Source organism: Herbaspirillum sp. alder98 (assembly GCF_020179755.1).
Taxonomy (GTDB): Bacteria; Pseudomonadota; Gammaproteobacteria; order Burkholderiales; family Burkholderiaceae_D; genus Herbaspirillum.
This window is the reverse complement of sequence record NZ_JAIUCY010000004.1, coordinates 172,079-229,749: the sequence shown is the minus strand read 5'-3', so window position 1 is coordinate 229,749 and position 57,671 is coordinate 172,079. Positions and strand designations below refer to the sequence as shown.

The window sequence follows — 57,671 nt, the reverse complement described above, 5'->3', positions numbered from 1 at the left end:
GAGCAGGCGCGTGATTTCTTCGCGCACGGCGGCGTCGACACGGTCCAGGTTTTGTGGCGCGGCGATGGCGCGCACCACGAAACTGCCGGCGTCACTGATGGCGCCCACGTTCAGGCCCGAGGCGATGCCGTAGGACAGGCCATCCTGCTGGCGTACACGGTCGGCCAGGCGTGACTTCAGGCTGGCGCCGCCCAGCAGGTAATTGGCCACTGCCAGCGCCGGATAGTCGGGGTCGCTGTCGAGCAGCCTGACGTTCTGGCGGGCATAGTAGACGCCGTTTTCCTTGTCGGGCGTGTCGACCACCTGGCGCGTGGCAGCAATATCGGCCCAGGCCGGCAGCACGCGGGCATACGGCGCGGCGCTGGCCCAGCCGCCGAAGGCCTCATCGATGGCGGTGCGCGCGGCTGCCGCATCGAAGTCACCCACGATCGCCAGTTCGCCGTTCGACGCGCCATAGAACCGGCGGTGGAAGTCCTTGACCTGCTCCAGCGTCACCGCGCGGGTGGCGGCGATGCGTTCGTCGAGCGTTTGCGCAGCGCGCCAGTCACCGCTGGGGTAGCGGTTGAAGTGCAGCGCCACGGCTTCTGCCGCGCGCGACTCGGGTTCGTTGCGCGATGCTTCCAGTCCGACCAGCGTTTCACTCTTGAGCTGTTCGAATTCGGCGGCATCGAAGCGTGGATGGCGCAATACCTCCGAGGCCAGCCTGATGGCCGGGATCAGGTTGTCGCGGGTGGTCTGGAAGCCGTACACGCCGCCGCTGATCTTGAGGCGCGTGAATTCATCGGCCAGTTGGCGTCGATCGAATTGGGTGCTGCCGCGCATGAGCATGGCCGCCGTCATCTGGGCCACCGTCTTCTGGCCGAACAGCGTCTGCTGGTCACCGAACTCCAGATTGAGTCGTACCGCGACCGTGGCGCCGCGCGACTTCTTGGGCAGCAACGCCAGTTTCAGCGCCGTGCGCGGAGCCAGGCCGGGCGGTACCAGGGTGGTGCGCTGCTCGATATTGCCTGGCGCCGGCTCGAAGGCTTCACCGGCGGCCACGGCCGGGCGCGGCTTGTATCCGCTCAGCAGAGAGTCGACCGTGGGTGCGCCCGGCACTTCGGTGCGCTGCAGGTTTTCTTCGGGCAGGTAGAGGCCGACGGTGCGGTTGTCGCGGCGCAGGTATTTTGCGGCGGCGGCCGCTACCTGGGCGCTGGTGACCTGCTGCTCGGCGTCGCGGTCGAGAAACAGCAGGCGCCAGTCGCCCAGGGCGATGGCGCTCGACATGGTCACGGCCATCTGTTGCGGGTTGTTCTGCAGCTGTTCGAACATGTTGGCGCTTTCGCGTCGCAGGCGGCCGATCTCGTCATCGGTGGGCGGGGTGGCGGCAAACGATTCGATGGCGGCGACCAGCTCGTCCTTCACCGGGGTGATGTCGACACCGGGCTTGACCACGGCAGCGATGATCTGCAAACCGGGCGCTACGCCGTTGAGCTGCATGTGATAGACGCCGCTGGCGCGACCGCTCTCGACCAGCGACTTGTGCAGGCGGCCATTGGGCGTATCGGCCAGGATGGCGCCGGCAAAGGCCAGCGCATTGGTGTCCGGATGCAGGCTGGATGGCATCTTGTAGGCCACCGCCACCAGCTGGATATCGCCCTTGCGGCGGATCACGAACTGGCGCTCGCCGTCCTGGGTCGGCTCGGCGGTCCAGAAATGGGGCAAACTCCGTTTGGGCTTGGCGATGCGGCCGAAGCTCTGGTTCACCCATTGCAGCACCTGCGCCGGGTCGAACTTGCCGGCCACCAGCAGCACGGCATTGTCGGGCTGGTAATAGGTGCGATAGAAGGCGCGCAGGTTGTCGATGCCGACGTTTTCGATGTCGCTGCGGTTGCCGATGGTGGCGCGGCCATAGCTGTGCCAGTCGTAGGCAATGCTCTGCATGCGTTTGAGCATGACGCTGGTGGGCGAAGTTTCGCCGCTTTCGAATTCGTTGCGCACCACCGTCATCTCGGTGTCGAGGTCCTTGCGGGCGATGTTCGAATTCATCATCCGGTCGGCTTCCATCGTGATGGCCCAGCGCAGGTTGTCTTCCCCGGACTGGAAGGTCTCGTAATAGTTGGTGCGGTCGAGCCAGGTGGTGCCGTTGAAGTTCATGCCGCGCTTGCTGAACTCCTGCGGGATCGCGGGATAGCTCGGCGTGCCCTTGAACATCAGGTGTTCCAGCAGGTGGGCCATGCCGGTCTCGCCGTAGTTTTCATGGCGTGAGCCGACCAGGTAGGTGACGTTGACGGTGACGGTCGGCTTGGAGTCGTCCGGGAACATCAGCAGCTTGAAGCCGTTGGCGAAGCGATATTCGGTGATGCCTTCGGCCGATGGCCCTTGCGTCACGCCAGGCGGCAGCGCGCTGGCGGTGGCATTGCGTCCAGCCTTGGCGACGCTGGCCCGGTTGGCGCTGGCGTCGTCGGCATAAGCGAAAGAGGTGGTCAGGCTCGACAGGGCGAGGGCCGCGCACAGGGCGCCGGCCAGGATGGACAATCGCGGAACGGGGAAGGGCAACGGTTTCTCCTGCAGAGGACGACGGTGGAGCATGCATTGTAGTGCAGGGCCGAAAAAAAACGCTGCGGCAGGCAAGCTGCGGCAGCGTTGTTCCAACGGCGGCGGTAAAGCTTAGTCGGCCGGCGGCGGCACGTAGCCTTGGGCGGCATCGGCGCCGTCGCCGAAGAAATGCTTTTCCATCTGGACGGCCAGGTACTTGCGCGCACGGGCGTCGGCCAGCATCAGACGGTTTTCATTGACCAGCATGGTCTGGTGCTTGAGCCAGGCAGCCCAGGCTTCCTTGGAAACGCTTTCATAGATGCGCTTGCCCAGTTCGCCCGGGTACGGCGGGAAGTCCAGTCCTTCGGCTTCCTTGTTCAGTTTGATGCAGTGGACGGTGCGTGCCATGTCGATTCCTTGTTCAAATAGCGGTGAAAAGCGCCGGACGTGGCAGCTGTTGCAAACAGTGTCAGCGGTTGAGCCGGCTCACGTCCTGACAGATGGGGGTTAATCGGTGACTCTCAATCAGTAGAGGTTCTTGATCAGGATCTGCGACTTGCGTTGCCAGTTGTAGATCTTCTGGCGATCTTGCGGCAGGTCGTTGACGCTGGCCAGGGTAAAGCCGCGGCGCAGGAACCAGTGCGAAGTGCGGGTGGTGAGCACAAACAGCTTGGTCAGTCCGGCTTCGCGCGCACGCGTCTCGATATGCTTGAGGATACGGTCGCCGTCGCCCTGGCCCTGCACTTCGGGGTTGACGGTCAGGCAAGCCATTTCGCCCATCTTTTCCTGGGGGAAAGGATACAGCGCGGCGCAGCCGAAGATCACGTTGTCGTGCTCGATCACCGAGAAGTAGTGAATCTCGCGCTCGATCAGCTCGCGACCGCGCTTGACCAGCGTGCCATCGGCCTCGAGCGGTTCGATCAGCTTGAGGATGCCGCCGACGTCTTCGATGGTGGCCTGGCGCAGGCTTTCCAGGTTTTCGTAAGTGACCATGGTGCCCACGCCATCGTGGGTGAACAGCTCCAGCAGGGCCGAGCCATCGGTGGCAAACGGCACGATGTGGGCGCGCGACACGCCGGCGTTACAGGCCTTGACCACGCTGGCCAGGTAGAACGCGGCATCGGAGGGCAGGAAGCCGGCCGACAGCACCGCTTCGGCCTGGTGCGATGACAGTTCGCGGATATCGCTGCCGCCGGCGTCTTTCATCAGCGGCGTCTCGGACAGGAAGATCAGCTTTTCGGCGCGCAGCGCGATGGCGGCCGATACCGCCACGTCTTCCATGGTCAGGTTGAAGGCTTCGCCGGTGGGCGAGAAGCCCAGCGGCGACAACAGCACGATGCCGCCAGCGTTCATGATCGGCTGGATCACATCGGCGGCGATCTTGCGCACGACACCTGTCAGTTGCAGGTCGACGCCATCAAACACGCCCATCGGCCGGGCCGTGACGAAATTGCCCGAGATCACGCGGATGGCCGCGTGCGCCATGGGGGTATTGGGCAAGCCCTGGCTGAAGGCGGCTTCGATGTCCAGGCGTAGCTCGCCCGAGGCTTCCTTGGCGCATTCCAGTGCGGCGCTGTCGGTGACGCGCAGGCCATTGTGAAAGTGCGCCTCGACATTGCGCAGCGCCAACTGTTCGGCCACCTGCGGCCTCGAGCCGTGCACCACCACGATACGGATGCCCAGCGCATGCAGCAGCGACAGGTCTTGCGCCAGCACCTGCAGGTCGCCGGCAGTGACCAGTTCACCGGGGAAGGCGACCACGAAGGTCTTGCCGCGAAAGGCGTGGACGTACGGCGCGACCGAGCGCAGCCAGTGGACGAATTGAGTCTGATTTTCCATGACGCGCATTATAGAGCGAGTCCGCAGCGATTTCAGTGCCTGGCCCGCCAAGTAGGCCGGTCCAATGCGGCCGTTCTCTTTTCGAGGCCATTCGAAAGGCCGAGAAATCGCTTTTCTTCTGCATACCTGAGAACGGTTCTCATCAATACTCCTGCCTTTCCTGCCGCATCGCAACTATCTAAATCGCATATGCCATCAGCCTGTTTCCCATATCGGGAAGTGGTTATCGATCGATTTATTGCTTTCATACTCATTTTTTCGCCGTGCCCAGCCAGCGTCAAGTCAGCCTGCACTTCATTCACTTCTATGAAGAAGATCAAGCAATGCTGAAACTGAAACCTCTGGCCCTGGCTGCCATGCTGAGTTGCTCCCATGGCGTCGTCGCGGCACAGTCGGATGCGACGTCACTGGGCGATATCACCGTCCAGGACGACAAGGTCATGGATGACAATGCGGCCACCCTGACCGTGATTACCCGCGAAGACATCCAGGAACGCGGCGCGCGCAGCATCAAGGATGTGCTGGCCGAGGAGCCCGACGTGGCGGTGCGCACGCGACCGTCCAATTTCACCGCTACGCGGTCGAGTTACGGGCGCGGGCGCAGCGAGGGCATCAATGTGCGCGGCATCGAGGGCAATCGCCTGCTGATCGTGCAGGACGGCATCCGCCTGCCCAACAGTTTTTCGTTCGGGCCGGCGTTCCAGACCGGGCGGGGCGATTACTGGGATGTCGACAGCCTGCGCAAGATCGAGATCCTGCGCGGGCCGAACTCGGTCCAGTACGGCGCCGACAGCATTGCCGGCGTGGTCAGCGCCAGCGCGTTGCAAGTGCATGACCTGGTCAAGGCCGGGCGCACGAGGGGCGGCTTTGTGCAGGGCTCCTATGCCCAGCAGGACAACTCGTTCAACCATTCGGCCGGCATCGGATTCGATGATGGGCGCTGGCAGGCGATGTTCATGGGCAGCCGACGCCGCGGGCACGAGACCTGGTCGCAAGAGCACGACCAGCGGCCCGACAACCGGCGCACCGCACCCAATCCGATGAATGTGGAGAGTCGCTATAACCTGGGACGAGCCGGGCTGCAGCTCAATCCGGCGCATCTGGTGCGGGTGACGCTGGAAAGCGTACACAACCAGGTCGATATCGACGGATTCACTGCGGTGTCGCCGTGGCCGGTATTTCGGAAGACGCGCGAGCTCACTGCGCACGATGTCGTCAAACGCGAACGCATCTCGCTGGAACATTACTTCAAGGGGCAATCGCAGGGTTGGTTGACGCAGCTGCACAGCCATTTGTACTTGCAGCGGGCCTCGACCCGGCAGTTCACCTACGAGCAGGTATTCGGCCCGGCCACCGCTGCCGAGCAGAAGATGTTTGACGACGCCGGAGGTTTTTCGGTGCGGACCATGCCAGGCGCGCTGCAGCGCACGCGTGACAACAGTTATAACGAACGCACCACCGGTTTTGCGCTGCTGGCCGATGGCCGCTTGTCGACCGGCATGGTCGAGCATCGCCTCCGTTATGGCGTCGACCTGAGCCGTGCCGAGATCAGCGCGCTGCTCGACGGCACCGTGCCCATGGCGACCAAGGTATTTCCGGCGCGGCCATTGCCCGATAGCGGGTACTTTCTGGCGGGTGTGTTTGTCCAGGACGAGATCGCCGTTGGCAGCTTGCGGCTCATCCCGGGGCTGCGCTACGACAGATATCGCATGTCGCCCGATATGCGCTCGCTATCGGCTTCCGACCTGGCTGCCATGGAAGTCAGCGGGGCAACCGTGGCTGGCCAGTCGGGCAGTGCGCTGACGCCGCGCCTGGGGATAATCTGGGAGGTCATCCCCGAGATGGTCCCCTATTTCAGCTACGCCCAGGGATTTCGTGCGCCCGAACCTGGGCAGGTCAACGCCAATTTCTCCAGTCCCATCGGCTACTACGAGGCGGCCGGCAACCCCGGGTTGCGTCCTGAAAGGGTGATCAGCAGGGAGCTGGGCGTGCGCGGCCGCTTCTCCGATCTTGCCTACTCGGTCGCCGGTTTCGACAGTCGTTACACCGACTTCATCGACCTGCGGCCTACTGGCTTCAATCCCGTGACGGGCTACACCGTGTACCGCAGCGTCAATTATGCCAAGGCGCACGTGAGGGGCTTCGAGGCGCGGGCAGAGTGGACCCCCGCACCTGCCTGGCGTTTCAATGCGGCCTGGGCCTATACCCGTGGCGACGTATTCCGGCCCACCAAGGTCACCGAGCTCAATCCGGACTTCAGCTTTGTCTACGGCGAACATGCATGGCAGCCGCTCAATTCGGTGCAACCGATGCGCATGATCCTCGGCGCCCGCTACCGTCAGGAGCGTTGGGGCGCATATGCCAATCTGGAGCATTCCTGGGGCAAGACGCCCAGTCGGGTGGCGCCGGCGCCAGGCAGAGAAACACGCATGCGGACCCGCGCATTCACGGTCGTCGGCGTGGGCGCACATGTGAAGCCGGTTGCTGCCATGACCGTCAGTCTCAATATCGAAAACCTGTTCAACGCGACCTATGAACGCTGGTCCGATGTCGGCGAACTCGAAGTGGTGGATCGTCGCTATTCAGCGCCGCCGCGCAGCCTGCAACTGAGCTTGCGCACCACCTTCTGAGGCGTGCCGAGGGTGCTTGCGGCCCGACCGGCGGGGGCGGACACGGGTATAATGACGGCCTCATGTCCGTGTCCAAAAATCCATCTCCGTCCCCCGCCGGCAAGTCCAAGTCCGCTCCCGAAGCTGCTCCGGTCCTGCGCAATCCCTTGCCGCCGGTCACGTTTCCAGAAGAACTGCCGGTCTCCGGCCGTCGCCATGAAATCGCCGAGGCGCTGCAAAAGCACCAGGTCATCATCGTCAGCGGCGAGACCGGTTCCGGCAAGACCACCCAGCTGCCCAAGATCTGCCTGGAGCTGGGGCGCGGCGCCAAGGGCCTGATCGGCCATACCCAGCCACGCCGGATTGCGGCGTCGTCGACCGCCAAGCGCATCGCGCAGGAACTCGGCTCGCCGCCGGGCGAACTGGTGGGTTACAAGGTGCGCTTCAACGACACCCTGTCCAAGGGCGCATGGATCAAGCTGATGACGGACGGCATCCTGCTGGCCGAAACCCAGACCGATCCGCTGCTGCGCCAGTACGACACCATCATCATCGACGAGGCGCACGAACGCAGCCTCAATATCGACTTTCTGCTCGGCTACCTGAAGCAACTGCTGCCGCGTCGTCCCGACCTTAAACTGATCATCACCTCGGCCACCATCGACGCCGACCGTTTTTCGCGCCACTTCGGACGCGAGGTCAAGGGCGAGCTGGTGCCGGCGCCGGTGATCGAGGTCTCGGGGCGGATGTATCCGGTGGAGATTCGCTATCGTCCCATCGACAATGCCGACCGCAGCGGTGTCACGCCCGAGGTCGCCACTGCCCGCGCCCGCGCCGAAGGGCGCGCCAGCCAGGCCCAGAAAGACCGCGAACAACGCGACCTGATGGATGCCGTGGTCGACGCGGTCGACGAACTGGCGCGCATCGGCTCGGGCGACGTACTGGTGTTCCTGCCGGGCGAGCGCGAGATTCGCGATGCCGCCGAGGCGCTGCGCAAGCACCATCCGCCGCACGTCGAGATCCTGCCGCTGTTTGCCCGCTTGTCTGCGGCCGACCAGGAGCGGGTGTTCAAGACCAGCAATGCGCGCCGCATCGTGCTGTCGACCAACGTCGCCGAAACCTCGCTGACGGTGCCGGGCATCCGCTATGTGGTCGATGCCGGACTGGCGCGGGTCAAACGTTACAGCTATCGCAACAAGGTCGAGCAGTTGCAGATCGAAGCGGTGGCGCAGTCGGCTGCCAACCAGCGCGCCGGGCGTTGCGGCCGGGTTGCCGCCGGTGTGTGCATTCGCCTGTACGACGAGCAGGATTTTCTGCAGCGGCCCAAGTTCACCGATCCCGAGATCCTGCGCTCGTCGCTGGCGGCGGTGATCCTGCGCATGAAGTCGCTGCACCTGACCGATGTCGAGAGTTTCCCCTTCATCGAACCGCCGCCGGGCCGCGCCATTGCCGACGGCTACCAGTTGCTGCAAGAGCTGGGCGCGGTCGAAGAGGACGATGGCGTCAACCGCCTGACCCCGCTGGGCAAGCAACTGGCGCGCCTGCCGCTGGACCCGCGCGTGGCGCGCATGATCCTGGCCGGGCGCGACAACGCCTGCCTGACCGAACTGCTGATCATCGCTGCGGCGCTGTCGGTGCAAGACCCGCGCGACCGGCCGATGGATGTGCAGAATGCGGCCGACCAGGCGCACAAGAAATTTGCCGACGAAAAATCCGAATTCAGCAGTTACCTCAAGATCTGGAAGTGGTTCGAGGATGCCATCGCGCACAAGAAATCGAATCGCCAGTTGCAGGATCATTGCCGCGAGAATTTTCTCTCGCAGTTGCGGCTGCGCGAATGGCGCGATGTCCATTCGCAGCTGCTGACCATCGTCAAGGAGCAAGGCTGGCGTCTCAACGAGGCCGCCGCCACCTATGACCAGTTGCACCTGGCCCTGCTGACCGGGCTTTTGGGCAATGTCGGCTTCAAGTCCGAGGAGGATGCCCAGTACCTGGGGGCGCGCGGCATCCGCTTCAATATCTGGCCGGGCGCCCATCTGACCAAGAAACCGGGGCGCTGGGTGATGGCCGCCGAATTGGTCGATACGGCGCGCCTGTATGCGCGCTGTGTCGCCAATATCCAGCCCGAGTGGCTGGAAAAGGTGGGCGCCCACCTGCTCAAGAAATCATGGGGCGAGCCACGCTGGGAAAAGCGCGCCGGCCAGGTCACGGCGTCCGAACGGGCCACGCTCTACGGGCTGGTGGTGTACAGCCAGCGGCGTATCCAGTTCGGCAAGATCAACCCGGTGGAGGCGCGCGACATCTTCATTCGCGAGGCGCTGGCCGGTGGCGATTTCGAGACCCGGGCGCCATTCTTCGCCCACAACCAGAAGCTGGTGCGCGAGATCGAGAATCTCGAACACAAATCGCGCCGCCTCGACGTGCTGGTGGACGATGAACTGATCGTGGCCTTCTACGACAAGCTGGTGCCGGCCGACATCTGCAACGGCGTCGATTTCGAGAAGTGGTACAAGCAGGCTGCGGCGGCCGACCCCAAGCTGTTGTATCTCAATCGTGACGACCTGATGCGGCACGAGGCCGCCGGCGTGACCACCGAGCTGTTTCCCAAGACCATGAACGTGGCCGGCATCGCGATGGCCTTGTCCTATCATTTCGAGCCGGGCGCACCGCGTGACGGGGTCACCCTCAGCGTGCCGCTGTATGCGCTCAACCAGGTCTCGGCCGATCGCTGCGAATGGCTGGTGCCGGGCATGCTGAAGGAAAAAGTGCACTTGCTGCTGAAGTCGCTGCCGCAGAAGCTGCGCCGTCATTGCGTGCCCTTGCCGGACTATGCCGCCGGCTTTTGCGAGCGCATGGACGAGCGCAAGATATTCGGCCGCGGCAACCTGATCGACGCCATCATCGCCGACATCCGCGACCAGATCACCATCCTGGTCAAGGCCAGCGACTTCAAGCAAGAGACCTTGCCGGCGCACCACGCGATGAATTTCAAGATCATCGACGAGCACGGACGACAACTGGAGATGGGCCGCAACCTGGCGGCGCTGCAGGCCGAATTTGGCGGGCAGGCGCGCCAGCAGTTCCAGAAGCTGGCCGAGCAGGTCGCCATTGCGCCGCGTGACGATGCCGCGCCGGCGCCGCGCAGCGCGCCTGTGACCCAGGCCGCCACGGCGAAGGCGGCGCCGGCTCATCTGCCCGATCAGGCGCCCGCTGCCTCGGGCCAATACGCCAACCTGACCACCTGGAGTTTCGGCGAACTGCCGGAATTGCTTGAGATTACCCGCGGCACCGGCAAGCAGGCGCAGACCCTGATCGGTTTCCCGGCGCTGGTGGATCGCAAGACCCACTGCGACCTGGAAGTGTTCGACGATCCGGCCGAAGCCGCGCGCTTTCATTACGCCGGCCTGCGGCGGCTGTTTTCGTTGCAGATGAAAGAGCAACTGAAGTACCTCGAGAAGAACATCCCCGGGCTGCAGCAGATGGGCATGCAATTCATGGGGCTGGGCTCGCAGGAAGAACTGCGCGAGCAGATTCTCAATGCCGGCCTGGAACGCGCTTTCCTGCAAGAGCCGCTGCCGCGCAATTCGGGCGAATTCAACCAGCGCCGCGACGAAGGCAAGGCGCGCCTGGGTTTGCTGGTCAACGAGATCGCCAGGCTGTGCGCCCAGGTGCTGGCCGAATATCATTCGCTGCCCAAGAAGCTGCAGGGCGTCAAGGCGCATGCGGCAGCCGCCGCCGACATGCAGGCGCAACTGGCGCAACTGGTGGGAAAACGCTTCGTGGCCGAGACCGACTATGCCAATCTCAGTCACTACCCGCGCTACCTCAAGGCGATCAATGTGCGGCTCGACAAGTTGCGCGCCGACCCTGCGCGCGACACGCGCCTGCTGGCCGACTGGAATCTGGTGGCGCTGCCGTACCAGCGTGGTCTCAAGGAGCGGGCTGGACGCGCCGATCCGAAGATGACCGAATTCCGCTGGATGCTGGAAGAACTGCGGGTGTCGTTGTATGCCCAGGAGTTGCGCACCCCCATGCCGGTGTCGGTCAAGCGGCTGCAGAAGGTATGGGAGAGCATGCAGCGCTGAGGCCGGTGCCAGTGCTTGAAATTATTCGTGGCATTGCTTGTATCCGGGCGTTGGGGACAGAAATCGCCCGAAGACGCGCCAAACCGGGTGTTGCAGCCGCATTTCGCGTAAAATTGCCCATCTTTTGAAATTGTCGAAATATCATGTCCATCAAGTCAGATAAGTGGATCCGCCGCATGGCCCAGGAGCAGGGCATGATCGAGCCCTACGAGCCCGGCCAGGTCCGCGCCACCGCCGACGGCAGCAAGATCGTGTCTTACGGCACATCGTCGTACGGCTACGATATTCGTTGCGCCAACGAATTCAAGATTTTCACGAACATCAATTCGACCATCGTCGATCCCAAGAACTTCGATGAGAAGTCGTTCGTCGACTTCCAGGGCGATGTCTGCATCATCCCGCCCAACTCGTTTGCGCTGGCGCGCACCGTGGAATACTTCCGTATTCCGCGCAGTGTGCTGACCATCTGCCTGGGCAAGTCGACCTACGCGCGTTGCGGCATCATCGTCAACGTCACGCCGTTCGAACCCGAATGGGAAGGTTACGTGACGCTCGAGTTCTCCAACACCACGCCGCTGCCGGCCAAGATCTACGCCGGTGAGGGTTGCGCCCAGGTGCTGTTCTTCGAGAGCGACGAAATCTGCGAAGTGTCCTACAAGGATCGCGGCGGCAAGTACCAGGGCCAGCATGGCGTGACCCTGCCCAAGACCTGATCGTTGTAGCGTCGTACCCGCAAGTCATCAAGCCTCGTTTCGACGAGGCTTTTTTTCGCTCAGCTTGCGCGCTTCATCGATCATCAGGGCCAAGGCGCCACCGATCTCGCCATCGCGATAAGCCAGGTGCAATGGCGCTTTCAGCAAGGGCGCGTCACTGATCCTGAGGTAGGTCACGCCTTCGGCATTGACGTGCATCATCGACGCCGGCACCACCGCCACCCCCAGCCCGGCCGCCACCAGCGACAGCGTCGACAGATTCTTGCGCGCCTCTTGCGTGACCCGGGGGCTGAAGCCGGCGGTGCGGCAGGCGGCGATCAGCGTGTCGTACAAGCCCGGTCCGCTGGGGCGGCGCGTCATGATGAAGGATTCATCGGCCAGCGCCGACAGGGCGATGCTCTTTTTGCGCCCGCCGCCGGCCAGTGCATGTGCGCTGGGCAGGGCGGCGACCATGTTTTCTTCCAGTACCGTTTCCATCACGATGCCAGAGGCGTCGCCCACCGGCGAGCGCACGAAGGCCAGGTCGAGCTGGCGGCGGCGCACGGCCTCCACCAGCTCGTTGGTATTGGTCTCTTCCACGGTCAGCGCCACATCGGGGGCGGCGGCGCGGAAGGCGCGAATGACGGACGGCACGAAAGGGTGCAGCGACGCCGATTCGGTGAAGCCGACCGCGATGCGGCCCATCTTGCCCTGCGCGATGCGGCGCACGCTGGCCACCGTGCTGTCGACCTGCGCCAGGATGAGGCGGGCGTCGGCCAGCAACGCCGCGCCGCTTTCGGTCAACTCCATGCCGCGCGGCATGCGGTTGAAGAGCGTCACGCCCAGTTCTTTTTCCAACACCCGGATCTGTTGCGACAACGGCGGCTGCTGGATGCCGATGCGTAGCGCGGCGCGCGTCAGGTGGCCTTCTTCGGCCACGGCAAGAAAATAGCGTAGCAGGCGCAGGTCAATGGCTGGTGACATATCGTTAAAGTATGAATAAGCAATCTGACATATATTAGACAAAATAAAGGCGCGGGAGTAGCCTTCGCTTCATCCAATCGCACCAACGCAACGAGAAACCGATGAGCATTTCGCCACCCACCCCAGCCGATCGCCAGGCGCCTGCGGCCGCCTTCAACCCGCCCACTTCCAGGGAATTGTTTACCGGTTTCCTGGTGCTGGGCATGACTGCGTTCGGCGGTGCGCTGCCGCTGGCGCACCGGATGGTGGTCGAGCGTCGACGCTGGCTTTCAGAAGAAGAGTTCGTCCAGTTGCTGGGCTTGTGCCAGTTCCTGCCGGGCGGCAACATCATCAACCTGTCGGTGGCCCTGGGGATGAAGTTTCGCGGCTTGCGCGGAGCGCTGGCTGCCATCTTCGGCTTGATCGCCGTGCCTTCGGCGGTGGTGGTGGTGCTGGGCATCATCTACCAGCATTTCCAGCACGATCCCAATGTCAGGCACCTGTTTGCCGGGCTGGCAGCGGCCGCCGCCGGCCTGTTGATCCAGATGGCGGTCAAGATTGCCCTGCCGCTGCGGCGCAACCTGGTACTGGCGGTGCTGGCCATCGTGTGCTTCATCGCGATCGCCTTCGTGCGTATCCCGCTGGTGTGGGTGATGCTGGTGATGACGCCGATCAGCGTGGTGCTGACCGCGCGCTTCGGCGACCGTTTCTCGGCCAAGGACAAGGTGGCGAAATGACACAGACCCTGATTGCCCTGACCATCATCTTCACCCAGTTGTCGGTGCTGGCATTTGGCGGCGGCAACACCATCCTGCCCGAGATGCAGCGCCAGGTGGTGGAGGTGCACCACTGGATGAGCGCCGAGGATTTCAGCGCCCTGTTTGCCCTGGGCCAGGCCGCGCCCGGCCCCAACCTGATGGTGGTCACGCTGGTGGGCTGGCATGTCGCCGGATTCTGGGGAATGCTGGTCACCACTTTCGCCAAGTTCGGCCCGTCCTCGGTCATCACCATCATCATGCTGCACCTGTGGGAGCGCTTCAAGGACAAGCCGTGGCGGCGCCATGTGCAGGCCGGGCTGCTACCGGTGACGGCTGGCCTGGTGGCGGCCAGCGCGTTGCTGATCGCCCAGGCCTCGATCACGCATGGATTCCTGGCGCTGATCACGGTGGCCACTGCAGTGATCTCGCTCAAGACCAAAATCCATCCGCTATGGCTGCTCTTCGGCGGCGCGCTGGCAGGCTATCTTTACCTTGGCGCGTTCTGAGCAGGGGCATCCAGGTATTGTTTCAGGAAGCTCTCCATCGCCGTGAAGGCTGCGATGCGGTCTTCTTCGCGCGACAGGGAGTGGTCGCCCAGCGGCAGTTCGAGGTAGCTGGTGTTTTTGCCGGCGGCGTCCTTCATCGCGCTGGCCATATCGCGTGACTGGTCGACCGGCACGATCCGGTCTTCCTTGCCGTGGATCAGCAGCAGCGGCGTGCGGATCTCGCCGGCACGGTTGACCGGTGAGGTCTGGCGCAGGCGTTCACGGTCGTTCCACCATTCTCCGATCATCCTTTCGACGCCGATCTCGTAGCCGATATATTGGCGACGACTGGCCAGCAGGTCGCGCAGGTCGGCCACGCCATTGATGCTGATGGCGCAGCGATACAGTTCGGGGGTCTTGATCGTACCCATCAGGGCGGCATAGCCGCCGTAGCTGCCGCCGACGATGCAGACCCTGGACGGGTCGGCAATTCCATTCTGGATACTCCAATTCACGCCGTCGGTGATGTCGTCCTGCATCTCCATTCCCCATCGCTTGAAGCCGGCTTGTTCGAATTCGGCGCCATAACCGGCCGAGCCGCGGAAATTGACCTGCAATACGGCCCAGCCGCGGCTGGCGAAGAACTGGGTATAGATATCGAAGGTGGCGACGTCGCGCGCCACCGGGCCACCGTGTGGCAGGACGATCAGCGGCAGACGACCCTTGGAGGCAGTCCATGGCGGCGTGAGATAACCGTGCAGTTCGGTGCCATCGCGACCGCGGAACGTGATCGACCGGGGCATCGACATGGTCTTGCCGGCGAGGGCCGGACGGCGGTCCAGCAGTTTGCTCATGGCGCCGGTCTTGCGGTCCAGCCAGTAGATCACCGCCGGCTGGTTCACGGCCGATGACGATACCAGCAGCCGCATGCCGTCGTCACTGCTGCTGACGATGGCATTGGTCTTGCCAGGCAGGGCGCGATCAAGCTGCGCTTGCAGCTCGCGCGCCTGGTCGTTCCAGAATTCGCGCTTGCCGTACTCGCCTGCATAGTCCACGCCCACATACTGCTTGAGCCAGGTCGAATAGATCAGCCCGCCATGAATATCGAACCTGGGATCGGCATAGACCAGGGTGCGCGCCAGGGCCGGGTCGGCCGTATCGATCTTGAAGATGGCGCGGCGTCCTTCGTGATCGGCGTAGGCATACAGGTAACGCGGGTCATCGGCAAAACCGATGGGCTCTACCGCATGCTGCCTGACCTGCGCATAGTCGTCGGCGATATAGGTGCTCAATGTCTGCCACTTCTTGTCGTCCGGCGCTCGCACCACTACCCGCATTTCCTTGTCGCGCCAGCCGGTGCCGACCCGAACCTGGCCCTGGCGATCGGCGATCCAGTCATGGATATTGCCGGTATTGATGACGACGCGCTCCAGCTTGCCGGCACTGACATCAAGGCTGTAGACGTCGGGCAGGGTGCCACGCTCGATATCCAGCGCCACCAGCACGCTATCGGAATTGACGCTCGATTTGCCCAGCACCGTATTCTGGTATTGCGGCACGTGGCGGCGCTCATCGAAGCGGTAGGCCGATTGCAGCAAATCGGACTTCAGCTGGCTGCCGTCGCTGTTGACGGCCAGCATGCGGGTCTCCATCGTCTGGACGCCGTTCCGATACCAGGGATAGACCACGCCTGCCAGCAGGCGTTGGTCGTTGACCCAGCGGAATGTATGAAATCGGTATTTCTCGTTATCTGCCTTCAGGATGGCCTTAGGCGCGCTGTCGGGCGATTGCGTGACCAGGTAACTCTTTCCTTCGGCGTTGAAGATATAAGCGAGCGATTGACCATCAGGCGACAACGCAATCTGCCCGACCTGGGCCAGGCCGGCGAAGGCGGCAACTGGTGGCGGGGCATCCGCGGCAAACGCAGCAGGCAACTGGATCAGCAGGGCAAGGGTGCAGAAAATCGGCAGACGGACGTCGAAGGTCATGGCAGTTCGCTGGTTATTTGAGTTGTATTGGAGTTAACCGGGACGTGGCGACTGGCGTGTCCGTGATGTGGCAGTCAGGAGTTTGCTGCCTGTCGATGCCAGGGTCAATTAGTTAACGTTAGAAATTCCCCAGACGATTTAGTCGACGCCAATAACAAAAAAGCCGACACCGCAATGTGCGGTATCGGCTTTGGTGCTGGCCCTGCGGGACGGCTTATTGCTTGACGCAGTCGACGAAGTAATCGCGACGGCCATCGACCTCACGCTTGACCAGGCCATGCACGTCGGTTTCGAAGCCCGGGAATTTCTCGTTGAAATCGCGCGCGAACTTGAGATAGTCGACGATGGTCTTGTTGAAGCGCTCGCCCGGGATCAGCAGCGGAATGCCCGGTGGGTAAGGCGTCAGCAGGATCGATGTCACGCGTCCTTCGAGTTCATCCAGCGGCACGCGGTCGATCTCACGGTGCGCCATCTTCGAGAAAGCGTCCGACGGCTTCATGGCCGGCTGCATGTCCGACAGGTACATCTCGGTGGTCAGGCGCGCCACGTCGTAGGCACGATAGGTCTCGTGGATCTGCTGGCACAGGTCGCGCAGGCCGAGGCGCTCGTAGCGCGCGTTGCGGCCCTGGTTGGCGGCCGCGAACTCGGGCAGGATGCGCCAGATTGGCTGGTTCTTGTCGTAGTCGTCCTTGAACTGCTGCAGCGCCGTCACCAGCGTATTCCAGCGGCCCTTGGTGATGCCGATGGTGAACATGATGAAGAACGAATACAGGCCGCACTTCTCGACGATGACGCCGTGCTCGGCCAGGTACTTGGTCACGATCGAGGCCGGGATGCCGGCTTCGCCGAACTGGCCGTCCAGCGACAGGCCCGGATTGACGATGGTGGCCTTGATCGGGTCGAGCATGTTGAAGCCCGGCGCCAGGTCGCCGAAGCCGTGCCAGTCGTCCTCGGCCTTGATGATCCAGTCTTCGCGCTCGCCGATGCCTTCTTCGGCAAACTGGTTCGGGCCCCAGACCTGGAACCACCAGTCCTTGCCGTATTCCTGGTCGATCTTCTTCATGGCGCGGCGGAAATCGAGCGCCTCCAGGATGCTCTCTTCGACCAGGGCGGTGCCGCCCGGCGCTTCCATCATGGCCGCGGCGACGTCACAGGACGCGATGATCGAGTATTGCGGCGAGGTCGAGGTGTGCATCAGGAAGGCCTCGTTGAAGGCATCCTGGTCGAGTTGCACCGTTTCGGATTCGCGCACCAGGATCTGCGAGGCCTGCGACAGGCCAGCCAGCAGCTTGTGGGTCGACTGGGTCGAGAAGATCATCGACTTCTTGGCGCGCGGACGGTCGCGGCCGATGGCGTGCATGTCCTTGTAGAAATCATGGAAGGTGGCGTGCGGCAGCCAGGCTTCGTCGAAGTGCAGGGTGTCGATCTCGCCGTCGAGCATCTCGCGCAATGTCTCGACGTTGTACACCACGCCGTCGTAGGTCGACTGGGTGATGGTCAGGATGCGCGGCTTCTTGTTGACCGCCTCGCGTGCGAACGGATTGGCTTCGATCTTCTTCTGGATGCTTTCCAGCGTGAATTCTTCCAGCGGGATCGGTCCGATGATGCCCAGGTGATTGCGGGTCGGCATCAGGAACACGGGAATCGCACCGGTCATGATGATCGAATGCAGGATCGACTTGTGGCAGTTGCGGTCGACCACCACGATGTCGCCCGGGGCGACCGTCGAGTGCCAGACCATCTTGTTGGAGGTCGAGGTGCCGTTGGTGACGAAGTAGCAGTGGTCGGCGTTGAAGATACGTGCCGCGTTGCGCTCGGAATTGGCCACCGGACCGGTGTGGTCGAGCAACTGGCCGAGTTCTTCGACGGCGTTGCAGACGTCGGCGCGCAGCATGTTTTCACCGAAGAACTGGTGGAACATCTGGCCGATCGGCGACTTCAGGAAAGCCACGCCGCCGGAGTGCCCGGGGCAGTGCCACGAGTAGGAGCCGTCCTGGGCGTAGTCGACCAGCGCGCGGAAGAACGGCGGCGCCAGGCCGTCGAGATACGACTTCGATTCGCGGATGATGTGACGCGCCACGAATTCGGGGGTGTCCTCGAACATGTGGATGAAACCATGCAGCTCGCGCAGGATATCGTTGGGGATATGGCGCGAGGTGCGGGTTTCGCCGTACAGGTAGATCGGGATATCGGCGTTCTTGTGGCGAATCTCGCCCACGAAGGCACGCAGCGCCTTGAGCGCGAAGTCGGTTTCTTCCGACGAGCCGGCGCCGAACTCTTCATCGTCGATCGACAGGATGAAGGCCGAAGCGCGCGACTGTTGCTGCGCAAACTGCGCCAGGTCGCCGTAGCTGGTCACGCCCAGCACTTCCCGGCCCTCGGCCTGGATGGCGTCGGCCAGGGCGCGAATGCCCAGGCCGGATGTGTTCTCGGAACGGAAATCTTCGTCGATGATGACGATGGGGAAGCGGAATTTCATGGATTTCTCCAGGGCTCGAGCGCCCATGCGCCATGGGGCGGGCCGGGAGCGCTCAGGGGTCAAGAGGAACTGCGCCTGGGCAGGTAAAAAGAAAGCGGATTTTCGCAGATATGCGAAAAAGAGGTGCGCATATTAAAGAAAAACCGGAAAAAACAACAGGCAAAATGTGAGACCGCTTCAACGTCTTTCGTATGTCACAAAGGCGTAGTCGAATCCGCCGCTGTCGCTATGATGCCGCTGGCGGTCGGTTTCCTGCCATTCATGCGGGGCCAGCGCCGGGAAGAAGGCGTCGCAATCGAAGCTGGCATCGATGCGAGTGATGATCAGCCGGCGCACCAGCGGCAGCGCTTCGGCGTAGATCTGCGCGCCGCCGATGATGAAGGCCGGGGCGCCGGCGCTCATGTTGGCTGCCGCCGGCAGCGACGAGGCGACTTCAACCCCCTCTTGTTGCCATGCGGCATTGCGAGTGATGACGATGTTGCGGCGATTGGGCAGCGGGCGTCCGATCGAATCGAAGGTCTTGCGGCCCATCAGGATGGCGTGCCCCGAGGTGGTGCGCTTGAAGTGCGCCAGGTCTTCGGGCAGCCGCCAGGGCAGGGTATTGTTGATGCCGATACCGTTATTGCGGTCGGTGGCGACGATGATGGTGAGCCCATCCGTGGCGGAGCTAAGCGAGGACATGCGGTTTCTTTCGTTCGAACGGCGTCGGCCGGGGAGGGCGCGACGAAAGCCGTAATGTTACAGGAGATGCTGCGGCACGGAACTTTCCTTGCTCTCGCCGCCCTTATACGATGAACTGCGTCATAGAATTAGTTCGATTGCCCGGTGGGCATCTTGGTCTCCCTGAACTGGTCGTAATGCCGAATCCGCGCATTGCGGCGAACAATTCGCGCAACATTTGGTTAAACTAGCGCCTGCTTTTCCGGCTGCCCCGTCTTCGCCGTCATTTTTGCACCTGCGCCGAACGCGAGCAGCGTGCGCCAAAGACGGCGCTGTCGAAAGCTCAACAATCAGAAAATTGCATGCCAGACAACAAAATAATGTCGTCCCCAACTTCGCCGCGGCTCCTAATAGCAACTGCTCCATCGCATCCGGCACGCTCGTCGTGGTGGCGCCGCCTGGCCGTCCCGGTCACCCTGGTCGGCCTGCTGCTGGTGCAGCCTGCGGCCTTCGCCTTTGACTTCAATTCGGTCGCGGCACGCGCCAAGGCGCTGGCCGGCAAGTCGTACAAGAAACCTTCCGAGGATGTGCCCAAGGCCGTGCGCGAGCTCAGCTATGAGCAGTCGAACCAGTTGCGCTATCGCGTCGACAAGTCCTACTGGCGGGCCCAGAAACTGCCGTTCGAGTTGACCTTCATCCATCTGGGCGGTGGTTTCAACGACCCGGTCAAGATCAATGAAGTGATCGGCAACAGCGTGCGCGAGATCGGCTTCAATCCGGCCCTGTTCGACTACAGCAATGTGCGAGGCGTCGATCCGCGCAGCCTGCGCAATATCGGGTTTGCCGGTTTCCGGATTCGTTTTCCGGTCAACAATTCCAAGGTCAAGGATGACGTGCTGACCTTCCACGGCGCCAGTTATTTCCGCGCCATGGGCAAGGGACAAGGCTATGGCCTGTCCGCACGGGGCCTGGCGATTGACACCGCGCTGTATTCGGGCGAAGAGTTTCCGCGCTTCACCGAGTTCTGGCTGGAACGTCCCTCGGCCGAGAGCCGCGAGCTGGTCGTCTATGCGCTGCTTGATTCGCCACGCGCCACCGGCGCCTATCGTTTCGTGCTCAAGCCGGGCTCCGATACCGCCATCGACGTCAAGGCCCAGATCTACCTGCGCAGCAATGTGACCAAGCTGGGGATTGCGCCGCTGACGAGCATGTTCCTGTTTGGCGAGAACCAGCCCGGGCCGGCTGACGATTTCCGTCCCGAGGTGCATGACTCCGACGGCTTGTCGATGCAGTCTGGCACCGGCGAATGGCTGTGGCGTCCGCTGGTCAATCCGAAGCGCCTGCTGGTGACTTCCTTCTCGTTCGACAATCCGCTTGGCTTTGGCCTGATGCAACGGGATCGCGAATTCGGCAATTACCAGGATCTGGACTACAACTACCAGTCGCGCCCGAGCGCCTGGATCGAACCCAAGGGCAAGTGGGGTTCGGGGCGGGTCGAGCTGGTGCAGATCCCGACGCCCGACGAGACCAACGACAACATCGTGGCCTACTGGATTCCCAACACACTGCCCAAGCCGGGCCAGCCGTTGAATGTGGAATACCGCATGCTGTGGCAGAAAGAGGGCGAAAAACGGCCGCCGCTGGCCTGGGTGACGCAGACCTTGTACGGTCACGGCTACCGCCCGCGCCAGGAAGGCAAGCAGGATGACGGCCTGGCGCTGTCGGTCGATTTCGACGGCAGTTCGCTCAAGAAGCTGGCCGCCAACGCCCGCGTCGAGGGTGTGGTCGAGGCCGACGCCAATGGCAAGATTGCCAGCGTCACCACCCGCAAGAACGAAGTCACCGGCGGCTGGCGCATCGAGGTCAAGCTGCGTCGGGTAGAAGATAACAAGCCGGTCGAGCTGCGCGGGTTCCTGCGCAATGGCAACGGCGGCACAACCTTGTCAGAAACGTGGAGCTACATATTACCCCCCAACTAAGGCAGACATCGGCGGCTTCGCAGGCGCTCGAGGATTACCTCGGCCGTCTGCCGTTGTCGCCCGAGCAGCGGCGTGAGCTGAGCGAGCGCGTCGGCGCGCTGGGCTCGGGCGATCCGGTGGCCGACCTGCACCGTGTGCTGGCCGAGGCCGGCCAGGCTGACCCCGGTTCCGATTCCAATACCGATTCTCCCGACACCGCCACCACTGCCCAGGCCTCGGTGGCGGCGCGGCTGCAGCTGCTGTTCGCAGCCGGTGCGGCATCGTCGCATCACGTCCCGCCGGTTGGCGAGGAACGTGGCCAGCCGCGTATCGAAGTCGGCCCGCCGCTGGCGCGCCGCTCGATGGTGCCGCGTCCGTGGGGCGACCTCAATCCCTTCGCACGCTGGGTCGACGAGGAAAACCGACGTCTCGAACGCCGGCCCCGCCGCTGGCGTCGTCACAAGGCGCAGGCCGCCACGCCTGAGCCGACCGTGGCCGACGAACCGCACTATGTCGAAGACCTGGGCGACTCCGATGCGCCGGACCCAAAGGGTTACTGGCAGCGCAGCGGCAACGTGCGCCGCATTACCTTGCTGGTGCTGATGGTGCTGCAAACGGCGATGGCCACCTATTTCATGAGCGACGTGCTGCCGTATCACGGCACCAAGCCGCTCGAAATGCTGGTGCTGGGCTTGTTCGCCTTGCTGTTCCTGTGGGTGTCGGCCGGCTTCTGGACCGCCATGACAGGCTTCCTGGTGCTGAGGCGGGGTGACGACGAATACCTGATCTCGCATGAGAAATCCGGCAGGCTCGACATTGCACCGGAGGCGCGTACCGCCATCGTCATGCCAATCTGCAACGAGGATGTGGCGCGGGTGCTGGCCGGCCTGCGCGCCACCTACGAATCGCTGGAGCGTACCGGGCAGTTGCAGCATTTCGACTTCTTCATCCTGTCCGACAGCTACGAAGCCGATATCTGCGCCGCCGAGGTCCAGGCCTGGACCACGCTGTGCCAGGAAACCGGTGGTTTCGGCCGCATCTTCTATCGCCACCGCCGCCGTCGCGTCAAGCGCAAGAGCGGCAACCTGGACGACTTCTGCCGCCGCTGGGGCAGCAACTACCGCTACATGGTGGTGCTGGATGCCGACAGCGTGATGACCGGCGAATGCCTCACCAAGCTGACCCGCCTGATGGAAGAGCATCCCGGTGCGGGCATCATCCAGACCGCGCCGCGTGCTGCCGGTCGCGACACGCTGTATGCCCGCATCCAGCAGTTCTCGACCCGTGTATACGGCCCGTTGTTTACCGCCGGCCTGCATTACTGGCAACTGGGCGAGTCGCACTTCTGGGGGCACAACGCCATCATCCGGCTGGCGCCGTTCATGAAGCATTGCGCGCTGGCGCCGTTGCCCGGGAAGGGCAACCTGTCCGGGCCGATCATGTCGCACGACTTCGTCGAGGCATCGCTGATGCGCCGCGCCGGCTGGTCGGTCTGGATCGCCTACGATCTCGACGGCAGCTACGAGGAAATGCCGCCCAACCTGCTCGACGAGCTGAGCCGCGACCGCCGCTGGTGCCAGGGCAACCTGATGAACTTCCGGCTGTTCCTGGCGCGCGGCATGCATGTGGTGCATCGCGCGGTGTTCGTCACGGGGGTGATGGCCTATGTTTCGGCGCCGCTGTGGGCGCTGTTCCTGGTGCTGTCGACGCTGCTGCTGGCGGCGCACACGCTGATCGATCCGCAATACTTCGTCGAGCCGCGCCAGATGTTTCCGATCTGGCCCGAATGGCATCCGGAAAAGGCGTTGGCGCTGGTCTCGGCCACCGCCACCATCCTGTTCCTGCCCAAGGTGCTGGCGGTCCTGCTGTTTGCGGTGAAGGGCGCGCGCGGCTTTGGTGGCGCGCTGGCGCTGACCGCCAGCATGATCGTCGAATTGCTGTTCTCGATGGTGCTGGCGCCGGTGCGCATGCTGTTTCATACACGCTTCGTGCTGGGCGCTTTCCTGGGCTGGAACGCCGGCTGGAAATCGCCGCCACGGGCCGACAACGAAACCGGCTGGGGCGAGGCGGTACGTCGTCACGGCATGCATTCGGTGGTGGGCCTGGCCTGGGGCGCGCTGGTGTACTGGCTCAATCCTTCGTTCATCTGGTGGTTGCTGCCGATTGCCGGCTCGCTGGCCATTTCGGTGCCGGTCTCGGTGCTGTCGTCGCGGGTGGGCTTCGGACGTGCCTTCCGTGGCATGGGCTTTTTCAAGATCCCCGAAGAGACCGATCCACCGTTCGAGTTGCGCGAGACCATCCGCCACCATAACGCCACGCCGGCGTTACCGGGCTTCGTCGAAGCGGTGGTCGACCCGGCCGTCAACGCCCTGGTGTGCGCCACGGCCCACGCCCATCCGCAGGTGCCGCAGTTGACCCGGCATCTGCGTGACAAGCTGGTGCGCCGGGCGCTCAGGGAAGGTCCGGACGCGCTCGACGAGAAGCAGAAAATGAGTTTGCTGGATGAACCCGGACTGCTGTCGCAGCTGCACCAGGCAGTCTGGAGCGGCGCCCCCGAGGTCCACCCGCAATGGCGTGCTGCACTGGGCTCGGCCCCGGACGCCCCGGCGCTGGCCGCCTGAGCAGGCGCACGCAAGACGTAACAACCGCACGATGACGGCCGGCCGAACTCCGGCCGTCATCGTTTGATGCAACACTAGATGCAAGACAGGCAGGCGACCATGAGCGAGCAGCACGAACCACCATCGACACCGACCGTTGCGACCACTGCGCCTGCGCGCCGGGCGCTGGTGGCCGGCTGCATGGTCGTGGCGTTGCTGGTGGCCGGTGGCGCGTTGCTGTGGCGCCAGCGCACGCCGCCCCCGGCGCCGGCGCCAGTGGCGGTCAAGCTGGAGACGGTGGCCGTGGGCCGGGCCGACCTGGAGCAGGTCGTCAATGCGACCGGCAACGTGGTGGTGCAGACCTATGTCGATGTCGGCTCCAAGGTGGCCGGCCAGATTGCCGATGTCGATGTCGCCATCGGTGAAACGGTCAAGGCCGGCAAGGCCCTGGTCACGGTGTCGCCGGCGGTGCAGAACGGCCGCATCGAAAGCAATCGGGCGCAGCTGGCACGGCTCAAGGCCGAACTGGCAGGGCAAAATGCCCAGCTCGATTTTGCCCAGTTGCAGTTCCAGCGCCAGACCCAGTTGAAGGCCGAGAACGCCACCCGCGAAGAATCCTACGAGTCCTCGCGCATGAACATGTATGCGGCGGCGGCCAAGGTCGACGCCACCAATGCGCAGATCCAGCAGACCGAAGCCGGCATCCGCGAAGACGAGGCGATCCAGAAGCAGACCCGCATTGACGCTCCCATGGGCGGCACCGTCGTGACCCTCAACGCACGCGCAGGCCAGATGGTCGGCGGCAACCAGGAAGTGCTGATGCGCATTGCCGACCTGTCGCGCATGACCGTGCAGGTGCCGGTGGCCGAAGAAGACGTGACCCGCCTGCAAAAAGGCATGACCGCCTATTTCACCACGCCGGGCTTTCCCGGCAAGCGCTGGAGCGGCAAGCTGCGCCAGATCATGCTGTTGCCGACCGACGATTCGGGCCGGCAGGGCAAGAAAGCCTTCTATACGGTGCTGTTCGATGTGGCCAATCCCAGCCGTGAGCTGATGAGTGGCATGAGCGCCGATGTCTATTTCGTGCTGGCGCGGGTCGAGCAGGCTTTGACGATTCCCCAGTCGCTGGTGACCAAGCCGGGCATGGATGGCACCCAGCCGATCAAGGTGGTGCTGGCCAACGGCAAGCTGGAAACCCGGCGCATCAAGATCGGCATTCGCGACGGCGAACACGCCCAGGTATTGTCCGGCCTGAAAGAAGGCGAGCAGGTGTTGCTGCCCGCCAATGCCGGCGCCTCCACCGCGGCCGGCGCGCCGTCGACCGCGTCGCGCTAGCCCGCTCGACGTCCTATACAATGCCCGGGGCGCCCGGGGGATGGGCGCGACCTGTTATTGTTTTTGATCAGACCAGACCTATGACCCAGCGCCGCTTGGCTCACGCGCCATCACTTGCTTTGAAGACCATCGTCCTGGCGCTCGCTGTTGCGCTGGGAGGCTGTGCTGCGCGCCAGGTCGAGAAGGATGCAGCGCCGCAGATCGAGGTGCCCGACAACTGGAGCCGCAACACCATTGGCGCTGCCGGCGCTGGCCCGGCCCAGGCCGAGCAGTTATGGCCCGATTCGGACTGGTGGAAGCAGTTCGGCAGCAGCGAGCTGTCGGCTCTGGTCGACGAGAGCCAACAAAACAACTTCGAGATTGCCGCCGCGTTTTCGCGGGTACGCCAGGCCGAAGCCCAGGCCCGTCTGGCCGGCGCGCCACTGTTGCCCAGCGCCGGATTGAATATCAATGCCGCGCGCGACCTGCCGATCTCCGGCGGCACCGCCAGCAATACCGCCGGCGCCACCCTCGATGTCAGTTACGAGATCGACTTCTGGGGCAAGAACCGCGCCGGTCGCGATGCGGCCGAAGCCTCATTGCGCGCCAATCGCTACGATCGCGAAACGGTCGCGCTGACGGTCACCTCGGGCGTGGTGTCGACCTATCTGCAAGTGCTGTCGCTGCGCGACCGGCTGGAGATCGCGCGTCAGAACGTCAGCACCGCCGAGCGCGTGCTCAAGCTGATCGAGGCGCAAAGCCGCGCCGGTTCGGCGTCACCGCTGGACCTGGCACGCCAGCGCTCGGCCCTGGCCAACCTGCGTGCCCTGATTCCCGACCTGCAACAGCAAGAGCAGGATGCGCAGACTGCGCTGGCGATCCTCCTGGGCCGTCCGCCGCAGAATTTCGCGGTGCAAGAGAAGGGTTTGCAGCGCATCCAGATGCCGCGCATCTCGGCCGGCCTGCCGTCCGAGCTATTGACGCGTCGGCCCGACATCCGCCGTGCCGAGGCCAACCTGGAAGCGGCCAGCGCCAACGTTGCCATGGCGCGGGCGGCGCTGTTCCCCAGTATCACGCTGACCGGGTCGACCGGCGCCCAGAGCAGCGCGTTGCTGTCGCTGTTCGATGGTCCCAACCTGTTCGCCAGCATCGGCGCCGGCCTGATTGCGCCGATCTTCGATGGCGGACGGTTGCAGAACCAGCGCGACTACGCCATCGCCCAGAAGGAAGAACTGGTGCAGGTCTATCGCCAGCGGGTGATCAATTCATTGTCGGAAGTCGAAAAGGCGCTGGGTGCGATTCGCAGCCTGGAAGAGCGTTATCGCCTCAAGACCGGCGAAGTCGACCAGGCCCGCTTTGCGTTCGAGTTGTCCGAAATCCGGTATCGGGCCGGAGCGGAAGACCTGATGGTGGTGCTCGACACGCAGCGCGCGCTGTCGGAGGCGCAGAACCAGCTGGGCCAGATCAAGCTGCAACGGCTGCAGGCGACCGTGTCGCTCTACAAGGCACTGGGTGGCGGCTGGCAGGACAATTCTGTCAATCCTGCGACGCCGGCACCCTGATGGCGCGGCCAGCCCATCATTTCAACTGTAACCTGAGCACGCGCGACTGAAATATCCCTGAAGGGCGAGGTCGGCATCATGGCTTCTCATCAGAGGCGCATTGATCCCGATGCGTCCCCTTCAAGGAGAAAGACATGCGTTCACTGCTGCTGGCCGTCCCCATGACATTGCTGATCAACCTCTACGCCACGGCCGAACCGGTGGTCGAGCATGTCGTCCATACCGTCAACTGGCATGGCGCTTTTTTCGGGTTCTAGCGCGAAGTGGCGGGGGCTACCGAGGCGCCGTTGATGTGATGGCGCTTCAGCGCATCTGCGACAAAGCCATTGGCCTTCATCGTTTCGACAAAGCCTGTCAGATAGGCCGCGGCCTCATCACCCCGGCTCTTGGGCGTGCCCATGGCCTGCCTGATCACCATGAAGCGTTCGTCCAGCAACCGCAGGCCGCCCCTGAGCGCGGCGTCATGTTCGAGTTGCTGCTTCACGCCGGCCGCGACTTCAGCGCCTTCATCGAGAAAGTAGCTGACCACGGTGGGCGAGGTCGGCGCGCGCAGGATCGTCGCGTGCTGCAGCGTGCGCGTCAGGTAGAGGTCATAGGCGCTGCCTTTTCCGACGACCACGCGGTTCGCCGCGGCATCGACTTCAGCGTTGGTCTTCAGTGGAGATTGGTCCTTGACCAGGTAGTACCCTTCAATCAGGACGTACGCATCGGTGAAGGCGATCTGCTCGCCCCGGACCGGATCGATGGCGAAGAATCCGAAGTCGGCCTGTTCGGCCACGACCGCTTCCACCGATTTTCCTGCAGCGTCGAACACCACCAGTTCGAGCGCCGCGCCCAGCGTCTCGGCGAAGGCGCGCGCAAGATCTACCGATACGCCACAGGGGGCGCCATCGGCATCCTTGCTGGCAAGAATGGGATTGCCCAGATTGATGGAGGCACGGACTTTGCCGGTGGGCGTGAAGGCGGAACGGATCGTTGAGTTCAGGTTCATGGCGAATGATGATGCGGCTCAGGGTTGGAGAATGTCTCCGATCTTGGCGATGGAAGACATGGTGTATTGCAGATGTTCCTTCATCAGGGCCGACGCTTCATCATTACGTTCCTGTTCGAGCAGATCCAGGATGTGAAGGTGTTGCCGGCAATGTTCAGGGTAGCGGTCGCGGCGGCGCATCGATCGATATGACAACAGGCGCCGCACGCGGTTGACGCGCTTGATGGTGTCGATGAAGAATGCATTTCCCGAAGCCTCGACCAGGCTTTCATGAAAACGCACGCCGCGGTCATGCAGTTCATCGGCGGTAGCGGTTTCGATGCCGCCATTCAACAGGTGCAGTTCCGTCGCGCGGCAACGCACCAGTATCTCGTGATCGAACCTGAAACCCGGCTCCAGCAGGGCTGCAGGCTCCAGCGCCAGGCGCAGGCGGTACGACTGTATCAGGCTGTCGGGCGTGAGCAACATGCTCGAGAATATCCAGCCATACCCCGGTTTTCGTTCGGCCCAACCTTCCTTGGCGATGCGGCTCAGCACGGCATTGAGTTGGGCTGCGGTGAGACCGTATTTCAGCTTGATCAGTTGCTCCGAGAATTCCTGCGGCAGCTCACCCTTGAGCAAGTCGTCGGCGATGCGGAAATACACCGACGTGACGATGTCGCCTTCGCCCAGGCCAAGCGCCTGGACGATATCCGAGGCCTTTTCGGAAAATCCATCGGCAACAAAGTAACCCTTGTTGCGTTCCCGCGTCAGCAAGCCATTCTCGTGCAGCAGCGCGAGCGCTGTATTGACCGGCTGGCGGGATACCCGCAAGCGATCAGCCAGCATTTGAGCGGGCAAATGGGTGCCCACATCCCAGGACTGGTTCTTCACCAGTTCCACGATCTGCTTCGAAATAGAGGATTCTGCGTCCATAGTCATCATGGCTGTTAGGGCTCACACACGGCCCCGTCTTCCTATTATGACCGACGTTGCAATTCAATCGAATTTCTCAGGATGAAGGGAATCACGCCGCCACGCTGCAGGAGAGTCGTCTCGAGTTGCGTCTCTACGGCAGCGCGTGCGATGAAACTCTCGACTTTTCCATCGCACCTGACGAGGCGAACAGGGATGTCGCAGCGCGGCTGCAGCGTGGCTGCATCAGCATCGACTTCGATCCGGTCGCCGGGCCGGATATCAAGCGCTGCCGGGGACATGCCGTCCGGCAGGCGCAGCGGCAGGATTCCCATGCCGATCAGGTTGGAGCGGTGGATGCGTTCGAAGCTCATGGCAAGCACGGCACGGATGCCGAGCAGGCGCTGTCCCTTTGCGGCCCAGTCCCGTGAAGATCCGGTGCCATACCGTTCGCCGGCCACCAGGACGACCGATTCTCCGGCCTTTCGATAGCGTTCGGCCACCTCATGGATCGGCGCCACGTCGCCGCTGGGGATATGCAAGGTCTGCCCGACAGGGGCCGCGGGCGCCAGCAGGTTACGCAGGGTCTTGTTGTAGAACGCCGCGCGGACCATGACTTCCCAGTTGCCCCGGCGTGATGCGAAGACGTTCAGGTCGTTGCGGTCATCGCCACGCTCGACCAGAAAGTCAGCCACGAAGCTGTTTGCGGGAATCGCGCTGGCCGGCGAGATATGGTCGGTGGTGATGTCATCACCCAATACCAGCAGCGGGTAGGCGCTGAAGCTCCCCAGCTGGGACCCTTCGTCGAGCGATGCAAAGGGGGGGCGTCGCAGCGCGGTTGAGGTGGGCGACCAGGGAAACAAGGGCGTCTGCGGCACCTGCAATGCGTGCCACAACGGATTTTCGGTCGCAATGGCGAAGGCTTTTGGAAAGTCTTCCGCGCGCACGCCAGCCTTTACGGCAGCGGCGATTTCTTCCCGGTCCGGCCACAGGTCGGCCAGGAAGACAGGCTGCTTGCCGGACGTGTGCTGCACCGGCATCGTCGCCAGGTCGATCATGGCATCCCCGGCCAGTGCCATGGCGACCACCAGTGCGGGCGACATGAGAAAGCCGAGATCCAGGTCAGGATGTACCCGCCCCGGGAAATTGCGGTTGCCAGAGAGCGCTGCGACGGGATAGATATCGCCGTCACTCAGGCCTTGTTGAACCGGCGCCGTCAGGGGGCCGGAGTTGCCGATGCAGGTGGTGCAACCATACCCGACGATATCAAAGCCGACGGCGCAAAGATCGTCGATCAGCCCGGCACGTTCCAGGTAGGCGGCAGCTGCCGGCGAGCCAGGACCGAGCGAGGTCTTGACCCAGTGCGGCACTTTCAGGCCAAGTGCACGCGCCTTGCGCGCAACAAGCCCGGCCGCCACCAGCAATGCCGGGTCGGACGTATTGGTGCAACTGGTGATGGCGGCGATCGCGATAGGGTGCCTGGGCAAGGCAGCGCCTGCGTGCCTGGGGGTAAAGCCGAGCGCCGCCACCGTCGCACTCAGTTGACCGAACGGGAGCAGGTCTTGCGGCCGCCGGGGACCGGCGACGAACATCTCGATCTGGTCGAGATCGACATCGATCGTCCTGGTATAGCGAGGCGCGTTGTCCGGCTCGTACCAGAGCGCATTGCGCCGGGCGTACTGCTCCGTCAGCTCAAGCAGGCGCTGGGGACGACCGGTATCGCGCAGGTAGGCGAGGGTGGCTTCATCGATCGGGAAGTAGCCTGAACTCGCACCGTATTCTGGCGCCATGTTTGCCACCACCGAACGTTCGCCCGCCGACAGTGCCGCGATGCCTGGGCCATAGAACTCCACGTACTCGCCCGATACGCCGATGGCGCGCAAGCGCTGCGTGATGGTCAGGGCGAGGTCGGTGGCCTGCACGCCGGGCTTCAATCGTCCGCTGAGCCTGACCCCGATGACGTCGGGAATACGCATCATGGTCGGCATGCCAAACATCACCGTTTGCGCTTCGAGTCCGCCTACGCCCCAGCCCAGCACCCCGATGCCGTTGATCATCGGCGTATGACTGTCGGTGCCGATGAGCGTATCGGGCACCACCCAGGTCTTGCCCTCGCGCCTCTCGGTGGTGACAACGGTGGCCAGTTGCTCCAGGTTGATCGTATGCATGATGCCGGTACCGGGCGGGTGAATGCGCACCCCGCGCATGACCTTCGAGGCCCAGCGCAAAAAGCTGTAGCGCTCGCTATTGCGTCGGATTTCCAGTTTCAGGTTGCGTTCGAGTGCTTCCTTTTCGGCAAAGAATTCGACCGCCAGCGAGTGATCCACCGAAATATCGACCGGCAAGCCAGGGTTCAGCGTGGTCGGGTCCCATCCGGCTTCGGCCAAGGCATCGCGCATGGCCGCGATGTCCACCAGGGCTGGCGTGCTGGTGGTGTCGTGCATCAACACCCGGCCCGGCTGGAATGCAATCTCGGCCTCACTCGTGCCTTTGTCCAGCCATTCGAGAATCGCCGCCACCGACGCCTGACGCTCTTCGCCTGCTTCATGGCGAATGATGTTTTCGAGCAGGATCCGCAGCACCACCGGCAACTCGCGCAGGCGGCCTCCAGCCTGGGTCGGAAGGTCTACCAGAAGATAAGTGTCGCCGGCATGGGTGAGAACGCCTGGCTCGAACGTGGATGAATTTCGCATAAATCATTCTTGCATATTTTTATCAAAAAATGCAATATAAAGAAAAGAACAAGTGATCAACCGATGGAGACAGCGCGATGAGTTGCGAAAAATACACCCCTGGATATGCCTCGGAAAGCCCCGCCGCGCAGCGCCGGCGGCTACTGCAGGCGCTTGGCGTCGCAGGCGGGCTGGCCACGCTGGGACTGGCCGGCTGCGCCGCCGAAATAACAAGTCAGGGTGCTGCGGCGCCCACCATTACGAGAGGAAATGCAATGTTTGCTTACGTTGGCTGCCGCACGACGCGGGAACGCAACGCGCGTGGCGATGGGATCAGCGTCTTCAAGGTCGATGTCGCCAGCGGCAATCTCGAATTGGTGCAATTGGTCAGGGATCTGGTGAACCCCTCGTTTCTCGCCATGAGCAAGGATGGCAAGACCCTGTACACCGTGCACGGCGACCTGTCGGACATCAGCGCCTTCAGGGTCGACCCCGCCAGCGGAAAGCTGACGTTCATCAACCGCAAGAGCACCCATGGCAAGAATCCGGTGCACCTTGCCATCGATCCGACGGGCAGGTATGTGGTGGTGTCGAATCATCTGGGCTCCAGCCTGGCCGTGTTGCCGCTTGCCGCTGACGGCTCGCTGCAGGAGATGACCCAGCTGGTGACCCTGGAAGGGCCGATCGGTCCGCATCGCGTAGAGCAGAAGCTGTCGAAGCCGCACTTCAACCCGTTCGATCCGAGCGGCAATTTTGTCGTGGTGCCCGACAAGGGGCTGGATCGCACGTTCTCGTTCCACTTCGCCGATGGCAGGTTGACGCCGGCACAAGTGCCCTTTGCGGTAGCACGAGAGACCTCCGGGCCACGCCATATCGTCTTTCACCCGCGTCTGCCGATGGCCTACATCGTCAATGAGCTGGACTCCACCGTCACCACTTATGCCTACGCGGCCGACAACGGCAGCCTGGCGCCGCTACAGATCGTCAGCACCTTGCCCGAGACCTTTACCGGCAACAGTCGCGCGTCGGAAATCGACATTGATCGGACGGGGCATTTCCTGTTCGCGTCCAATCGCGGCTACGACAGCATTGCGTCCTATGTCATCGACCAGAAGACCGGCTTGCTGAAAGCCACGGCGGTGGTGCAAACGCAGGGCAAGACCCCGCGTTTCTTCACGATCACGCCGGATAACCGTTTCCTGTATGCGCTCAATGAGGACAGCGACAGCATCGTGGCCTTCATCGTCCACGCTGACGGCACGCTTCTGCCAACCGGTTTTTCCGTGACGACCGGCAGCCCGGTCTGCATGCTGTTTTCCTAAGCCGGATACCCGCCTCCGTTTCGATTCCTTTCAGGATGCCGGCCCGGTGCCGGCAGTAGCGCCATGCAAACAAATCAGACCATCAACGAACGCGCCCTGGTGCGCAAGATCACTTCCAGGATCATTCCCTTCGTGTTCATCCTGTACATCATCTCTTACCTGGACCGCGCCAATATCGGCTATGCGGCCCTGCAGATGAACAAGGAACTGGCACTGTCGGCCGAAGCGTTCGGCTTCATCTCCGGCATCTTCTTCATCGGCTATTTCCTGTTCGAGGTGCCGAGCAACGTCATGCTCAACAAGTTTGGCGCGCGGCGCTGGATTGCACGCATCCTGCTGACCTGGGGCATCGTCTCGGTCGGCTGCGGCTTCGTGCAGAGCGCAACCCAGCTCTACGTGTTGAGGTTCTTGCTGGGGGTGGCGGAAGCCGGTTTCTTCCCCGGCATCATCGTCTATCTGACCTACTGGTTCCGGCAAAAGGAACTGGCGACCACGGTGGCGCTGTTTACGGCGGCGATCCCGGTGTCGTACATTATCGGCGCGCCGCTGTCGACCTGGATCATGGACAACATCCACTGGTTCGGCTGGAGCGGATGGCGCTGGATGCTGGTGCTGGAGGGCGTGCCCGCAGTCATTGGCGGCCTGTTCTGCTACTTCTATCTGATTGATCGCCCGCAAGATGCAAAATGGCTCACGGACGACGAAAAGGCCTGGATCCTCAACGAGCTCGAAAACGACCGCAAGGCCAAGCCGGAGGCCCGGCACCTGAGTACGTTCAAGACCATGACCAACCCGAAGGTCCTGTATCTGTCGTTCATCTATTTCGTGTATCAGTGCGGCAGCCTCGGGGTGGGGTACTGGATGCCACAGATCATCAAGGGATTTTCGTCTTCGCTGACCCATACCCAGGTCGGCCTGATCGCGATGATTCCCTATCTGTTTGCCACCATCGTCATGGTGATGTGGTCGCGCAGCTCCGACAAGCGTGTTGAGCGGCGTCTGCACTCGGCGCTGCCGCTGGCCCTGGCCGCCGCTGCGATGGGTACCATTGCCGCCGTCTCGGATCCTTATCTCTCGACGCTGCTGATCAGCCTGAGCCTGGCGGGATTGTATGCATTCAAGTCGCCATTCTGGGCGCTGCCGACACTGTTCCTTTCACGCGAGACCGCAGCGGTGTCGATTGCGGTCATCAATTCGCTGGGCAATCTTGGTGGCTTCGTCGGTCCGTCGCTGATCGGTTACATCAAGGGCAGCGGGCATAGCGCGACATTGGGACTGCTGGTCTTGTCCGGCCTTCTGGTGGTTTCTTTCTTCATGACGGTTTTTATTCGCATCAAGGAGACCGGGCACACGCAGGACCGGCTTCAGGGCGCCGTGCGGTGAACCGGAGGCGCGACTGCGGTCGCTCCATTCATCAAATCGGCCTGCTGGAATACGTCGTCGATGATCTTCGGCCCGACGTCTTGCGTGATGAAGACGATGCGAGTGCGGTGATCATCGGAGGGCCATTGATCGAGCATGAACGGCGGATGGAAAATATGCTGCACGCCATGAATGACGTAGGGCGCGCTGGCCCCCTTCACATTGACGATGCCTTTTACCCGCAGCATTTTCTGTCCCATCAGCTCCATGATCGAACTGAGCCAGATGTCGAAGGTGTCGGGCGCCATCGGCGCTTCCACGACATAACAGAATGAACGAATCCGGTCGTCGTGCCTGGTCGGACCGGGGACAGGTCGACCCATGGCCGCCAGCGGGTTGCTGCCGCCAGGCCGGGTTGCCGCAACGACGGTGTAGGCCTCCTGGCTGAGCCAGCGGTTTGCATCGGGTGACTTGCTGGCGGCATCGAACAGGCCCAGTCCCAGGATCTCCGACGGATCGATAGCGCCGCTGGCCACCTGCACCTGGCGCGCAGACGGATTGAGGCGTTTCAGCCTGGCCGACAATGTGTCGAGTTCATCGGTCGAGGCCAGGTCTGCCTTCGTCACTAACAGCTTGTCGGCGAATGCGGCCTGTTTGATGGCTTCCTGATGGTTATCCAGCGTGATGTTGCCCGCGGCCGCATCGACCACCGTGACGATGCCATCCAGCTTGTAATGGTTCGCCAGCGTGCGGCTGGTGATCAGCGTATGCAGGATCGGCGTCGGATCGGCCAGGCCGGTAGTCTCGATCACGACCCGGTCGAATTGCCGCTCGCCGTCGCGCGAAAAACGCCACAGCACCTCCTTCATCGTGCTCGCCAGGTCCTGGCGAACCGTGCAGCAGACACAGCCACTATCCATCTCGATGACCAGCTCTTCCTCGCTGTGCGAGACCAGCAGGTGGTCCAGCGCGATGTCGCCGAATTCGTTGATGATGACCAGGCTGCGGCGCATGCAGTCATGCCCGACCAGCTGGTTGAGAATGGTCGTCTTGCCGCTGCCCAGGAAGCCGGTCAGCAAGGTGACGGGAATCAGTTCATTCACGATGATGCTCCCGCTCAGGCCGCGTTCAAGGTCGAGACAGACGCGATGGCGTCGTGCGGATGCAGGCTTTCCATGTGCACCACCCGCACCGACATCTGCGGGTAATCCCGGTTGAGACCGGCTGCAATTTTGCGCGCGGCGTCTTCGACGTACATTGGGTTCTTGCCGTTGAGCGCGGCAAAGGCTTGTTCATCGGCCCGCTTGACGGCAGCCTGCACCGCGGTCGACAACGCGGCTTCGACTGCTGTGATCAGCGCTTCGATCCCGAACGCATCGGCCTGGGCAGATATCCTGACCGACACCTGCGCCAGGCTGCGCTGGCTATGGGGCGTGGCGGTCGTCGCATGCTTGCTCAGCCAGTCGATGACCGCCGATGTCGGCACGCTGTGCTGATGGCCGAACTGACTAACGAATTCATTGGCCACGATCTGCCGCGCCAGGGCTGCCGAGCAGGGGCAGGTCGACGAATAGATGATGCCGACTCCGAGCGTCAGGCTGACTACGCCATCGGCCAGCGCGCCATCGATGCTGACCGGGTAACTCTTCCAGCCATGCAATCCGGGCGTGACCAGTGCCGGCGCCCGCAGCAACAGCGCAAACCTGAGCGATACCTGCGATCTGGTCGCGCCGCAGTCCGCATGGCTCGTCACCATGTCGCTCAACAGGCGTGACAGCGATGAGGGCGTGACTTGGTGCGACTGCGCAAAATCATTCAGTAAGCGATACAGCCGCGACATGTGGATACCCTTGGTCTCGACCTGCGGCAGGTCGACCTGCAAGTCGGCCTTGGCCGACACTGGCCGGGCCGCATTGGGGCTACCGATATCAATCGGAATATCGATGTCTTGCATCCCGACCCAATCAAGCGCGATGCGCGCCGATGCGTTGTCGTCGCGCGCCACGTCGGGCAGATTCGCGTTCATGGTTGGACTGGCCTTCAAACCGGTTAAGTTGCAGTAGCGGTGCAATATAAAGTATTTGCAACTTAGTTGCAAATAGATCGAAACCGGCTCATCATCCTGTTTCCATCATCGTTCAATGGTTTCAGTAATGATCCGAAAAAATCCGCGTGGCGATATCCCTAGCATCGATCCCAGTGCGTTCGTCGACCCGACTGCCATCGTGTGTGGCCTGGTGGTGGTGAAGGAAAATGTGTTCATCGGGCCGTATGCCGTGATACGTGCCGACGAGGTGGATGAAAACGGCGAGATGGAGCCGATCATCATCGGTGCCCATTCGAACATCCAGGATGGCGTCGTGATTCACTCGAAGTCGGGTGGGCGGGTGAGCATCGGGGAAAACACTTCGATTGCGCACCGGGCGATCGTGCACGGACCTTGCGAAGTCGGAAGCGGCGTTTTTATCGGCTTCAACTCGGTCCTGTTCAATTGCCGCATCGGCGAGAAATGCGTGGTGCGGCACAACGCGGTGGTGGATGGCTGCGACCTGCCACCAGGGTTCTATGTGCCGTCCACCGAACGCATCGGGCCCCGCACCGACCTGGGCAGCATTGCCAAGGTCACGGTGCAGGCGTCGGAGTTTTCCGAAGATGTGGCGCGCACCAATAACTCGCTGGTCAAAGGGTACCAGCGGATTCGCAACGAGCTGTGACGGCTGTCGTCAGACCGCCATCGGTGCCGTCAATGGCGCATGATGTTCGTAGCCTTCCAGGCTGAAGTCGCCCGGCTCCACCTGTTCCAGCCATTCGGGCTGGTACTGGCCGGTCACCGCGAAGTCGGGCACCCGGTCGGAGATGACGAAGCGCGGCGCGGGGAAGGGCTTGCGCTTCAATTGCTCGGTCACCATCTCGATATGGTTCTCGTAGATGTGGGCGTCGCCGATGAAGTAAGTGAACCAGCGCGGCTTGTAGCCCGTCAGGCGCGCCACCAGGTGCAGCAGCGCCGCGCCTTCGGCGAGGTTGAAGGGGGTGCCCAGTCCGATATCGTTGCTGCGAACGTACAGGCAGAGTGAAATCTCGCCGGTCGCCTGGTTCGGCAGGAACTGGTACAGCAGGTGACACGCCGGCAAGGCCACTTCATCCAGCACCGCGCAGTTCCAGCCATGAAACAGGATGCGGCGGCTGCCGGGGTTATTGACGATGGTGTCCAGGCATTCGCGCAACTGGTCGATGGCCTTGTACAGCAAGACCTTGTCCTGGCCGTCATCGGTGATCGACGAGACGATCTCGAATCCCTTGGCCTGGGCGGCGGCGATTTGTTCTGTTTTGGTGGCGTCGATCACCTTGTAGGCTGGCCATTGACGCCATTGCACGCCGTACACCGGTCCCAGGTCGTCCGTGCCGTCGCGGAACGGGTTGGCCAGCCAGTCGGCGTTCTCGTTGGCATTCTGGTCCCAGACCTTGCAGCCGAGTTCGCGGAAGGTGGCCGCGCTGCGGGTGGCGCGCATGAAACCGACCAGTTCGCCGATGACCGACTTGAACGCCAGGCGCTTGGTGGTGACCGCCGGGAAACCCTTTTGCAGGTCGAAGCGCATCATCGCGCCCGGCACGCTCAAGGTGCGAATGCCGGTGCGGTTCTCTTGCCAGCTGCCGTTGTCGAGGACGTCCTGGATCAGGTCTTGATATTGTTTCATCGAAATGTTCTTTGTTGCTGCTTGAAAACTCCCCGCTGCGGGCGCTTGAAACGATGCGGCCTGCACGATTTTCGGGGCTTTGGAATGGGGGAGATTGTAGCGTATCGGCCAGGCTTGGATCGCCCTGCGCGGTGGTGTTGTCGTGCGGATAATTTTTTGCCTGGCCCGGAAAGACAACAGCCGGAGACGCGCCCCGGCTGTTGCCTCCCCCACGCGCCTGACTGGTTCAGAATGCCACGTTGGCGCCGCCCTTCAATTTCAGCATCTGGCGGGCGTCGTCGGGCGTGGCCACTTCGAGCGACAAGGCCTCGATCACGGTGCGAATGCGGCGCACCTGGTCGGCATTGCTCTTGGCCAGCTGGCCCGGACCATCCCAGAGCGAATCTTCCAGCCCGACCCGGGTGTGGCCGCCGATGGCGGCCGACATGGTGGCGATCGGGATCTGCTGGCGACCGGCGCCCAGCACCGACCAGTAATAGTCTTCGCCGAACAGGCGGTCGGCGGTGCGCTTCATGTGCATCACGTCTTCGACATCGTTGCCGATGCCGCCGCGCAGCCCGAACACCGACTGGATCAGGAACGGCGGCTTGATCAGTCCGCGGTCGATGAAGTGGGCCGCCGTGTACAGGTGGCCGATGTCGTAGCACTCGATCTCGAAGCGGGTCTGGTTGGCGCTGCACGATTCGAGGATGTAGGCGATGTCGCGGAAGGTGTTGCGGAAGATGCGGTCGTCCGATCCGGCCAGGTAGGGCTCTTCCCAGTCATGCTTGAAGTCCTTGAAGCGTTGCAGCATCTCGTACAGGCCGAAGTTCATCGACCCCATGTTCAGCGACGCCACTTCAGGCTTGAGCTGGAGCGCCGGTTGCAGGCGTTCTTCCACGCCCATGGTGGGCGCGCCGCCGGTGGTCAGGTTGATGACCACGTCGGATTTCTCCTTGATGGCGGGCAGGAACTTGCGGAATTCGGCCACGTCCTGCGTCGGCTTGCCATTGACCGGGTCGCGCGCATGCAGGTGGACGATGGCCGCGCCCGCTTCGGCCGCGCCCAGGGCAGCGTCGCGGATCTCGTCCGGGGTCACCGGCAGATAGGGCGACATGGACGGCGTATGGATGGCGCCGGTGACGGCGCAGGTGATGATGACTTTGCGTGATTTGGCCATGCTGGTGTGCTCCTGTGTAAGTGTGGGGAATCGGTGATTAACCGGTTTGTTTTTTCTTGTGCGCGACCAGGCCCATCAGGCGGTTGTCCCGCCAGCGCGCGCGTTCGCCCAGTTTGCCAGCTTCCAGCACACTGCGTCTTTCCTGTGCGATGGCGGCCAGGGTCTCGCTGTTCCAGGCGTTCGGCAGCTGGGTGGTGGCGACGTCGCGATAGGTGTGGCCGTAACGCTTGGCATAGTCGAGTACGCCCTCGGGGGCATTGAGGTCGATGGTCTCGAACGGTCCCATGAATGACCAGCGCAGGCCGAGGCCGTCCTTGAGCACCAGGTCGAGATCGGCCGACGAGGCGTAGCCGTTCTCGTACAGGTTGAGCGCCTCGTTGAGCACCGCGCCCTGGATGCGATTGAGCAGGAAACCGGTGATTTCCTTTTTCAGCAGCACCGGCGACTGGCCGGCCCGGGTGTAGATGTCGCGCGCCCGCTCGACGGTGGCCGCCGAGGTCCATGGCGCCGGCGCCAGTTCGACCAGCGGCACCAGATAGGGCGGGTTGACCGGATGCGCCACCAGGATGCGCCCGCGCCCGGGCAGGTGCTCCGAGAATTCGGACGTCGGGATCCACGAGGTGGAGCTGGTGAGGATGGTCTCGGGCGCGGCCAGGCGGTCCATCTCCTGGAAGATCTCGCGCTTGACCTCGACCGTTTCCTTCACATTTTCCTGCACCAGCACCGCGCCGGCCAGGGCATCGGCCAGGCTGGCGGCCGGGGTAATGCGGGCCACCACGGTATCGACCGTCTCGCTGATCAGCCCGTGACCGGCGAGATCGGCGACGTTCTCTCGCAGTTGCGGCAGGCAAGCCTGCAGCGCCTGCGGCACGGCGTCCCAGATGGATACCGTGAAGCCGGCGCGGGCGAACACGATGGCCCAGGCGCGACCGATCAGGCCGGCGCCGATGACTGCAATCTTTTCGCTCATGGCACGCTCCTGTTCAACTCAGGGTTTCGACATTGCCGCACACCGACAGGCTGCGTCCGCTGATGGCGGCGCCCGCCGGCGAGCAGATGAAGATGATCTGGTTGGCGATGTCTTCGGCCGTGACCATCTGCCGCATCGATACCTTCGACAGCACGCGTGCGCGCATCTCTTCGTGGTCGACGCCATACGACTCGGCCTTGGCCGCGATCACGCGTTCCTGGCGGGCGCCGGCCACCACGCCCGGCAACACCGCATTGACCCGGATGTTGGACGGGCCCAGTTCGATGGCCCAGCTTTCGGTCAGGCCGATGATGCCGTACTTGGAGGCCGAGTAGGGCGTGCGCAAGGCAAAGCCCAGGCGCCCGGCGACCGACGAGATATTGACCACCGAGCCGCCGCCATTGGCTTTCAGCCACGGCACGGCACGCCGGGTGCACAGGAACGGGCCGGTCAGGTTGACGGCAATGGTCTGGTCCCAGGCCGGCAGGTCGACCTCTTCGACCGGGGCCGTGGGGCCGGCAATGCCGGCGTTATTGACCAGCACGTCGAGCTTGCCGCCCCAGCGCGTGGCCAGCTCGGCGAACATGGCGTCGACCTGCTTCTCATCGGTGACGTCGGTGTGGCTGTAGCTGACCGGCGCCTGGTTGAACTGGGCCCGGGCGCTACTGAGAAAATCGTCGCTGACGTCGCAGATATGCACCTGCGCGCCGGCTTCGACGAAGGCGGCGGTGATGGCCAGCCCGATGCCCTGGGCGCCGGCGGTAACGATGACTTTCTTGTCCTTGAGGTTTAAATCCATGATGCGTGGGTCCTTGTTGGAGTTGGAGAGTGGATGATCAAAGCCAGAGAATCTGCTTGCGATAGGTCAGGTCGGTGAGCAGCGGCTCGGCCAGCCCGGTATGAAATACGGCGCCGCGCTCCAGCGCAAATACGCGGTCGGCCAGCGCCAGCACCAGGTCGAGGTTGTGCTCGACGATGACGATGGAGATCTCGCGGCGCAACTGGTCGAACACCGAAAACAGTTCCTGCACCACGGCCGGCGCCAGGCCTTCGAAGGGTTCGTCCAGCAACAGCAGGCGCACATTGCCCGACAGCGCCCGCGCCACCGCCACCATCTGCTGCTCGCCGCCCGACAGGAAGTCGGCATGGGTATGCAGGCGTTGCTTGAGGCGAGGGAACAACTGCAGGATCTTTTCTTCGCTCCAGACCGTGCCTTCGCTGCCGTCGGTCTTGCGCGCCAGCCGTCCCAGCGCCAGGTTCTCGGCCACTGTCATGCCGGCAAACAGGCCGCGTCCCTGCGGCACGTAGCCGATGCCCAGCCGCGCAATGTCGGGTGCGCCCAGGCCGGCGATGTCCTGGCCGTTGTAGCGGATCGTGCCCGAGGCCGGCTTGAGCAGGCCGGTGAGGGTCTTCAGCAGCGTTGATTTACCCGCGCCGTTGCGGCCCAGCAGCGCGACGATCTCGCCCTGGCGCACTTCCAGCGAGGCGTCGTTGAGGATGTGGCTCTTGCCGTAGAAGGCGTTGACCTGGTCGAACGCCAGCAATTGCGCCCGTTCGCTGGCGTCGCCGGCGATGCGGCCGGTCACCGGTGGCGTGCCATGGCCGGTGTAGATCTCTTGCACCCGACTGTCGGCGCGCGCCTGGTCGGGGGTGCCGTTCATCAGTACGCTGCCCTGGTTCATCACCGTCACCTGGTGCGAAAAGCCCAGCACCCGATCGATGTCGTGCTCGACGATGAGCACAGGGATATTGGTGGCGATGATCTTGACCAGTCGCGACACCCGCTCGCGCTCGGCGGCAGCCAGGCCGGCCAGGGGCTCGTCCATCAGCAGCACGTGCGGCTTGGAGCCCAGCGCAATGCCCAGGTCTACCAGCCGCTGTCCGCCGTACGACAGCGCGCCGCCTTCGATCTGGTCGATGCCCTTCAAGCCCAGGAAGCGCATCAGCTCGGCGGTCTCGGCATGGATCTCGGGATAGCTGTCGATGTCGCGCCACATGTTGTAGCGTGCCGGATGACGCGCCTGCAGCGACAGGCGCAGGTTCTCGTAGATCGACAGGCCCTTGAACAGGTTGGTGATCTGGAACGAGCGCGCCAGCCCGCGCTGGCAGATCAGGCTGGGCGGCAGGCCGGCGATATCTTCGCCGTTCAGTTTCACGCTGCCGCCTTGCGGCGCGAACATGCCCGAGATCAAGTTGAAGGTGGTGGTCTTGCCGGCGCCGTTGGGCCCGATCAGGGCGTGGATCTCGCCGGCGTGCAGGGCGATCTGCGCGTTCTTGACGGCCTGGATACCGCCGAACCGGATTTCGATATCCCGTGCCTCCAGCACCAGACCCTGCCGGGCCGGCGGTTGCAGGAAGGCCGGTAGCGGCAGGCCGTCGACGATCTCGCGCGCGCTCATCGCCGCTCCCGTTTCTGCCGGCGGGCGCAGGCGGCGCACGATCTGTTGCCAGATGCCGACCAGGCCGGTGGGCGAGAACAGGATGAAGCCGACGAAGGCGAGGCCGAACCACAGCAGCCAGTTCTCGGTCCAGATCGACAGGCACTCGCGAAACAGGATGTAGAACAGCGCGCCCAATGCCGGTCCCATGAAGCTGCGCATGCCGCCGATCACCACCATGGCCAGCAATTCGCCCGAGAACGCCACCGAAGTCGGCTCGGCCGAGGCGAAGCGATGATGAAACGCCAGCAAGGCGCCGGCCAGCCCGGTGACGGTGGCCGAGATGCAGAACATCTGCAGCTTGTAGACGATGGTGCTGTAACCCTGGAAGCGCGCCCGCTGTTCGTTCTCGCGGATGGCCACGATGGTGTGGCCGAAGGGCGAGCGGATCACCCGGTGCAGTACGAACACCACCAGCCAGGCGATGACGCTGACAAACACCAGATAGGGCAGGGCGCCGTCCAGATCGATGCCGGCGACCGGGCCGCGCACCACGCCGCCCAGGCCCGATTCACCGCCGGTGAAGTCGGTCCAGCGATAGGCGATGGCGAAGGTCAGCGCCGACAGCGCCAGCGTCAACAGCGAAAAATACACGCCGCGCCGGCGCAGGATCAGGAAGCCCACGATCAGCGCTGCCACCGCGATGAAGGCGATGGTGAACAGCAGCGGCAGGACGATCTGTCCCGGGAACCAGTATTTCTGCGACAGCGCTGCGGCATAGGCGCCCACGCCGAACCAGGCGCCGTGACCGAACGAGGTCAGGCCGGTGTAGCCGACCAGCAGGTTCAGGCCGAGGGCGGCGACGGCATAGATCACCACGTCGGTGGCCGAGGTCAGCGTCAGTCCCAGCAGTTGCAGCACGAAGGGGGTGATCGCCAGGCCGAGCGCGGCGATCCACAGGGGTTGATGTTTGCGATTCATGCGATGCCTCATTCAAAGCGTTCGATGCGCTCGCCCAGCAGGCCGCGCGGACGGAAGATCAACACCAGCAGCATCAGCAGGTACATGGAGGCTTCACCGGCCGGCGCGTAGAACTGGATGGTCACGCCGCGCACCACCCCCACCAGCACCGCCGCCAGCACCACGCCCCAGAAGCTGCCCAGCCCGCCGATGACCACCACCACGAAGGCTGCCGTCATGATTTCGGCGCCCATCGCCGGATGCACCCCGGAGATCGGTGCAAACAGCACCCCGGCCAGCGCCGCCAGGCCCACGCCCAGCATCACGATGGCAGTCATGTAGGGCTGCAGCTTGATACCCAGCACTGCCACCATGTCCGGCTTTTGCACGCCGGCTCGCACCACGCGGCCGAACGAGGTCTTGTTGAGCAGCATCCAGATCAGGGTCAGCGCCACCATGACCGTGGCCAGCATCAGCAGGCGGTACTTCGAGTACATGAAGTCGCCCAGGATGATCTGGCCCTTGAAGGCTGGCGGGATGGACGCCGGCAGGGGCGAAGCGCCCCACACGATACGGATCACCTGCTCGGCCACCATGGCCAGCCCGAAGGTCAGCAGCAGGCCCAGGATCGGGTCGGCCGAGTAGAAGCGGCGCAGCAGGAACCGTTCGAACAGGATGCCCAGCAGCGCCACCAGGATCGGCGACAGCAGCAGCGCCCCGGTGAAACCGAGGTGCTTGGTGATCTCGACGGCGAGATAGGCGCCTATGGCATAGAAAGCGCCGTGCGCCAGGTTGACGATGCCGCCCAGGCTGAAGATGAGCGACAGGCCGAGGGCAATCAGCAGGTAATAGCCGCCGACCAGCAGGCCATTGAGTATTTGTTCCAGCAGGAAGACAAGTTGCATTGAAACTCCGCCAGGCGTGATACGACACAGGACCATGGAAATTACCCGTCGTCCTGGCGCAGGCCGGGATCCAGCGTCGTTCAGGGCCATGATGGTCGATGAAAAGACGCTGGGTCCTGACTTTCGTCAGGACGACGGGGATTAACTATTTCCAACGCTCCGTCGTCCCGGCGCAGGCCGGGATCCAGTGTCGTTCAGCGCCATGATGGCCGGTGAAAAGACACTGGGTCCTGACTTTCGTCAGGACGACGGGGATTAACTATTTCCAACGCTCCGTCGTCCCGGCGCAGGCCGGGATCCAGCGTCGTTCAGCGCCAAGATGGCCGGTGAAAAGACGCTGGGTCATGACTTTCGTCAGGACGACGGAGATTAACTATTTACAACGCTCCGTCGTCCCGGCGCAGGCCGGAATCCAGCGTCGTTCAGGGCCATGATGGTCGATGAAAAGACACTGGGTCCTGACTTTCGTCAGGACGACGGGGATTAACTATTTCCAACGCTCCGTCGTCCCGGCGCAGGCCGGGATCCAGTGTCGTTCAGCGCCATGATGGCCGGTGAAAAGACGCTGGGGCCTGAGGTTCGTCAGGACGACGGAGAAAAAGAATCTGCTCAGGTGAATTTGCAGGCGTTCTCTTGCATCGTCGGCGCCAGCACTTCCAGCGATTCGCTGGCGCCCGGCACCGATGCGCCCAGTTGCAGGAAGTCCCACTGGTCTTTGGATTTGCCCTTGGCCTTGGGCGAGATGGTGTACATCTCCTGCAGCAGTTGATGGTCCCAGGCGCGGTAGCTCCCGCGGCGGCTCTTGAGCACGTCGATCTCGGCGCCCTTCTCGAAATATTCGATCAGCTTCATGGTGTCGAGCGACTTGGTTTCGGTGATCGCCTGCACCACCGAACGGAAGGCGACGTATTCGCCCCAGGCCTGGTTTTCCGGCGGCTTGCCGTACTTCTTGATGAAGGCCGCGACGAACGCCTTGGCCGACGGCGAATTGACGTCGTGATGCCAGGTGGTGGGCCAGGTGCCGGCGAAGTTATCGGCGCCGGCGCCCCAGGCGGCGACGGTATCGAAGCCGAAGCCCGACATCGGAAACGGCAACCCGAACTCGGAGTACTGCTTGATGAAGTTGGTGATCTGGTTGCCGGCCAGGTTCGAAATCACCAGGTCGGGCTTGGCCTGGCGGATCTTCAGCAGGTAAGGACTGAAGTCGGTGGCGTCGGTGGGCACCAGTTCGTCGTTGGCGATGGTGCCGCCGTTGGCCGACACGAACACCTTGGCCGTGCGCAGCAGATCATGGCCGAAGGCGTAGTCGGCGGTCAGTGCGTAGAGCTTCTTGCCCTTGATCAGGCCGTCCTGCAGCAGTACCCGGCCACAGGCTTTCACGTAGGTCGAGTTGGCGGCTTCGATGTGGAAGGCGAAGCGGTTGCAGCTCTTGCCGCGCAGTTCGTCCGAGTTGCAGCCGGTGTTCATGAACAGCTTCTTGTTGCGCTGCGCCACCTGCGCAATGCCCAACGCCGAGGCCGACGAGATTTCGCCGATCAGCACTGCCGCGCCGTCGCGCTCCAGCAGGCGCTGCGCCTTGCTGGAGGCGGTGGGCGGGTTGACCGAGTCTTCCGAGATCAGCGTCAGTTGACGCCCCAGCAGCCCACCGGCCTTGTTCTGTTCTTCCACGGCCAGGTTGATGCTCATCACCGCGTATTCGCCCATGGGCCCCAGGAAACCGGTGCGCGGGGTCAGGTGGCCGATGATGATCTTGTCCGATTGCGCCCGCACGATGGCGGGAAAGCCGAGGACCGATGCTCCGGCGGCGGCCACGCCGGCCTTCAGGATGGTGCGACGCTGCGATGAATCGGGCTTGCCGTTGTCATGCTCCATGATGCAATCCTCCTAATTGTCCGGCGTGCGCCGGTGTCTCGTGGAAACTGCTGTTTTTGTGGGTGTTGCTGAAGTGCGGCCGTGCGGGGTGGGCGGTGCCCGGAATGTCTCGATCTTGTGCGCGCGAATGGTAGTTTTTGTTTCGCGGATGTCATTTATTTGACATGTGATCAAATGTATTGGATAGAATCTAGGGCGTCAAGCGGCGATGCCGCATTCGCCGGCGAATATAATTCGAGAAAATTTTCATCTATGTCCATGGACCAGACCCTGCTCGCCGACCTGTCTCACATGCGCAAGATCGAGCACGCCACTTTATCCGAGCGTGTGTATCAGGATCTGTGCGAACTGATCCAGGCCGGCCAGGTGCGGCCCGGCCAGAAGCTCACCCTGAAGGGCCTGGCCGACGCGCTGGGCACCAGTCCCATGCCGGTGCGCGAGGCGGTGCGGCAATTGGCGGCGGAGGGCGCGCTCGAGATCCTGCCCAACCGCGCCATGCGGGTGCCGTTGATGACCAAGGGTAAATTTCGTGAGCTGCTGAAGATACGGCTGGCGCTCGAAGGCCTGGCGGTCGAACATGCCGCGCTCAACATCGACGCCGCAGGCCTGGCGACGGTGGCTTCGCTGCACGACAGCCTGTGCGTCGAGATGCATCGCAAGACGCCCAACGTGGACGTGATCATCCGCCAAAACAAGGAACTGCATTTCGCCGCCTACCAGGGCTCGGGCATGCCCACCCTGGTGACGCTGATCGAGGGCCTGTGGCTGCAGGTCGGCCCGGTGATCAATCTTGATCTGCGCGCCGGTTCGCGCCGCCTGTCGGAAGCGCCGGCCCTGCTGCACCACGGCGTGCTGCTCAAGGGCCTGCAGCAGAAATCGGCCGGGCTGGCGCGCGAAGGGCTGAGCGGCGATCTGCTCAGCGCTGCCGACATGATCCTGGCCGGCGACGGCCTGCCCGACTAGGCGCGCGGATCGGTATCGTAGGTCGCGTGCAGTCGCGCGCTGCGATGCATGGCATCGCGTTGCCGCGCGCGACGGCCACCCAATCCCGACGAAAATGCCATCAGCACTGCCGCCAGCGGCAGCAACGCCACCGCGCCGGCCAGCAGGTCGAGATCGGCCCGCTGCAGCAGTTCGCGCAGGCTGCCGGAGAACACGCACACCAGCGCCACCATGGCGCTGCCGGCTGCGGCCAGCGGCAGGGTATCGAGCAATTTTTCTAGGATCTTCATCATGATCATCTCCGGTCAGACGGGCGGGCGCCCGCATGATTGAGGTATCGGACATGGCGGCGCAACATGCAGTGCGCAGCTGGTAAAGACGAGTAAGTTTGGGTCAGCGCGGGGCGTTCGATGTCGCAGTGCGGGGTTATGGCCCGGCAGTTGATACAATGCCATTTTTATCAACCACGCGAGCACCATGGACATCATTCTCTTTCTGGTCGATTTCATCCTCCACATCGACCGCCATCTGTCGGAGCTTGCGGTGGCCTACGGCCCCTGGCTGTTCCTGATCCTGTTCCTGATCATCTTCTGCGAGACCGGCCTGGTGGTGATGCCGATCCTGCCGGGCGACTCGCTGTTGTTCGTGACCGGCGCCATTGCCGCCACCGGCGCCTATGACATCAACCTGATGGTGCTGACGCTGATCGTCGCGGCGATCCTGGGGGATAGCACCAATTATCAGATCGGCAAGATGCTGGGGGCGAAGGTGTTCGAGAACCCGAATTCGCGCATCTTCAAGAAGGAGTATCTGGACAAGACCCACGCGTTCTATGAAAAGCATGGCGGCAAGACCATCATCATTGCCCGTTTCGCCCCCATCGTGCGCACCTTCGCGCCGTTCGTGGCGGGCGTGGGCGCGATGACCTACCCCAAGTTCTTCATGTACAACGTGGTCGGCGGCATCGTCTGGGTGGCCAGCTTTTCGTATGCCGGTTATTTCTTCGGCAACCTGCCCATCGTCAAGAAGAACCTGAGCCTGCTGATCGTGGCGATCGTGATCCTGTCGATCCTGCCGGGCATCATCGAGTATTTCCGCGCGCGTCGCCGCGCTGGCTGAACGTCGTCTGCATAAGAAAATGGCCGCCCCTGCAAAGGGCGGCCATTTTTGTTGGGCGCAAAGGCTTGCTTCAGCGGGCGTTATTGCCGTAGTCGACGTCCGGCCGCAGCGGCGTCTTGCTGGACGCCGCACGCACATACTGCGGCGGCCATGCCACGTCCTCGCGCAACTCCTGGGCCGCGTGCAGCGGCCAGTAAGGATCGCGCAACAGTTCGCGGGCCAGCAGCACCAGATCGGCCTGCTCGGTGCGCAACACGTGTTCGGCCTGGATGGCGTCGGTGATCATGCCCACCGCGCCGCTGGCGATGCCGGCCTCGGCCTTCACCCGCGCGGCAAAGCCGGTCTGGTAGCCGGGACCGACGGGAATCGGTGCGGTGGGCAGGTTGCCGCCACTCGATACATCGATCAGATCGACGCCCACTTCACGCAGCCGCGCCGACAGCGCCACGGTCTCGTCGGCGCTCCAGCCGCCTTCGGCCCAGTCGGTGGCCGACAGGCGCACCCACAACGGCGTCTCCTGCGGCAATGCCTGGCGCACCGCGGTGGTGACTTCCAGCAGAAAACGGATGCGATTGTCGAACGTGCCGCCATACTGGTCGGTGCGCCGGTTGCTCAGCGGCGACAGGAACTCATGGGCCAGATAGCCGTGGGCGCCATGTACTTCAATCACCTTGAAGCCGGCCTTGTGCGCGCGGGTGGCGGCGTCGGCGAAGGCCTGGACCAGATCCTTGATCTCATCCACGCCGAGCGCATGCGGCTGGGTATAAGTGGTATCGAACGCGATGGCCGAGGGCGCGGCGGGCAGCCAGCCGCCTTCGGCCAGCGGGACGCTGCCCGGCGTGCCATCCCAGGGCCGTAGCGCGCTGGCCTTGCGGCCGGCATGCGCCAGCTGGATCGCCGGGACCGCGCCCTGCTGCTTGATGAAGTGGGTGATGCGTTGCAACGGGGCGATATGTTCGTCCTTCCAGATCCCCACATCGGCGGCAGTGATGCGGCCCTCGGCCACCACGGCTGCGGCTTCCATGATCACGGTGCCGGCGCCGCCGACGGCGCGGCTGCCCAGGTGCACCAGATGCCAGTCATTGACGAAGCCGTCCTGTGCCGAGTACTGGCACATCGGTGACACCACGATGCGGTTAGGCAGGGTGACGCCCCGCTGGGACAATGGCGAAAACAGTTTGCTGCTCATCGGACGACTCCTGTTGGTGGCTCGACGATCATGTGCGTCGGATTGAAACCCGCAGTCTATTGGAATTTGAAGAAAGCTGTCTGCGGCCTCGTCGTTGCATCGCAGGGTCATGGGGCATCGGCGAGCAGGCCATTGACGGCGATGACGTCCTGGAACTCCAGCGATGCGGTCAGCAACTTGAGCCGCAAGCCTTGCAGGATGATGTCGTAGCGTGCCATGGTCAGGTCACGGTGAACGGTGAAGAAGGCATTTTTTGCCTGAAGGATATCGGCTTCGGAGCGCCCGCCGATACGGTAGCCGATTTCATTGGCCTCAAGCGCCGTGCGTGACGATTGCATGGCGTCGCTCAATCCTTGCAGGCGCCGGCGGCTGGTCTGCAGCTGGACGAAGGTGTCGCGCACCGCCGCGGCGCTGCTGCGCTCGGCGCTCTCCAGGTCGGTGCCGGCTTTCTCTTCCAGCGCCAGCGTTTGTCGAACGCGATGCACGGTGTCAAAGCCGGAGAAGATCGGAATGTTCAACTGGATCCCGATGGCGTTGGTGGTCGTGCGCGCAATGTGTGCCGAACCGCTCGCCGGCGTATGGCTTGCGGTCAAGCCCAGGGTGGGCAGGTACGCGCCCTTGGCCCTGGAGGTCTCCAGGAGCGCTTTCTTCTTATCGAGCAATTGCAGCTGGACATCGAAGTTGCTATTGCGGGCCCGCGCGATCCACCTCTGCATATCGTCCGGCACCACCATGGGGGCTTCCATGTCCGCGCGCAGGGGAGCGATACGGGCAAGCCTGCGGCCGGAAAATTCTTCCAATGTCAGGCGCTTTGCCAGCAATTCTCCATCGGTCAGGGTCGCTTGCACAGCCTGCCGGTCGATGGCTGACTCGATGTCACGCATGTCGATCAGGGTCGCGTCCCCACGCGCAAAGCGTGCCTTGGTGCGCTCCAGTTGCTGCTTCAGGGAGGCCTGATGGGCGTTGATGTGCGTCATGTCTTCCTGCGCGGACAGGACGCCAAAATAAGCGATGGCCACCTTCAGGAAAAGGGCCTGGTGAGCCTGGGTCAGACGAATCGCCGACTTTGCCTGTTCCAGCTCGGATTGCTGATGGGCGGTCCAGCTATCCCAGTTGAAGAGGGTTTGCGACAGCGATATCTGCCAGCGGCGCTGGGTATGGTGTTGCGATGGCAGGGCCTGGGTCTTGACGATGTTGCGCTCGCGGCTCCAACTACCGGTGACCTGTGGCAAAAAAGCGGCTTGCGCGCGTGACGTACCGGCCTGGTCTGCCTGATAGGCCAGTCGTGCGCCAGCCAGCCCGGGATCGTCCTGTTCCGCCCACTGCAACATGGACAGCAGGTCCGGCAGCGGCGCATCGTGATGCGCCGCGTCGGCTGCCAGTACATGGCCGCAAAGGAGTAATGCCAGTCCGCACGCCAGCAGGTGCGCCCGCGAGCAAGCGCGACGACGGGCTTTGGCGTGGCTCATAACGACGCCAGCCGGCCGCCATCGATACGATAACGCCGGGAAAAATTGCCGGCCAGTTCCTGGTCGTGGGTAATGACGACGATGGTCTTGCCGCTCTCGCGTAGCAGGCGACCTATCATCTCGGCCGAGTCGCGGTCGAGATTGGAGGTCGGCTCGTCGAACAGCATCAGCTCGCGGTCCTGGTACAAGGCGCGCGCCAGCAGCAGGCGCTGCTTCTGGCCGGCGGAGATGTTGGCGATCGAGTCGCTCACTGGCGTGGCGGTGCGCATCGGTAGTCGCATGACATGCTCGTACAGTCCGACCTTCTTGAGCAGGTCGTTGACTAAGCGACTATCGGCGCCGGCGGCAAACATCGAGACGTTGTCGGTAATCGTGCCATTGAGGATGATGTCGCCCTGGCGCATGTGCGCCATGTGCTGGCGGATTTCGTCGACGGCGAGGTTGGCATAGCTGATGCCATTGAGACTGACCGACCCCTGCGTGCAAGGCTCGATGGCGCTGATCAGCTTGAACAAGGTCGATTTCCCCGCACCCGAAGGGCCCACGATGGCGATCTTGTCGCCGCGCCGGATGACCAGGTCGACCTCGCGCAGCACAGGCTGATCCGACACGCCGTATTGGAAGCCCACATTGTCGAGCGTGATGCAGTCGAAGCGCAGGGTTTCATCGACGTGGCCCATGACGCCGGCAGCGGCATAGACTTCTTCCTGCTGGTCGAGGATATCGTTGATCCGCGACACAGGGACACGCAGCAACTTGAATTCCCGGAAGGCTCTCAGCACGCCTGAAAGATGCGATGACATCAGCGCTTGCAGCATCAGGAATGAATAGAAGCCACCAATGGTCAATTTTCCGTTGACCATCAACAGCACGGAGATACTCATGATGATGAGCGAATCCGCGTAGCTGATCATCTTCAGCAGGACGTCGTTGATGTTGTTCAGATTGCGCACGCGAAAGCTGTCATTCATCAACTTCTGGAATAGACCCATGTGATGGTTGACCCGTTGATGCTCCTTCTGCGCCAGCTTGACCAGGGCGGCGGCGCGAATTGTCTCGATGAGCGCGTCGTCGCAGCGCGCAGAGGCTTCCATTTCCTGGCGTCCGCTCTCCATCATCCTCGGATGCAGCGCCGCCGAAACAGCGACGTAGAGCGAGAAGATGGCCAGCGCAATGGCCGTCATCAACGGATTTTGAAACACCATCAGAATCAGCGTCAGGCTGCCGACGAACAGGTTGATGCAAAACCCTACCGTGCTGCGCGTGACGAAATCGATCAGTGCGATCTGCGCCTGGAAGCGGGCGAACAGATCGCCGACGTGGCGCTTTTCGAAGTAGGAAAAGCGGTTTTGCAACAGCTTGCGCAGCAAGGCCTCGGTACTGTTGTTGTGTACCCGCTGGTGCACTGCTTCGGTAAGGTAGGTTTGCACGAAGTTGCTCAATGTCGCGACAGCGAAGATACTGCCGAACGTAAATACCAGCACACTCATCAGCGGCAGATTATCTTCCGCCACCACGTTGTCCAGCACCAGGCTACCAAGGTAGGGCGACGTCAACACGGCGAATTGCAGGCCGATGGAGACGAACATGATCTTGAACAGTTGCGACTTGAGCTCGGGATTGAGCAAGAAGATACTCTTGATCGCCGCCCATTCAGCGGACTTTTCCTTGATCTGCTGCAGCGTTGGCATGGGGCGAAATGCCAGCAGATAGCCCGAGGTATTCTTGAGAAAGGCATCGAAGGACAGCCGGCGGCGTCCCATGGCAGGGTCGATAATGTTGACGTGGCGTCGTCCGGCGGATTCAAAGGTCACGAAGTGCGACCCGTCGAAATGCACGATCGACCCTTTGGGAATGTCGCCGATGTCGGCGGCCTCGAACTGCAGGGCGCTCACCGACAGACCGAACTCGACAGCCATGTCATACAGGTCGGAAAGACGCGAGCCGTTGGCCGACACAGGCCGCAACTCATTGAGTTCGCGCACCTCCGTCGTGCGTCCGAAAAGGGTCAGGGCCATCGCCAGGCAGGCATAGCCACAGTTGGCGACTTCATTCTGGTAGATGACCCGCATCTCAGCCCCTGAATGCCTCGAATACCGGGGCCAGCACCCATTCGGCAATGCTGCGTTTTTCGATCGCCACGCTGGCGGTGGCGCGCATGCCGGGCAACAGGTGATGGCGCTCGCCGCGCGCCGTGAACTCGGGACTGGTGAGGCGGGCATATGCCACGTAGTCGCTATCACCGTTGGTGGGCGGGGAAGACAGGGAAGAAGCGCTTTGTGCGGCCACGATGGTGTCGCGCGATATGGCATCGATGCGGGCTTCGTGCGTGCCGAAGATGGCATAGGGGAAGGCATCGAATTTCAAGCGTACGCGTTGCCCCTCCTTGATGAAACCACGCTGCCTGGACGGAATGTGCAACGCGACCTTCAAGCCGTGCTCGGCGCCGGTGGCGATCACCATGGCAACTTCGTCTTCGCGCAACATGGTGCCGGCGGCGACCTGGGAAAACGATACGACGCCGGCCACCGGCGCCGAGATGACGACGTTGGAGCGATTTCGTTCATAGTCCATGCGCGCATCCTGCACATCGCGTTGCACCTGAATGCTTACCGTATCCAGTGCGGCCTGGGCTTCTTTCTGGTTGGCGCGCATGAGGTTCATGTCGGAGCGCAGTTCACGTTGCCGGGCAAGTCGCTGCGTGAGAACGATCTTTCGTTGCGCCACTTCCGATCGCGCTTGCTCGATACGGTCGATGATCACGTACTCGGACAGCGCCTGCAAACGCAGTGCAGTTTTCTGCCCATCGTCGATCTGGCGACGTATCTCGCCCATTTCCTGGCCGAGGAACTGCAGTTCCTGCTGGCGATTGTCCAGGTTGGCTCTCAGGGCATCGATGCGCGCGCGCAGATCGCGTTCTTTCAGCGCAGCCTGTTCGCCGATCATGCGCACTCGACCATCTTTGTGATGTTCGGCGTAGCGCTCCCGCGTCATTCCGTTTTCCGCCAGCGACAGGTCGCGTTTGAGCCGGAACAGGTTCTGCCCGACCTGCACCGGCATGTCGGGCGTTGCCTGGACATCGACCACCAGGCCTTTCACGCCCCTGATCTTGACCTCGCCTTGCGAGACCACGACAGCCGGAACGTCTTTCTTGAGTTCGATTTCGCGCAGGAACGCGAAGGCAATGAAGAAGATCACCGCCAGCGACGCGGCGTAGGCAAGCTTGCGTATCGATATGTCCTTGAATTCGGGGAAATTATTGGTGTTCATACTTGTGAAGTTATTGCGCCGCGCCGACGCCTGCCGAGCCCGCCGATCCCGTTTCGACGAATAGTGCGGTGGGGTTCCCCTTTCGGCGTCAGGTGATGCCTGTTGTTGTCATTTGTATTTTAAAAATGGCACGTTGCTTTCCGGATGAATAATCCAGTGCGACACCGGGACTGTGTGAGTGAAGCAATCATCTGCTGGCAGCGTCGCGAGTTTCTTAATCGAAAAGATGTCTCCATGCGGAAAACCAGGGCAGTGTTTTTTCTGCCCTGGTTTTCATCCTTCAGTCAGTGTCGGCAGCGAAGTTGCGTTTCGCTTATTGCCCGTAGATATGGATGTCCAGGTTGCTATTGTTGTTAGCGCCGGCTCGATACGGCGTCCCGGTTCCCGGCTCGGGTGGCGGTGGGGGTGAAACGGGGGGGCGCTGAACAAAATGGTAGTAGGGACGCCTGTGTTTGCAGCCGCCGCTGATGTTGTCTAAATGGGAACGTTCAACTTGTTTCATTATGTTGATCCATATAAAAAATTAATTCAAAAAACGAGACTGAATATTAAGAACACGCGGTCGACATGAGAATAGGAAAGGTCTTGATGTGACCCTGTCTTGATTTTTTGGTGGAGCCACAAACGATAAAACGCTCATTCCAGGCTCATCCTTGCTTGCCGTCTATCGATTTCGCATTCAAGATTTTTCCTGTGGTTGTCGTCAGGTAAAGTTTTAATAATGACAACTTTAGACATAGTGGAGAAGTGATGAAATCATTCCTGGATCGACCTGGAAATAAAAGATTACTGCTCGCTGGATTTGTTTTCGTTCTGGCCTCTGGCGTGGCCGAAGTTGCTGTTGGCGCATGCAGGGTGGTCAATTCCCCGGATGGAAAAGAACAGGCAGTGCATATTGATTATGTGTTTCCAGCCCAGATCGTCGTGCCCAGGAACGTGCAGGTCGGCGGCGTGATAGCGCGCGCGCCGATCTCCATGATCAGGCGAACGGGGCAGAGCATGCTTTGCGATGGCGGCAGCAGCGTCGTCAGCACCGGAAGTGGCGCCAGCGATGCCGATGTTGATCGAAGCTATGGTTATCTATTGACCAACGGTATTCGTAACGGAGTGGCATATCGCCTGTTGAAGCGCGGCGGTGATGGCGTGATCCTGACCGATTCCAATATTTTCCACGCTCCATCGGAGGGAATCTACTGGGGGTTTGCCACGCACATCGCCAGGGAGAATTTTAGTCAACTGGTCCTGGTAAAGACAGGACACCCGATCAGGGCCGGTACCGTCTTCTCTGCGGGAGAGAAATTTCTGGTAAAGGTGACCGCCTTCAGCGGAGATCGCAGGCCGTTCACGATTGCTACGCTGAGATCGTCAAACAGAACGACGATCCTCGCCCAGACCTGCCAGATATCCGTCCCGTCTGCGGTCCGACTCGGTGAGCATCGGCTAAGCACATTCAATCGGGTGGGAAGCACTTCGCGCGCCACTTCGTTTGATATGAGCGTCTTCTGCGAAGGCGTGGCGAGCAAGGTCTACATGACCATGAGCGATCCTGTCAGTGTGGGCAATACCAGTGACCAGCTGTCGCTGACAAACGATTCCACGGCGGCGGGTATCAAAGTGCAGATACTGCGCGATGGGCAGCCCGTCGGGCTGGGGCCGGATTCGACTTCACCAGGCACCATCAACCAGTTCAAGCTGTTTGATGCCAGCGAGAGCTATCCAACGCACGTGCAGAGATTCGAGGCGCGCTACATCCAGAGCGAGCAGGATGTGACCGCCGGCACAGCTCACAGTCGGGTGACGATTGCCATGTCATATCAATAACCGAAACGCCGGGCATCGATTGAATAGCGCAGGCGCACCCGCTCATCGAAGCCGAGCGAGTCTTGCGCTCAATCGTTCAGGGGACATTGAATTGCAGCGCCGCCAGGCTGGCATACAGCCCGTCGCGCGCCACCAGCTCGGCATGGGTGCCGCTCTCGACGATCTGGCCATGCTCCAGCACGATGATGCGATCGGCCCGTTGCACGGTTGCCAGGCGGTGCGCGATGACCAGCGTGGTGCGTCCCACCATGGCCGCTTCCAGCGCCGCCTGCACCAATCGCTCGGACTCGGCGTCGAGCGCGCTGGTGGCTTCGTCCAGCAGCAACAGGGGCGGATTCTTGAGCAGTGCCCGGGCAATCGAGATGCGTTGTCGCTGGCCGCCCGACAGGCGCACTCCACGCTCGCCGAGGAAGCAGTCGTAGCTTCCCGGCAGGCGCTCGATGAATTCATGGGCGGCCGCCATGCGCGCCGCTGCGATCACGTCGGCGTCGCTGGCGTCAGGGCGCCCGAAGCGGATGTTTTCCATGGCGTTGGCCGAGAAGATCACGGTGTCCTGCGGCACGATGCCGATGGCATGGCGCAAGTCTTGTAGCGTCAGGTAACGGATATCCACGCCATCGAGCCGGATGGCGCCGTGCTGCGGATCGTAGAAGCGCAACAGCAACTGGAACAATGTGGTCTTGCCGGCGCCCGAGGGGCCGACCACCGCCACGGTCTCGCCGGGGCGTACCTGCAACGAGAAATCGGTGAGCGAGTTGCTGCCGATGCGCGACGGGTAATGAAAGCTGGCCCCATCGATGTCGAGCGCGGCGCCATTGGCCGTGCGCGGCGGCAGGGTTTCGGGCAGCAGCACCGATTGCACCGGCGACTGCGCCGACAGTAACTCCAGCAGGCGCTCGGCGGCGCCGGCGGCGCGCTGGGTGTCACCCATCACTTCCGACAAGGCACCCAGCGAACCCGCCGCCAGCGATGCGTAGAGGATGAACTGCCCCAGCTCGCCACCGCTCATGCTGCCCTGCATGACCGCATGCGCGCCCAGCCACAGCACGAACACGATGGAACCGAACACCAGCAGGATCGCCACCACCGTCAGCACCGAGCGCGCGCGGATGCGTTGCATGGCGGTCTCGAAGGCGCGTTCGACCGAACTGCCGAAGCGCTGTGCCTCGATCTCTTCGTGAGTGAAGGCTTGTACGGTGGGCATGGCATTGAGGATCTCGCCGGCCATGGCCGAGGCGTCGGCCACCCGGTCCTGCGAGTCGCGCGACAGGCGACGCACGCGACGGCCATAGACCACGATGGGCAACACCACTGCCGCCAGCAGCACGATGATGATCGAGGTCAGCTTGACGCTGGTGACGAACAGCATGCACAGCGCGCCCAGGAACAGCAAGGCATTGCGCAAGGCCATCGAGATGCTGGTGCCGACCAGGGTCTGGATCAGGGTGGTGTCGGTGGTCAGGCGCGACAGCACTTCGCCGGTGCGGGTGGTCTCGAAGAAGGCCGGGCTTTGCGTGACCACGTGCGCATAGACGGCGCGGCGCAAATCGGCGGTGACCCGTTCGCCCAGCCACGACACCATGTAGAAGCGCAGCGCGGTGGCCACGCCTAGCACGCAGGCCACGCCGAACAGGGCCAGGAAATACAGGTTGATATGGCTGCTGCTGCCAGCGTTGCCGCTGCCGGCGGCGCCAAAGCCGAGGTCGATCATCTGCTTGAAGGCATACGGCACGGCCAGCGTGGCGCCGGCGGCCACCAGCAAGGCCAGCGCGGCCAGCGCGAACTGGCGGCCGTAAGGGAGCAGGAACGGCCACAGGCCGCGCAATGCGGCCAGAGTGCTCTGGCGGGCCGGGGAGGATGGGGACGGGCTTGGGCTGGCGGTGGATGAGCTTGGCGTGGAGGACATGTTGTCTGGGGCGGATGGAGTCGGCTCAAGGATGAGCTGGACCTAAAAAACCCGGCGTCGCGTTGAACCACCGCGGTGCGCCAAAGTCGATAACAGGATAAGTATATGCAAGTTGCGTATATGCTACGCGCAACCGGGTTGGCGCAGAGTGTAGCGCAGTCCGGCACCCGCTCTGCAATAGCTGTCAATTCGACAACGCTCAGGTTGCAATCAAGGCAAGGAGACCCGCTTGGCCCCTCAACTCGCTCACGCGCTGCCGCCACTGT

The 57,671-nt window shown here is 62.7% G+C and carries 42 protein-coding genes (2 of these 42 running past the window's edge); 17 read left to right on the top strand and 25 right to left on the bottom strand.

Annotation, left to right across the window (positions count from 1 at the left end):
* The 3 genes from LBW87_RS11520 to argA form a co-directional block, all read right to left on the bottom strand.
* Positions 1–2,538: the 5' portion of a M16 family metallopeptidase gene (locus tag LBW87_RS11520; RefSeq protein WP_225201609.1), read on the bottom strand. It extends 270 nt beyond the left edge of the window; 2,538 of the gene's 2,808 nt are visible here — the first part of the coding sequence; its start codon is at positions 2,536–2,538; its stop codon lies off the left edge, out of view.
* 111 nt (positions 2,539–2,649) lie between these two features.
* Positions 2,650–2,925 (bottom strand): oxidative damage protection protein, encoded by a 276-nt coding sequence (locus LBW87_RS11515; RefSeq protein ID WP_225201608.1) that lies wholly within the window; start codon positions 2,923–2,925, stop codon positions 2,650–2,652.
* Positions 2,926–3,042: 117 nt separating this feature from the next.
* On the bottom strand, positions 3,043–4,356 hold the full coding sequence (gene argA / locus LBW87_RS11510; protein ID WP_225201607.1) for an amino-acid N-acetyltransferase: 1,314 nt from the start codon (positions 4,354–4,356) through the stop codon (positions 3,043–3,045).
* Between the two features lie 323 nt (positions 4,357–4,679).
* Between argA and LBW87_RS11505 the strand changes: the two genes are divergently transcribed.
* From LBW87_RS11505 to dcd, 3 genes are all read left to right on the top strand, one after another.
* Positions 4,680–6,986, top strand: a complete 2,307-nt coding sequence (locus LBW87_RS11505) for a TonB-dependent hemoglobin/transferrin/lactoferrin family receptor (protein ID WP_225201606.1) — start codon at positions 4,680–4,682, stop codon at positions 6,984–6,986.
* A gap of 62 nt (positions 6,987–7,048) precedes the next feature.
* Entirely contained in the window at positions 7,049–11,050 is a 4,002-nt protein-coding gene (gene hrpA, locus LBW87_RS11500; RefSeq protein WP_225201605.1) for an ATP-dependent RNA helicase HrpA, read from the top strand.
* A gap of 143 nt (positions 11,051–11,193) precedes the next feature.
* Positions 11,194–11,763, top strand: coding sequence for a dCTP deaminase (gene dcd / locus LBW87_RS11495; RefSeq protein ID WP_225201604.1), 570 nt, complete (start codon positions 11,194–11,196; stop codon positions 11,761–11,763).
* Between the two features lie 27 nt (positions 11,764–11,790).
* On the opposite strand, the gene LBW87_RS11490 is transcribed toward dcd, so the two are convergent.
* Positions 11,791–12,726: a LysR family transcriptional regulator gene (locus LBW87_RS11490; protein ID WP_225201603.1), complete on the bottom strand. Its 936-nt coding sequence runs from the start codon at positions 12,724–12,726 to the stop codon at positions 11,791–11,793.
* Between the two features lie 101 nt (positions 12,727–12,827).
* Between LBW87_RS11490 and LBW87_RS11485 the strand changes: the two genes are divergently transcribed.
* Together LBW87_RS11485 and LBW87_RS11480 are read left to right on the top strand one after the other, a co-directional pair.
* Positions 12,828–13,442, top strand: coding sequence for a chromate transporter (locus tag LBW87_RS11485; protein ID WP_225201602.1), 615 nt, complete (start codon positions 12,828–12,830; stop codon positions 13,440–13,442).
* Entirely contained in the window at positions 13,439–13,969 is a 531-nt protein-coding gene (locus tag LBW87_RS11480) for a chromate transporter (RefSeq protein WP_225201601.1), read from the top strand. The genes LBW87_RS11485 and LBW87_RS11480 overlap by 4 nt, the downstream gene beginning before the upstream one ends.
* On the opposite strand, the gene LBW87_RS11475 is transcribed toward LBW87_RS11480, so the two are convergent.
* From LBW87_RS11475 to LBW87_RS11465, 3 genes are all read right to left on the bottom strand, one after another.
* Positions 13,951–15,936 (bottom strand): alpha/beta hydrolase family protein, encoded by a 1,986-nt coding sequence (locus tag LBW87_RS11475; protein WP_225201600.1) that lies wholly within the window; start codon positions 15,934–15,936, stop codon positions 13,951–13,953. The genes LBW87_RS11480 and LBW87_RS11475 overlap by 19 nt on opposite strands.
* 214 nt (positions 15,937–16,150) lie before the next feature.
* On the bottom strand, positions 16,151–18,415 hold the full coding sequence (locus LBW87_RS11470; protein ID WP_225201599.1) for an arginine/lysine/ornithine decarboxylase: 2,265 nt from the start codon (positions 18,413–18,415) through the stop codon (positions 16,151–16,153).
* Positions 18,416–18,592: 177 nt separating this feature from the next.
* A complete protein-coding gene (locus LBW87_RS11465; protein ID WP_225201598.1) occupies positions 18,593–19,096 on the bottom strand; it encodes a dihydrofolate reductase in 504 nt (167 codons plus the stop codon).
* 359 nt (positions 19,097–19,455) lie between these two features.
* Here LBW87_RS11465 and LBW87_RS11460 point away from each other — a divergent pair, with 359 nt between their 5' ends.
* The 5 genes from LBW87_RS11460 to LBW87_RS23900 all read left to right on the top strand — a co-directional run bounded on the left by LBW87_RS11460 (position 19,456) and on the right by LBW87_RS23900 (position 26,766).
* Positions 19,456–21,054, top strand: a complete 1,599-nt coding sequence (locus tag LBW87_RS11460; protein WP_225201597.1) for a glucan biosynthesis protein G — start codon at positions 19,456–19,458, stop codon at positions 21,052–21,054.
* Positions 21,027–23,654 (top strand): glucans biosynthesis glucosyltransferase MdoH, encoded by a 2,628-nt coding sequence (mdoH, locus tag LBW87_RS11455; protein WP_225201596.1) that lies wholly within the window; start codon positions 21,027–21,029, stop codon positions 23,652–23,654. The genes LBW87_RS11460 and mdoH overlap by 28 nt, the downstream gene beginning before the upstream one ends.
* Before the next feature lie 99 nt (positions 23,655–23,753).
* Positions 23,754–24,968, top strand: a complete 1,215-nt coding sequence (locus LBW87_RS11450; RefSeq protein ID WP_225201595.1) for an efflux RND transporter periplasmic adaptor subunit — start codon at positions 23,754–23,756, stop codon at positions 24,966–24,968.
* A gap of 80 nt (positions 24,969–25,048) precedes the next feature.
* Positions 25,049–26,509, top strand: coding sequence for an efflux transporter outer membrane subunit (locus LBW87_RS11445; protein ID WP_225201594.1), 1,461 nt, complete (start codon positions 25,049–25,051; stop codon positions 26,507–26,509).
* Between the two features lie 134 nt (positions 26,510–26,643).
* On the top strand, positions 26,644–26,766 hold the full coding sequence (locus LBW87_RS23900) for a hypothetical protein (protein ID WP_265112925.1): 123 nt from the start codon (positions 26,644–26,646) through the stop codon (positions 26,764–26,766).
* Here the strand turns inward: LBW87_RS23900 and LBW87_RS11440 are convergent.
* The 3 genes from LBW87_RS11440 to acnA are packed head-to-tail and all read right to left on the bottom strand — an operon-like array spanning position 26,763 to position 31,087.
* Complete coding sequence (locus tag LBW87_RS11440) at positions 26,763–27,500, bottom strand: ABC transporter substrate-binding protein (protein WP_225201593.1); 738 nt, start codon at positions 27,498–27,500, stop codon at positions 26,763–26,765. The two genes, LBW87_RS23900 and LBW87_RS11440, sit on opposite strands and share 4 nt — an antisense overlap.
* A gap of 18 nt (positions 27,501–27,518) precedes the next feature.
* The gene (locus LBW87_RS11435; protein WP_225201592.1) at positions 27,519–28,424 is read right to left on the bottom strand and encodes a GntR family transcriptional regulator; all 906 of its coding nucleotides are present in this window, start codon (positions 28,422–28,424) and stop codon (positions 27,519–27,521) included.
* A gap of 35 nt (positions 28,425–28,459) precedes the next feature.
* Positions 28,460–31,087, bottom strand: coding sequence for an aconitate hydratase AcnA (gene acnA / locus LBW87_RS11430; protein WP_225201591.1), 2,628 nt, complete (start codon positions 31,085–31,087; stop codon positions 28,460–28,462).
* A 254-nt stretch (positions 31,088–31,341) separates the two neighbouring features.
* Here acnA and LBW87_RS11425 point away from each other — a divergent pair, with 254 nt between their 5' ends.
* Both LBW87_RS11425 and LBW87_RS11420 read left to right on the top strand, forming a co-directional pair.
* Positions 31,342–32,388, top strand: a complete 1,047-nt coding sequence (locus tag LBW87_RS11425; RefSeq protein WP_225201590.1) for a lactonase family protein — start codon at positions 31,342–31,344, stop codon at positions 32,386–32,388.
* A gap of 63 nt (positions 32,389–32,451) precedes the next feature.
* Positions 32,452–33,771, top strand: a complete 1,320-nt coding sequence (locus LBW87_RS11420) for an MFS transporter (RefSeq protein WP_225201589.1) — start codon at positions 32,452–32,454, stop codon at positions 33,769–33,771.
* Here LBW87_RS11420 and LBW87_RS11415 read toward each other — a convergent pair.
* Together LBW87_RS11415 and folE2 are read right to left on the bottom strand one after the other, a co-directional pair.
* Entirely contained in the window at positions 33,753–34,853 is a 1,101-nt protein-coding gene (locus LBW87_RS11415; RefSeq protein WP_225201588.1) for a CobW family GTP-binding protein, read from the bottom strand. The two genes, LBW87_RS11420 and LBW87_RS11415, sit on opposite strands and share 19 nt — an antisense overlap.
* A 14-nt stretch (positions 34,854–34,867) precedes the next feature.
* Positions 34,868–35,776 carry a GTP cyclohydrolase FolE2 gene (gene folE2, locus LBW87_RS11410; protein ID WP_225201587.1) on the bottom strand — a complete coding sequence of 303 codons (909 nt, stop codon included), beginning with the start codon at positions 35,774–35,776 and terminating at the stop codon, positions 34,868–34,870.
* Between the two features lie 127 nt (positions 35,777–35,903).
* Between folE2 and LBW87_RS11405 the strand changes: the two genes are divergently transcribed.
* Positions 35,904–36,464 carry a carbonate dehydratase gene (locus LBW87_RS11405; RefSeq protein WP_225201586.1) on the top strand — a complete coding sequence of 187 codons (561 nt, stop codon included), beginning with the start codon at positions 35,904–35,906 and terminating at the stop codon, positions 36,462–36,464.
* A 9-nt stretch (positions 36,465–36,473) separates the two neighbouring features.
* Here LBW87_RS11405 and LBW87_RS11400 read toward each other — a convergent pair whose 3' ends face one another.
* The 7 genes from LBW87_RS11400 to LBW87_RS11370 form a co-directional block, all read right to left on the bottom strand.
* Positions 36,474–37,445, bottom strand: coding sequence for a thymidylate synthase (locus LBW87_RS11400; RefSeq protein ID WP_225201585.1), 972 nt, complete (start codon positions 37,443–37,445; stop codon positions 36,474–36,476).
* Positions 37,446–37,671: 226 nt separating this feature from the next.
* Complete coding sequence (locus LBW87_RS11395) at positions 37,672–38,604, bottom strand: 3-keto-5-aminohexanoate cleavage protein (RefSeq protein ID WP_225201584.1); 933 nt, start codon at positions 38,602–38,604, stop codon at positions 37,672–37,674.
* A 37-nt stretch (positions 38,605–38,641) separates the two neighbouring features.
* The gene (locus LBW87_RS11390; RefSeq protein WP_225201583.1) at positions 38,642–39,574 is read right to left on the bottom strand and encodes a 3-hydroxyacyl-CoA dehydrogenase; all 933 of its coding nucleotides are present in this window, start codon (positions 39,572–39,574) and stop codon (positions 38,642–38,644) included.
* A 13-nt stretch (positions 39,575–39,587) separates the two neighbouring features.
* Positions 39,588–40,373: an SDR family oxidoreductase gene (locus LBW87_RS11385; protein ID WP_225201582.1), complete on the bottom strand. Its 786-nt coding sequence runs from the start codon at positions 40,371–40,373 to the stop codon at positions 39,588–39,590.
* Positions 40,374–40,410: 37 nt separating this feature from the next.
* Positions 40,411–42,933, bottom strand: a complete 2,523-nt coding sequence (locus LBW87_RS11380; RefSeq protein ID WP_225201581.1) for a branched-chain amino acid ABC transporter ATP-binding protein/permease — start codon at positions 42,931–42,933, stop codon at positions 40,411–40,413.
* 8 nt (positions 42,934–42,941) lie between these two features.
* Complete coding sequence (locus LBW87_RS11375) at positions 42,942–43,817, bottom strand: branched-chain amino acid ABC transporter permease (protein WP_225201580.1); 876 nt, start codon at positions 43,815–43,817, stop codon at positions 42,942–42,944.
* Between the two features lie 609 nt (positions 43,818–44,426).
* Complete coding sequence (locus LBW87_RS11370; RefSeq protein ID WP_225201579.1) at positions 44,427–45,689, bottom strand: ABC transporter substrate-binding protein; 1,263 nt, start codon at positions 45,687–45,689, stop codon at positions 44,427–44,429.
* 258 nt (positions 45,690–45,947) lie between these two features.
* Here LBW87_RS11370 and LBW87_RS11365 point away from each other — a divergent pair, with 258 nt between their 5' ends.
* On the top strand, positions 45,948–46,652 hold the full coding sequence (locus tag LBW87_RS11365) for a GntR family transcriptional regulator (protein ID WP_225201578.1): 705 nt from the start codon (positions 45,948–45,950) through the stop codon (positions 46,650–46,652).
* Here the strand turns inward: LBW87_RS11365 and LBW87_RS11360 are convergent.
* Complete coding sequence (locus LBW87_RS11360) at positions 46,649–46,924, bottom strand: hypothetical protein (protein WP_225201577.1); 276 nt, start codon at positions 46,922–46,924, stop codon at positions 46,649–46,651. The genes LBW87_RS11365 and LBW87_RS11360 overlap by 4 nt on opposite strands.
* 184 nt (positions 46,925–47,108) lie before the next feature.
* Here LBW87_RS11360 and LBW87_RS11355 point away from each other — a divergent pair, with 184 nt between their 5' ends.
* The gene (locus LBW87_RS11355) at positions 47,109–47,750 is read left to right on the top strand and encodes a DedA family protein (RefSeq protein ID WP_225201576.1); all 642 of its coding nucleotides are present in this window, start codon (positions 47,109–47,111) and stop codon (positions 47,748–47,750) included.
* 70 nt (positions 47,751–47,820) lie between these two features.
* Here LBW87_RS11355 and LBW87_RS11350 read toward each other — a convergent pair whose 3' ends face one another.
* The 4 genes from LBW87_RS11350 to LBW87_RS11335 form a co-directional block, all read right to left on the bottom strand.
* On the bottom strand, positions 47,821–48,939 hold the full coding sequence (locus LBW87_RS11350; protein WP_225201575.1) for an NADH:flavin oxidoreductase/NADH oxidase: 1,119 nt from the start codon (positions 48,937–48,939) through the stop codon (positions 47,821–47,823).
* A 107-nt stretch (positions 48,940–49,046) separates the two neighbouring features.
* Positions 49,047–50,408, bottom strand: a complete 1,362-nt coding sequence (locus LBW87_RS11345) for a TolC family protein (RefSeq protein ID WP_225201574.1) — start codon at positions 50,406–50,408, stop codon at positions 49,047–49,049.
* Entirely contained in the window at positions 50,405–52,480 is a 2,076-nt protein-coding gene (locus LBW87_RS11340; protein ID WP_225201573.1) for a peptidase domain-containing ABC transporter, read from the bottom strand. Before LBW87_RS11340 ends, LBW87_RS11345 begins: the two co-directional genes overlap by 4 nt.
* 1 nt (position 52,481) lies before the next feature.
* Positions 52,482–53,678 carry an HlyD family efflux transporter periplasmic adaptor subunit gene (locus tag LBW87_RS11335; protein WP_225201572.1) on the bottom strand — a complete coding sequence of 399 codons (1,197 nt, stop codon included), beginning with the start codon at positions 53,676–53,678 and terminating at the stop codon, positions 52,482–52,484.
* Between the two features lie 750 nt (positions 53,679–54,428).
* Here LBW87_RS11335 and LBW87_RS11330 point away from each other — a divergent pair.
* The gene (locus LBW87_RS11330; protein ID WP_225201571.1) at positions 54,429–55,499 is read left to right on the top strand and encodes a fimbrial protein; all 1,071 of its coding nucleotides are present in this window, start codon (positions 54,429–54,431) and stop codon (positions 55,497–55,499) included.
* A gap of 76 nt (positions 55,500–55,575) precedes the next feature.
* Here the strand turns inward: LBW87_RS11330 and LBW87_RS11325 are convergent, their stop codons facing one another.
* Positions 55,576–57,405 carry an ABC transporter transmembrane domain-containing protein gene (locus LBW87_RS11325; protein WP_225201570.1) on the bottom strand — a complete coding sequence of 610 codons (1,830 nt, stop codon included), beginning with the start codon at positions 57,403–57,405 and terminating at the stop codon, positions 55,576–55,578.
* Between the two features lie 229 nt (positions 57,406–57,634).
* On the opposite strand from LBW87_RS11325, the gene egtD reads away from it, so the two are divergent.
* Positions 57,635–57,671, top strand: partial view of an L-histidine N(alpha)-methyltransferase gene (gene egtD, locus LBW87_RS11320; protein WP_413927639.1) — the start only. 938 nt of this gene lie beyond the right edge of the window; 37 of the gene's 975 nt are visible here — the first part of the coding sequence; its start codon is at positions 57,635–57,637; its stop codon lies beyond the right edge, outside the window.

Excerpts from the sequence above, each read along its gene's own strand:
- LBW87_RS11335 (WP_225201572.1), bottom strand. The coding sequence starts at position 53,678 with ATGAACACCAATAATTTCCCCGAATTCAAGGACATATCGATACGCAAG.
- LBW87_RS11465 (WP_225201598.1), bottom strand. The coding sequence starts at position 19,096 with ATGTCCTCGCTTAGCTCCGCCACGGATGGGCTCACCATCATCGTCGCC.
- LBW87_RS11425 (WP_225201590.1), top strand. The coding sequence starts at position 31,342 with ATGTTTGCTTACGTTGGCTGCCGCACGACGCGGGAACGCAACGCGCGT.
- LBW87_RS11460 (WP_225201597.1), top strand. The coding sequence starts at position 19,456 with ATGTCGTCCCCAACTTCGCCGCGGCTCCTAATAGCAACTGCTCCATCG.
- LBW87_RS11490 (WP_225201603.1), bottom strand. The coding sequence starts at position 12,726 with ATGTCACCAGCCATTGACCTGCGCCTGCTACGCTATTTTCTTGCCGTG.
- LBW87_RS11470 (WP_225201599.1), bottom strand. The coding sequence starts at position 18,415 with ATGAAATTCCGCTTCCCCATCGTCATCATCGACGAAGATTTCCGTTCC.
- LBW87_RS11350 (WP_225201575.1), bottom strand. The coding sequence starts at position 48,939 with ATGAGCAGCAAACTGTTTTCGCCATTGTCCCAGCGGGGCGTCACCCTG.
- dcd (WP_225201604.1), top strand. The coding sequence starts at position 11,194 with ATGTCCATCAAGTCAGATAAGTGGATCCGCCGCATGGCCCAGGAGCAG.
- LBW87_RS11375 (WP_225201580.1), bottom strand. The coding sequence starts at position 43,817 with ATGCAACTTGTCTTCCTGCTGGAACAAATACTCAATGGCCTGCTGGTC.
- LBW87_RS11505 (WP_225201606.1), top strand. The coding sequence starts at position 4,680 with ATGCTGAAACTGAAACCTCTGGCCCTGGCTGCCATGCTGAGTTGCTCC.
- LBW87_RS11385 (WP_225201582.1), bottom strand. The coding sequence starts at position 40,373 with ATGGATTTAAACCTCAAGGACAAGAAAGTCATCGTTACCGCCGGCGCC.
- LBW87_RS11330 (WP_225201571.1), top strand. The coding sequence starts at position 54,429 with ATGAAATCATTCCTGGATCGACCTGGAAATAAAAGATTACTGCTCGCT.
- LBW87_RS11450 (WP_225201595.1), top strand. The coding sequence starts at position 23,754 with ATGAGCGAGCAGCACGAACCACCATCGACACCGACCGTTGCGACCACT.
- LBW87_RS11395 (WP_225201584.1), bottom strand. The coding sequence starts at position 38,604 with ATGGCCAAATCACGCAAAGTCATCATCACCTGCGCCGTCACCGGCGCC.
- LBW87_RS11480 (WP_225201601.1), top strand. The coding sequence starts at position 13,439 with ATGACACAGACCCTGATTGCCCTGACCATCATCTTCACCCAGTTGTCG.
- LBW87_RS11405 (WP_225201586.1), top strand. The coding sequence starts at position 35,904 with ATGATCCGAAAAAATCCGCGTGGCGATATCCCTAGCATCGATCCCAGT.
- argA (WP_225201607.1), bottom strand. The coding sequence starts at position 4,356 with ATGGAAAATCAGACTCAATTCGTCCACTGGCTGCGCTCGGTCGCGCCG.
- hrpA (WP_225201605.1), top strand. The coding sequence starts at position 7,049 with ATGTCCGTGTCCAAAAATCCATCTCCGTCCCCCGCCGGCAAGTCCAAG.
- acnA (WP_225201591.1), bottom strand. The coding sequence starts at position 31,087 with ATGCGAAATTCATCCACGTTCGAGCCAGGCGTTCTCACCCATGCCGGC.
- LBW87_RS23900 (WP_265112925.1), top strand. The coding sequence starts at position 26,644 with ATGCGTTCACTGCTGCTGGCCGTCCCCATGACATTGCTGATCAACCTC.
- LBW87_RS11420 (WP_225201589.1), top strand. The coding sequence starts at position 32,452 with ATGCAAACAAATCAGACCATCAACGAACGCGCCCTGGTGCGCAAGATC.
- LBW87_RS11515 (WP_225201608.1), bottom strand. The coding sequence starts at position 2,925 with ATGGCACGCACCGTCCACTGCATCAAACTGAACAAGGAAGCCGAAGGA.
- LBW87_RS11440 (WP_225201593.1), bottom strand. The coding sequence starts at position 27,500 with ATGAACCTGAACTCAACGATCCGTTCCGCCTTCACGCCCACCGGCAAA.
- LBW87_RS11370 (WP_225201579.1), bottom strand. The coding sequence starts at position 45,689 with ATGGAGCATGACAACGGCAAGCCCGATTCATCGCAGCGTCGCACCATC.
- LBW87_RS11445 (WP_225201594.1), top strand. The coding sequence starts at position 25,049 with ATGACCCAGCGCCGCTTGGCTCACGCGCCATCACTTGCTTTGAAGACC.
- LBW87_RS11475 (WP_225201600.1), bottom strand. The coding sequence starts at position 15,936 with ATGACCTTCGACGTCCGTCTGCCGATTTTCTGCACCCTTGCCCTGCTG.
- folE2 (WP_225201587.1), bottom strand. The coding sequence starts at position 35,776 with ATGAACGCGAATCTGCCCGACGTGGCGCGCGACGACAACGCATCGGCG.
- LBW87_RS11360 (WP_225201577.1), bottom strand. The coding sequence starts at position 46,924 with ATGATGAAGATCCTAGAAAAATTGCTCGATACCCTGCCGCTGGCCGCA.
- LBW87_RS11485 (WP_225201602.1), top strand. The coding sequence starts at position 12,828 with ATGAGCATTTCGCCACCCACCCCAGCCGATCGCCAGGCGCCTGCGGCC.
- LBW87_RS11380 (WP_225201581.1), bottom strand. The coding sequence starts at position 42,933 with ATGAATCGCAAACATCAACCCCTGTGGATCGCCGCGCTCGGCCTGGCG.
- LBW87_RS11390 (WP_225201583.1), bottom strand. The coding sequence starts at position 39,574 with ATGAGCGAAAAGATTGCAGTCATCGGCGCCGGCCTGATCGGTCGCGCC.
- LBW87_RS11340 (WP_225201573.1), bottom strand. The coding sequence starts at position 52,480 with ATGCGGGTCATCTACCAGAATGAAGTCGCCAACTGTGGCTATGCCTGC.
- LBW87_RS11345 (WP_225201574.1), bottom strand. The coding sequence starts at position 50,408 with ATGAGCCACGCCAAAGCCCGTCGTCGCGCTTGCTCGCGGGCGCACCTG.
- LBW87_RS11355 (WP_225201576.1), top strand. The coding sequence starts at position 47,109 with ATGGACATCATTCTCTTTCTGGTCGATTTCATCCTCCACATCGACCGC.
- LBW87_RS11365 (WP_225201578.1), top strand. The coding sequence starts at position 45,948 with ATGGACCAGACCCTGCTCGCCGACCTGTCTCACATGCGCAAGATCGAG.
- LBW87_RS11400 (WP_225201585.1), bottom strand. The coding sequence starts at position 37,445 with ATGAAACAATATCAAGACCTGATCCAGGACGTCCTCGACAACGGCAGC.
- LBW87_RS11325 (WP_225201570.1), bottom strand. The coding sequence starts at position 57,405 with ATGTCCTCCACGCCAAGCTCATCCACCGCCAGCCCAAGCCCGTCCCCA.
- LBW87_RS11435 (WP_225201592.1), bottom strand. The coding sequence starts at position 28,424 with ATGATGACTATGGACGCAGAATCCTCTATTTCGAAGCAGATCGTGGAA.